Below are 57,671 nucleotides of genomic sequence, written 5' to 3'. Positions count from 1 at the left end.
GGTTTGCCTATGGTGGCGATATACCGATGGACTTGACCAGCATCCAAGACCAGTTGGATGAACATGCCAAAAAACGTTTAGCCGAAATTGCCGCACCGCATATTGCCGAGGCTGACCAGCATGTTGTCGTGGGTATGCCCGATACCGAAATCCACCGGTTTGCCGAAGAGCATGATGTGGACTTGATCGTAGTGGGCTCTCACGGTCGTCATGGTTTTGCGTTACTACTAGGCTCAACCTCTACCGGCGTGCTGCACGGCGCCCAGTGTGATGTTCTTGCGGTACGCGTGGGCAAAAAAGGCGAGAAAAGCGACGAGTAAACCCTTTCTTTATATCGCTACGAAAAAGGCGCCCATTCGGCGCCTTTTATCGTTGCTACGTCTATTCCCCAGCGGCCATCGCCTCTAGCTCCATCCAACGCTCCATGGCCACTTCTAGCGCTTTCTGCACTTTCTCAAGGGATTGTAGTTTAGCCGTAACGGCTTCTGCTTCTTGCTGATAAAACGCTGGGTCACCAATCTCGCTCTCTAGCGCCTCTACTTCACTCTCAAGGCGTTCTATTTCAGCGGGCAGCGCATCTAACTCACGCTGCAAGTTGTAGGAAAGCTTAACGCTTTTCTTAGCCGGGGCAGCCGGAGCTTCGACCACCTTTTTAGGCGTTTCTGAGGTGGGTTCAGTACGCTGACGCGCCGCCCCTTCCCAAGGCGCTGGAGGCAATTTTCCGCCCTGGCGAATCCAATCGGTATAGCCACCCACGTATTCACGCACCACGCCATCGCCTTCAAAGGCGAGCATGCTGGTGACCACGTTATCCATAAAGGTACGGTCGTGGGAAACCAGCAGCAGCGTGCCATCGAAATCGAGAAGCAGCTCTTCAAGCAACTCCAGGGTTTCCATGTCGAGGTCGTTGGTTGGCTCATCGAGTACCAGCACGTTAGCTGGCTGAGTGAACAACTTGGCAAGCAGCAGGCGGTTGGACTCACCACCAGAGAGAGCTTTCACCGGTTGGCGTACCCGCTCAGGTGTGAACAGAAAGTCCTGCAGGTAACTCATCACATGGCGATCTTTACCCCCCACGCTGACGCGATCACTGCCCTGAGCAACATTGTCATACACGGTTTTATCCAGCTCCAGCCCGGCACGCAGCTGATCGAAATAGGCCACTTTTAGATTGGTGCCCATCTGCACCTTGCCTTCAGTGGGTTCCAGCTCGCCCAGCAGGATTTTCAATAGGGTTGTCTTGCCCGCGCCGTTGCGCCCCAGGAAACCGATACGGTCGCCGCGCAGTACTTCAAGGTTAATATCACGCAGTATTACGTCATCGCCAAAGCGCTGGGTGACGCCTTGCAGCTCCACCACGCGCTTACCGGTGCGCTCGCCGCGATCTACCGTCAAGTTGGCATTACCCTGGCGCTCACGGCGCTGGCTACGCTCGTTACGCATCGCTTCCAGCGCACGAACCCGGCCTTCGTTGCGGGTACGCCGTGCTTTAACGCCCTGACGAATCCAGGCTTCCTCTTGAGCGAGTTTTTTATCGAACTCGGCGTGCTCCCGTGCTTCTACTTCAAGCTCATGCTGCTTGCGGGCCTGATACTCTTCGTACTTACCGGGGTAGCGCCCTAGCTGGCCACGGTCCAGCTCCAGAATATTGGTGGCCAGCTTGGAAAGAAACGCCCTATCGTGGGTAATCAGCAGCACCGCGCCGTTAAACGCCAGCAGTTGCTCTTCCAACCAGGCAATGGTGTCTAGGTCCAAGTGGTTGGTAGGCTCATCGAGCAGCAGCAGATCGGGCTCGGCAACCAGGGCGCGCGCCAGCGCTACTCGGCGGCGCCAGCCACCGGAGAGCGAGCTCATTTCAGCTTCAGGGGGCAAGCCTAAGCGCGTGAGCACCGTATCGATACGCTGGTGATACGACCAGCCATCAATGGCTTCCAGACGCGTTTGCAGGGTCGCCATGCGATCCATATCGGGGTCGGGATCATTGATAAGATGATCGTACTCGGAGAGCAGCTCTCCGGCTTCTGGCAGGCCTTGGGCGACCATGTCGAAAATGGTCAAGCCAGATGACTCGGGTAACTCCTGAGCCAACACGCCAATCTTGAGACCAGGTGCGCGCCAGATGGAGCCATCGTCGGGCAGGATATCCCCTGCTACCAGCTTCAGCAGAGTGGACTTGCCGGTGCCGTTGCGCCCGACCAGCGCCAGCCGCTCGCCTTTTTCAACCGTCAGGTCGGCGCGATTGAGTAGTACATGGGTGCCGTAGGCGAGTTGCAGCTGTTCGAGTCGTAACAGGGTCACGCGGTGTCCTCCTTAATCGTGAGGCGCATAGTGTAACGCATGAGCGCGCTGGTAGGGGGAACGTTGATGCATTAGTCGATGCTCGCGCATACCGTTACAATGATGTCTTTGCATATTGAATGGGAGACACCTTTGACCACTGCGTATGCCGATGATTTTTTGCCCGAAGCACTACAGTTTCGGCCTAGTACCCCATTGGTGGACATCGGCGCTAACTTAACCCACGAAAGCTTTGGGCGTGATCTTGAGGCGGTTATACAACGTGCCCAGGCGGCGCAGGTAACTACCATGATCGTTACCGGTACCGATCTTGCCCATGCTGAGCAAGCCGTCGAGTTGGCCAAACAGTATCCTGGCTTGTACGCCACGGCGGGTGTACACCCTCATGACGCCAGCCATTGGGACGCAGGTCTGGAGCGGGCCATGGCGGCCCTGCATGCCTTACCGGAAGTAGTGGCTGTGGGCGAGTGTGGGTTGGATTTTAATCGCAACTTCTCGACGCCTCAGGAGCAGGAGCGTGCATTTGAAGCGCAGCTGGCGCTCGCGGTCGAAAGCGGTTTGCCGCTGTTTTTACACGAGCGCGATGCAGGCCAGCGGATGCGAGAAATCCTGCATGCATGGCGAGACGACATCAGTCACGCAGTGGTGCACTGTTTTACCGCCGATCGCGATACGCTGTTTGGCTATCTCGACCTAGACTTGCATATAGGCCTAACCGGTTGGATTTGCGACGAGCGACGCGGACATCATCTACGCTCATTAGTAGATGATATTCCATTAGCGCGTTTGATGGTAGAAACCGACTGCCCGTACTTGCTGCCCCGCAACCTCCCGGCGAAGCTAAAGGGTCGTCGACACGAACCGGCGTTGCTGCCGTGGATTGTCCGCGAGATTGCCCAGTGGCACGGTATTAGCGAAGCTGAGTTAGGGGCGGCAACCACACTGACCGCCCAGTGTTTTTTCCGTCTACCCACGGAATCTTAACAGGAGTATTAGCGTGGCCGATTATCCAGGATTTATAGCCATTGAAACGGGCGAAGACGATGGCTTACCGCTCGCCATTGCCTGGTCGCTGCCCGATGGCCGAGTAAAGCAAACATTGATTCAGCCAGACGATAGCTGGATCAAAGAAGATACCAATGCCATGGGCGCCTACAGCATGGAAGAGCTGGAGAGCCTGGGGGTTAGCCCGCTAGAGGTAATCCGCGAGCTGGAGAACGATCACTTCTCCGCTACCCTTTATACCAGCGACAACGGCGACGACGAAGCGGCTCTGGCGCGGCTGTTTGACACCTATGGGTTAGACCCTTTCGTGGAGTTAGCCCCAGCCTCGGTGCTTTACCCTTCAATCACTCCTGGCGAATGGCATCGCCAACGGCGTGAAACGTTCAGCGAGCTGGGCTTGGAGCCGATGCGTCCAGAACATGAGCTTGAGGTTATGCTGTCGATGCACCAGCGCCTAACCGAAGAGGACTAGGCATTAGCTACCAATAGCCTAGGATACGTTTGCACGAAGGAAAATCCTCTGCTAACCCATAATGAGGCTTTGTTTAGAAAGGTAGCTGTAGGACACGCTTTTGAGGACTCCATCTTAACGACATAGCCATTTCTACACAGGAGGTGACAGATGAAGGATTATGTTGAAAAGGGAGATATCTATTTTTTCTATCGGCCCAAGGTCAATACACCGCGGGTCGAAAACATTGAAGACGTTCAGCGCCTTTACTTAGTGCTAGCGCCAGATGATAAAGACACCGCTCGATTATTTCTGGTGGGCAAAAAGCGCATGCCTGAAATTACCCATGGCAAGCCTTCGTCTACCGCGCGCGAGTGGATGATGAACGACATGACAGGCAAGCCAACAAACATTGGCGAGGCGCTAGCGCCGCTCGAATACGCTACCAAGACCCGTGGCGAGCAGGAACAGGGCGAGGCCATTCCTGTTGGAGAGGGGCGCTACGCTATCTTTGAGCGTCACAACAGTTCGCGTTTGGCTTATCGGCTCACCAACCCCACGAAACCCGGCAAAGCGCAGGCGGAACTGGGGATTCTTGCCGAGGCAAGTTATATCATCTCGGTGCGCAACCCCTCCCTTGATGTACCCGGTTTTCCAGACGCTAAACCGAACTACCCCAAGCGCTTAATAGAGAAATTCGCCGACAAACGCTGGCTGGATATTGACGATAGCAAGCTGCTTGACTACGAAGATGCTCAACTTCTGCTCATCGGAGCGCATGACAACCTCGCCGAAGAACAAATTTCCATCACCGGCAAGGCATCCCTATTCAAGACGTTAGGGCTGAAAAAGCGCGAGTGGCCCAATGAAGCGCTGGAAGGTGGCGAGCTCACCGAGCCGCACATGCAGCCAGAAGCCAAGGAACCCGAAGGCGATCGCAGCAAAGGCGGTGAGCGCGGTGGCAAGGCAGCCACTGATTCGACATCGGCGGCTGGCATTACCAAGGCACTCAAGGGCATCGATTTACCGAGCAGCAAGGCGGACCTGATTAAACAGGCCAAAACCAACCATGCCAAAGATGACGTTATTAATGTATTAAAGGAATTTCCCAGCCGAAAGTACAAAACGATGGCAGATATCCAAAAAGCGCTGGGGGAGATACGCTGATGGCACAGTTTACTTGCGAAATATGCGGGGCTGAGTTCGAGCAAAAATCCCTTTACGAGCGGCATATGCTCACTTCTCATCCAAAACAGGTGGTCTCTGCGGCTGATATTGAAAAAGCGCTGAAAGGGGTTGAAGCAGGTAAACTAAAGCGCCACTTAGTGGCGCATTGCCCCCTCACCTTTTCAGAAAAACTTTTTCAGGAAAACTATCTAGCAAAAGCCGTCTAAAAAACTGTCTGCGGTCACCAGCGCCTAAATTAAGCTTGTATAAATCCTTTACTTATTTACTTCGTTTTCCGCCCCGTGAGTTTGTCACTAAGCCTGTCAACCATGCCTACAGACGCACCCACACTCTTGTGGAAGAGTTCTGAATGAGGAGCGCTGGGATGCGGATGCGTCGAGGCCAGTGTTTTGGCCTGCTCTACTTTTTCACCTAGTTCAATAAGTTGGTCACCGGACATATGGGTGCGCATCTTAGGAAATTGCTGTGACTCCTCGTCGTCTGCATGGTGACTTAACAATCCTTTTAGCTTTTCGAGCTGCGCCATGAAAACCGGAGCGACAGCGTTACAATCTTCCAGCTGTTTCATTACTTGAACAATTTCATCGTGCTCTTGTTTGTCGTGCTCAACCTCTTCGGTTCCATTCGGTATGTATTTTTCTATTGCCGGATAAACGTACATTTCCTCGGCAACGGCATGGCGCATTACCTCAGCGATCAGGGTATCCGCCGTATCTCTACGCCATTGTGGGTCATTTGAGCCTTTAATTGGCCTGCCAGCGCCATCATTTCCTGATGATCTGTGGTTAGGATATCAACCACATCCTTGGCTGATCCGTTTGTATTGTGCTGAGTCATGAGATTCCCTCCTTATGATTCGTAACACCTACATAGTAGACAACTTCAACATAGTCGTGTGCATAGCAACCTATCAAGTCCTTGAGCAATGGCTGTTTCAAGCTTCACCCCTTGTTGATAGTAAGCGTTCAATGCATGGCAAAACGCTTTGGCACGTAGGGGTAAGCCTTCATCTTGGTAGCGCGCTGCCCGAACCATAACGCGCTGCTGGAAAGCGTCCCGATCCACGTTTGTATCGCCCCCCAGATTGTCCACGCTGACATGGAAATGACGGCCACACGCCTGGGTAAATAGGTACTCTAACGCTTGGGGAGCAACCTCTGCGCTCTCAAAAGCAGCTTGTTGCTCAGCATTACGCCCATCCGGCGAATACCAATAGCCGTAATCTTCTAATTGACGACGCTTTTCACCCGCAATACACCAGTGGCTAATTTCGTGTAACGCACTGGCATAATAACCCCGCGCAAAAATAATTTGATGATACGGTGTTTTGCTATCAGCAGGCCGATAGAGGGGTTCATCGTCCCCCCGAATTAGGCGTGTTTGATAATGCTCTGCAAAAATGCCATCGAAGAGCGCGGCAATATCGGCCAGCGTCCATCGATCCTGCAAGTGATTCAAATTGACCTCGTTTATCATTGCCGTTTGAGAAAGTATAACTGCCTCACAGAGGCAAACTAAATACAGGGCAGCAAGGCATAGGCTTCCCTGCTAACCTATCGCTTTTTTATAGCTTAATTCGTCGATCAGGAGCCTTCTCATTGGGCGATTTCACTCAACAAGTTAAATCGGTGTATTGGCCAGAAACTCGCGCGCTGGTCTACTTGGCATTACCCATTTGCGGAGCTCAGCTGGCTCAAGCAGGGATGAGTGTTGTTGATGTCATGATGACAGGCCGACATGATGCAACGTCACTCGCAGCCGTCTCGGTAGGCTCCAGCCTCTGGATGCCATTGATGCTATTTATGACGGGCACCCTGATGGGGCTCACACCAATTGTGGCACATTTGCTGGGTGGACAGCGCCAAACCGCTATTCGCCCAGCAGTGCACCAGGCGCTCTGGGTTGCCCTGCTGCTAGGTGTTGTCGCGGCCTTACTGCTCTGGTCGGCCGTCATACCGATTTTTGAATTAATGAATGTGCCCCCTGCCGTTGCCAGCCAGTCTGCCGCCTATCTGTCAGCTGTCGCCTTTGGTATGCCGGGGATCGCCCTTTTTCAGGCGCTTAGAGCGTTTTCCGATGGCATGAATCACACCCGCCCGGCGCTATGGATAAGCTTGGTCGGTTTAAGCGTGAATATTCCTGCCAACTACCTCTTGATCTACGGCGGCGATGGCTTGATTGATTTATTTGGCGCCTGGATTCCCACTAGCTTGCAACAGCTGCCTGCCTTGGGCGCTTTTGGCTGCGGCATTGCGACGGCGCTCTCCATGTGGACGATGGCGCTGGCGATGGCCTACTACACGCGCAGGGGAAATACTTATAAAAGCGTTGCGATTTGGCACAAACTGACACCGCCCCAATGGCTAGGTATACATGAATTAGTGGTGGTGGGCGTTCCCATTGGCGTGGCTATTTTTGTTGAAGTGACCCTGTTCACGCTTATTGCACTCTTTATTGCCAGCTTTGGTGAAGTCACGGTGGGTGCCCACCAAATAGCGCTAAGTTTCACCTCCATTCTGTTTATGCTGCCCCTGTCGCTGAGCATGGCGCTGACCGTACGAGTCGGTAATACGCTGGGTCAGCAGCGCTTAGCACTAGCCCGCAAAGTCGCTTGGAATGGCATTGTCATCAGCGTCATCATTGCCGCTATTAACAGCCTCGTACTGTGGGTTAGCGCCGAGCCAGTAATCGCACTTTATACTTCCAATAGTGAGATACAGGCGTTGGCACTCTCAATCATTGCTTTAGCCGTTATTTTTCAGCTCTCAGACTCGTTACAGGTTAATTTAGCGGGTGCTTTACGCGGCTATAAAGATACCCGCATTGTGATGGTGATTACGGTACTCTCCTACTGGATTGTAGGCTTGGGCGGCGGCCACTGGCTGGGCTCCTATGGAGTGGGTGATAAGGTCGCCCCGCTAGGGGTTCATGGCTACTGGATTGGCTTGATTGCGGGCTTAAGCACTGCGGCATTGCTACTTGGCTGGCGTTTACAGCGTATTAGCATTAAGGGATAAACATGGCTTGGCGGGGCAATCTTTTTATAACACTAACCCTAAGTACCTTACTAGCTGGCTGTGGCGATCACCCTGCTGAGCAGCAGTGGCAGTCCTACCATCAGCAACTTGCGAATGACCTCGACCAGACAGGCATTGAGCGGGCCACCCCCATGAATATTGGCGATTTCCCGGAGCGCTCTGCTCGGCTTATTAATATCCCCGAAACAAGGGATAGCATGCTGAATATTTATGCACTACGCGAATGCCAAATTACTTCTCTTATAGCGGCACGTAACAATCAACTCGGCCGAGTAGCACCTCCTAGCCAGCAGTGGTTATATGAGCGAACACTATGGCAACGGCTAAACACCTGCTGGAACAGCGATGTTCCCGAAAAGTTAAGCGATGAAGACCGAATGCGCCTGCAACAGCTGACGGCCACTAAAACAGCTCAGTTACCCGCCGTCAGTTGGAACGCTATTTTTGATTCCAGCGAATGGGTGAAAAGCTTTGCGCGCGCAAGCCAGCCTTTAGCTAACGTCGATGAAAACGCTATTGCAAACCAGCTTGAAGCCATTAATTATCTTCAGCAAATGACGGATCACCAGTTTGACCTCGATTGGCAGCAAGACTCCTCAGCCCTCGAAAATCATTTAAAAACCCTACAAGAGCAGCCATTGACCGCCGAAGTGTTGCGCGCCCTGCTACTAGCCACTCAACGCTTAACCGAAGCGAATGCATTATTAGCTCAGCAGAAAGATGCCACACACTGCTTGAGGCGCGGGGAACCACAGTCGCTTGAACGCTTGGCAAACACTGCCCAGCAGTGGCTAACAGCGATCAACCGCTTAATTGACGCGCAGCCGGTAGACAAGCCAATAGCGATTCAGCGCTATCAGGCACGCTGGCTTTCGCTGGAAAACGCCCAAGCGCCCTGGGGCCAGTTCCAGCAAGCGCTCACCGAGCATCATGCGCTACGAGCTCGCTTTCCAACTTGTTCAGATAATTAAAAAGCGTAGAACCCTTAACCTTATGAGCAACTTGTGCTATTGGTTGATAGGTAAGGTGGATAAGCAAGGATAACAATGAAGCAAGCCAAACTTGCTTCGCCAATGTCATGACCACGCAGCATAAGGAGGGACATAATGGGCGCATCCCTGTCACCCCGCTCTGCCCAGGTCATCGACCTGGAAACTGTGCGTCAGCGTCAGCAGGCGCAAAAGTGCCTAGTTCGTTTAGCTCCGGAGCTAGATGGACTAGAGATGGTGTACCAACTCGCTGCGAGTCCCGACACTTACTACGGCATGCCTATCTTAGCCTGGGGGCTAAGAGAAGATGGTAGCGTCTTTGGCATGGTGCCGTGGATGGAAACGTTGGCGGCCTGCCATGATCTGAACAGCCAGGAGAATGGCTACTTCGTGGGTTACCGCGACCCTGAAACGGAGGAAATTTTCGATTCACCACCGGACCATAAGTACCATGAGCTAGTCGCCGCAGCTGAATATTTTGATTATGAGGCTTCCGGAGAAATCACTCTCATTCAGCAAATACCCGACACTCTGGGCACCCACGCGCTGTGCATGAATCACCCCAACACTCCTTGGCATATGAAGCCTGTTTACGGCTGGCGTCTCTACAGCGACGGTAGCCTTGACGCGCTCCTTGCCGACGAGAACAAAGCGGCGATGACACCGATTTTGTTAGGGGACAAGTGCCTTTACGGCGCTCACGCTCGCCATCAAACCGTTTACTTTTTCCAGCGCCATATCGCCAATCGTATATTGGAAGAAGATCCGGCAACGCTTGAGGCGCTAGCCATGATGGTCGTGGCAAGCGATTAGCCGAGTGCCTTAGTGCTGCCTTGTGAGCGAGGCCAACATCAATGATGTTGATTTGAGCCTCGCTTGGGTTCCCGCGCTATTTCTAAGGGTTATGCTAAGCGAATAAAGTAGAGGTAGTTACTCTCAGAGGCGGTGTCCTGCTCAAGCAGTTCGTGCCCTAAAAACTGACAAAATTTGGGCACATCTCGCGTGGTAGCTGGGTCGGTGGCAATCACTTTGAGCACTTGGCCTGATGTCATGTCGCGCACTTTGTTATGCATTAGCATAATCGGCTCTGGGCAGTAGAGTCCTGAGGTGTCCAATACCACGTCAAAGCTGGGTAACGTACCCGTATTATCAGCCATTAATATTCTCGATGTAGGAAACAGAAAGTATGATTAAAGTTATCATCGAACGGCGAATTATGCCTGGTCTTGAAGAAGAATTTGAGCAAGCAGCGCGGGAGGCAATGCGCGTTTCCCTAGGCGTAAGGGGCTTCATCGGTGGTGAAACACTGGTAGAACTGGGTCATACCGATCGGCGACTGATGATTACTAAATGGCGTGACATCCGCGCTTGGAAGGAGTGGCACTCAAGCGAAGCGCGGGCAATGGCCATGCAGCGTATTTTACCGCTATTAACCGAAGATGAAACTATCCGGATTTACGAGCCTGGCTATTAAGCCTGAGGTTTCACTCGCGCTAATCCCTAAGCCTTACATGCACCGTTACCTCTTCCCTATCGTGATAGAGGTGACGGCATGATACATTGGCATGCACACCCGCTTTTTCCAGCGACTCTTCCAGCGCCGTTAGACAACGTGTCACCTCATCCCAGCGCTTTTTCATGGGCAACTTGAGGTTGAAGATCGCCTCCTTGCACCATTTACGAATAAGCCACCGCTCCACCATGGCTAGAACCCGCACTGGTTTATCAACAATATCGCAGACCAGCCAGTCTAGGCGCTGGGGTGGCTCCCAGGTAAAACCATCCTCTTTGAGATGATCAATCTGACCCGTTTTCATTAACTGCGATTCCATCGGGCCATTATCGATGGCATACACGTACATGCCCCGCTGAACCAGTTGCCATGTCCAGCCACCTGGGGCGGCACCTAAGTCAGCTGCCTGCATATGCGGTGCTAACCGCACATCCCACTCATCCCTAGGAATAAACTCGTGCCACGCCTCTTCCAACTTCAGTGTTGAGCGGCTAGGCGCACGGGAGGGAAAGCGCAGCCGACGAATACCATTAATCAAATCGCTACGATTGCCTGGGAAGCTCATCGCCAGCTGCACTTGATCTCCGTCAGTCCAGAAAATATGTAAACGTCGTGCGCCCGCGCTGCGCCTTAACGCACCACGTTTTTTCAACATACTTTCCAGCGGCTTGGTAAGCGCCTTAATCAGCCCAGCCAGCGCTTTACCATCGTTGGTATCCGGCGTTTCATGCCAAATCTCTTCAAAGCTCCAACGGCTGGCTTTAACCTGCTCCAGTATAGCGGTAAGACGGTCGTCACGGGAAAGAGTGAGCGCAGGCAAGGCCGCTAAGCTCTGGCGCGCGAAAATCAGCTTTTTAAACGCTGCCTGGCGGTGCAAATCATTCACTGCTTCGCCATCGACACGCGTTAAGCTTACCCACCCTTCCCCATGAGATGATTCACAGGCAATGCCCTGCAATGCGGCGTGATGCTGTAGCTCTGCCAGCACATCACTCTCAAACCCAGGACGGCAGTAAACTAACCATGACGTAGGTACCGTTTCACTCACCACTTCACCTCAGTTCCTCCAGCCATCACAAACGGTGACGGCTGCCTCATTAATTGGGCCGCATCATAGCACTTATCCAGGCACTTTTTATTTTCTTCCTCACAACAAAAAACCCCGAGCACAGACTGCAATTTGTCGAAGGCAGCGTTAGCTCGCGATACCGTGGTGTCATCGCGTGAAGCAACACGATCTCTTTTTTGTCATTGCGAACGCAATGACGCAATCTCAACGATAGGCTGCCGATGGCTTGAGATGGCCGCGTCGCTGCGCTCCTCGCCATGACATGGTTTTTTTCTTTCTTCCAGGCAACAAAAAACCCAGCCGGGTGGCTGGGTTTTCTGCGGTATAGGTGCCTGACGATGACCTACTCTCGCATGGGGAGACCCCACACTACCATCGGCGCTAAGCGGTTTCACTGCTGAGTTCGGCAAGGGATCAGGTGGTTCACGCGTGCTATGGTCGTCAGGCGTAACTGTTAATGCATATCATGCTGACTATTGCTAAATTGTGTGCGTCTCATTGCCAAACTTTCTGTCTTCAACAGTCAGCTCAGCGCGCGTATCCGGTTTTCATTGACGTCATCATTACGACCAGACCCCTTGGGTGTTATAGGGTCAAGCCTCACGGGCCATTAGTACACGTTAGCTCAACGCCTTGCAGCGCTTCCACACCGTGCCTATCAACCAGCTGGTCTCGCTGGGCCCTTCAGGAGGCTCTAGGCCTCAGGGATGTCTCATCTTGAAGGGGGCTTCCCGCTTAGATGCTTTCAGCGGTTATCCCGTCCGACCATAGCTACCCGGCAATGCCACTGGCGTGACAACCGGAACACCAGAGGGTCGTCCACTCCGGTCCTCTCGTACTAGGAGCAGCCCTTCTCAAACATCCAACGCCCACGGCAGATAGGGACCGAACTGTCTCACGACGTTCTAAACCCAGCTCGCGTACCACTTTAAATGGCGAACAGCCATACCCTTGGGACCGACTTCAGCCCCAGGATGTGATGAGCCGACATCGAGGTGCCAAACACCGCCGTCGATGTGAACTCTTGGGCGGTATCAGCCTGTTATCCCCGGAGTACCTTTTATCCGTTGAGCGATGGCCCTTCCATACAGAACCACCGGATCACTAGAACCTGCTTTCGCACCTGCTCGACGTGTCTGTCTCGCAGTCAAGCACCCTTATGCTCTTGCACTCAATGCACGATGTCCGACCGTGCTGAGGGTACCTTCGTGCTCCTCCGTTACTCTTTAGGAGGAGACCGCCCCAGTCAAACTACCCACCACACACTGTCCTCGATCCGGATAACGGACCTGAGTGAGAACGCCAATGATGCCAGGCTGGTATTTCAAGGGTGGCTCCCTCCGAACTGGCGTCCGGAGTTCAAAGCCTCCCAGCTATCCTACACAGGCAACATCAGCGTCCAGTGTGAAGCTATAGTAAAGGTTCACGGGGTCTTTCCGTCTAGCCGCGGGTACACCGCATCTTCACGGCGATTTCAATTTCACTGAGTCTCGGGTGGAGACAGCGTGGCCATCATTACGCCATTCGTGCAGGTCGGAACTTACCCGACAAGGAATTTCGCTACCTTAGGACCGTTATAGTTACGGCCGCCGTTTACCGGGGCTTCAATCAAGAGCTTCGCCTTGCGGCTAACACCATCATTTAACCTTCCGGCACCGGGCAGGCGTCACACCCTATACGTCCGCTTGCGCGTTAGCAGAGTGCTGTGTTTTTAATAAACAGTTGCAGCCACCTGGTATCTTCGACCGGTTCGGGCTTAGAGAGCAAGTCTCATCACCCTACGCCGGCGTGCCTTCTCCCGAAGTTACGGCACCATTTTGCCTAGTTCCTTCACCCGAGTTCTCTCAAGCGCCTTGGGATTCTCTCCCTGACCACCTGTGTCGGTTTGGGGTACGGTCGCACATGATCTGAAGCTTAGAGGCTTTTCCTGGAAGCGTGGCATCAGTGACTTCCTGACCGTGGTCAGTTCGTTTCGTGTCTCGGCCTTAAAGCATCCCGGATTTACCTAAGACGCCAGCCTACTCACTTTCACCAGGACAACCAACGCCTGGCTCACCTAGCCTTCTTCGTCCCCCATCGCAACCATGTCCGGTACGGGAATATTGACCCGTTTCCCATCGACTACGCCTTTCGGCCTCGCCTTAGGGGCCGACTCACTCTGCTCCGATTAGCGTCGAACAGAAACCCTTGGTCTTCCGGCGAGGGTGTTTTTCACACCCTTTATCGTTACTCATGTCAGCATTCGCACTCGTGATACCTCCAGCAGACTTCTCAATCCACCTTCATTGGCGTACACGACGCTCCTCTACCGCTCATCCAAAGGATGAACCCGTAGCTTCGGTACCTGGTTTAGCCCCGTTACATCTTCCGCGCAGGCCGACTCGACTAGTGAGCTATTACGCTTTCTTTAAAGGATGGCTGCTTCTAAGCCAACCTCCTAGCTGTCTGAGCCTTCCCACATCGTTTCCCACTTAACCAGGATTTCGGGACCTTAGCTGACGGTCTGGGTTGTTTCCCTTTTCACGACGGACGTTAGCACCCGCCGTGTGTCTCCCACGCGTTACTCACCGGTATTCGGAGTTTGCCTCGGGTTGGTAAGTCGGGATGACCCCCTAGCCGAAACAGTGCTCTACCCCCGGCGGTACTACATGAGGCGCTACCTAAATAGCTTTCGAGGAGAACCAGCTATCTCCGAGCTTGATTAGCCTTTCACTCCGATCCACAAGTCATCCAAATCTTTTTCAACAGATCCTGGTTCGGGCCTCCAGTTGATGTTACTCAACCTTCACCCTGCTCATGGATAGATCGCTCGGTTTCGGGTCTATATCCAGCGACTGTGTCGCCCAGTTAAGACTCGGTTTCCCTACGGCTCCCCTATACGGTTAACCTCGCCACTGAATATAAGTCGCTGACCCATTATACAAAAGGTACGCCGTCACCCAACAAGTGGGCTCCGACTGCTTGTACGCACACGGTTTCAGGATCTATTTCACTCCCCTCTCCGGGGTTCTTTTCGCCTTTCCCTCACGGTACTGGTTCACTATCGGTCAGCCAGGAGTATTTAGCCTTGGAGGATGGTCCCCCCGTCTTCAGTCAAGGTTTCTCGTGCCCCGACCTACTCGATTTCACATGATCAGATTTTCGACTACGGGGCTATCACCCGCTACGGCCAGACTTCCCAATCTGTTCGCCTAATCAGTCACATGCTTAAGGGCTGGTCCCCGTTCGCTCGCCGCTACTAGGGGAATCTCGGTTGATTTCTTTTCCTCAGGGTACTTAGATGTTTCAGTTCCCCTGGTTCGCCTCGTACACCTATGTATTCAGTGCACGATACTCATCTTATGATGAGTGGGTTTCCCCATTCAGAAATGCCCGGGTCACAGGTTGTTGCCACCTCACCGAGCCTTATCGCAGGCTACCACGTCTTTCATCGCCTCTGGCTGCCTAGGCATCCACCGTGTGCGCTTCATTGCTTGACCCTATAACCCGAAGGAGTCTGGATGTCGCAATGATCACGTTTCATTTTGCCGGATACGCTGACGCGTATCACAATTTAAGAAGCACTTCTTGCGAAGTGTTCTTGTCAGCATGATATACATTGTTAAAGAGCGACTGCTATAAGCAGTGATAAGCGTTCTTTCCTATTAAAAAAGAAAAAGACCTTTAAGCTTTAAAAGCTATTTTTTCTTTTTAACGTGAAAAAAGAGTCACTTATCACTGCGTATCAACAGCATTCTGATCAGGTAATTCATTGTGGACGCTTACCAACGGTGACGCATCGTTTAAGGAGGTGATCCAGCCGCAGGTTCCCCTACGGCTACCTTGTTACGACTTCACCCCAGTCATGAACCACACCGTGGTGATCGCCCTCTTGCGTTAGGCTAACCACTTCTGGTGCAGTCCACTCCCATGGTGTGACGGGCGGTGTGTACAAGGCCCGGGAACGTATTCACCGTGACATTCTGATTCACGATTACTAGCGATTCCGACTTCACGGAGTCGAGTTGCAGACTCCGATCCGGACTGAGACCGGCTTTAAGGGATTCGCTGACTCTCGCGAGCTCGCAGCCCTTTGTACCGGCCATTGTAGCACGTGTGTAGCCCTACCCGTAAGGGCCATGATGACTTGACGTCGTCCCCACCTTCCTCCGGTTTGTCACCGGCAGTCTCCTTAGAGTTCCCACCATTACGTGCTGGCAAATAAGGACAAGGGTTGCGCTCGTTACGGGACTTAACCCAACATTTCACAACACGAGCTGACGACAGCCATGCAGCACCTGTCTTACAGTTCCCGAAGGCACACCAGAATCTCTTCCGGCTTCTGTAGATGTCAAGGGTAGGTAAGGTTCTTCGCGTTGCATCGAATTAAACCACATGCTCCACCGCTTGTGCGGGCCCCCGTCAATTCATTTGAGTTTTAACCTTGCGGCCGTACTCCCCAGGCGGTCGACTTATCGCGTTAACTTCGCCACAAAGTGCTCTAGGCACCCAACGGCTGGTCGACATCGTTTACGGCGTGGACTACCAGGGTATCTAATCCTGTTTGCTACCCACGCTTTCGCACCTCAGTGTCAGTGTCAGTCCAGAAGGCCGCCTTCGCCACTGGTATTCCTCCCGATCTCTACGCATTTCACCGCTACACCGGGAATTCTACCTTCCTCTCCTGCACTCTAGCCTGACAGTTCCGGATGCCGTTCCCAGGTTGAGCCCGGGGCTTTCACAACCGGCTTATCAAGCCACCTACGCGCGCTTTACGCCCAGTAATTCCGATTAACGCTTGCACCCTCCGTATTACCGCGGCTGCTGGCACGGAGTTAGCCGGTGCTTCTTCTGCGAGTGATGTCTTTCCTAGTGGGTATTAACCACCAGGCGTTCTTCCTCGCTGAAAGTGCTTTACAACCCGAGGGCCTTCTTCACACACGCGGCATGGCTGGATCAGGGTTGCCCCCATTGTCCAATATTCCCCACTGCTGCCTCCCGTAGGAGTTCGGGCCGTGTCTCAGTCCCGATGTGGCTGATCATCCTCTCAGACCAGCTACGGATCGTTGCCTTGGTAAGCCATTACCTTACCAACTAGCTAATCCGACATAGGCTCATCCAATAGCGGGAGCCGAAGCCCCCTTTCTCCCGTAGGACGTATGCGGTATTAGCCTGGGTTTCCCCAGGTTATCCCCCACTATCGGGCAGATTCCTATGCATTACTCACCCGTCCGCCGCTCGTCAGCGGGTAGCAAGCTACCCCTGTTACCGCTCGACTTGCATGTGTTAGGCCTGCCGCCAGCGTTCAATCTGAGCCATGATCAAACTCTTCAGTTTAAGATCTATGCGGTTCTTGCCTGTCACCGAAGCAACAGAAGCGAACCAAACTTGGCTCAAGGTTCAAACGAATTCATTCAAAACAGATCCCAAAGGACGAATCCTTTAAAACCCTATTGCTTGAGTCGCTTGCCTTGATATTCGGTGATTTGTCACCAACATCAGCAAGCGCCCACATGAATTACCTGATCAAATTGTTAAAGAGCTGTTTCGCTGTGTTTGACTGGCGAACCGTTGAACTGGCTTGCCGCAGCGAGGAAGGCGTATTCTACGCAGTTCCTGGTGTTTGTCAATCGCTGTTTTTTAGCGAGTGAGGCGAACGCTACTATCTGCTCTAACCTCCTGACAAACCGAAGCTTTTACACTTCATTCACCGCTGGTAACGCTTGGCGTCCCCGGCAGCGGATGCGTACTTTAAGGCCTCACTATCAAGATAGCAAGTAAAAGAAGTTATTGCGTATAAAAAAGCGGCAGAAGGTTACCCTTCTGCCGCAAACCACCGATCAGAACGCCTGACCAGAGAGTGCTCTTTTAATATCTTAGCCGTTAATTAAATTTCAAAGCCCAAGCCAAAGTCTTCGCTGGAGATAGCCATTAAGCTGGAAGCGCCTGATTGAATCATCTGTGCATGGGCCTTGGTGCGCGGTAATAGCCGCTGGTAATAGAAGCGAGCCGTGTTCAATTTAGCGGCATAGAAGGCCTTATCGTCACCTTCTAAAGAGACAGACGCCTGTTTGGCCGCGCGAGCAAAAAGGTACGCCAGCGTGACGTACCCCGAATACATAAGGTAATCAACACTCGCCGCACCTACTTCCTCGCGGTCTTGCATTGCCTTCATACCTACACCCATTGTCAGCTCTCCCCACTCAGCATTCAGCTTGCCAAGCGGCCCGACAAACTCTTTCAGCGCAGGGTTATCGGCTTCAGCTTTACAGAACTTGTGGATCTCTTTGGTGAAGACCTTCAGCGATTCACCCTGACTCATGAGTACTTTACGGCCCAGCAGATCAAGCGCCTGGATACCGGTAGTACCTTCATAGAGTCGAGTAATGCGAGCATCGCGTACCAATTGCTCCATGCCCCACTCTTTAATGAAGCCATGACCACCGTAGATCTGTACGCCCTCATTAGTGCTTTCAAAACCAACTTCGGTCAGGAAAGCCTTAACGATAGGGGTTAGCAAACCAAGCAGGGTTTCAGCGTGATCTTGCTCTTCACCCGGCTCACCATGCTCCACCACGTCGAGCATTTGCGCGGTATAAAGCACCAGCATACGCCCGCCTTCGGCGAAGGCTTTCTGGGTCAGCAGCATGCGGCGCACATCAGGGTGGACGATAATCGGGTCAGCGGGCTTTTCAGGCGCCTGCTTGCCCGCTAAGCCGCGCATCTGTAACCGGTCACGGGCATAGCTCAATGAATTCTGGAAACTGGCTTCAATCAACCCCAGCCCTTGAATACCCACCCCAAGACGCGCAGCGTTCATCATGGTGAACATACACGCCAGCCCTTTATTAGGCGGGCCTACCAGATAGCCGGTTGCGCCATCGAAATTCATCACGCAGGTGGCATTACCATGAATGCCCATTTTATGCTCGAGCGAACCACAGGTGACGCCATTACGCTCACCCACATCACCTTGAGCATCAGGCAAGAACTTGGGCACTACAAATAGCGAGATACCTTTAGAGCCTTCCGGTGCGCCGGGCAGTTTTGCCAATACCAAATGGACGATATTTTCAGCCAGATTATGCTCACCGGCGGAGATAAAGATTTTGGTGCCGGTAATCGCATAGGCGTCGCCATCGGCGGGCACCGCTCGTGTTTTGATCAAGCCGAGGTCAGTACCGCAGTGTGGCTCGGTTAGGCACATGGTGCCTGTCCATACCCCTTCTACCAGCTTGGTAAGGTACGTTGCCTTCTGGTCATCCGTGCCATGGTGACGCAATGCATCCGCTGCGCCATGGGAGAGCCCTGGGTACATACCCCACGCCAAGTTAGTCGCACAGATCATTTCCGACAGCAACATCGCCAATGAAGGCGGCAGCCCCTGCCCCCCATGAGCAGGATCTGCAGCCAGACTCGGCCAACCACCTTCTACGTACTGTTGGTAGGCCTCTTTGAAACCGTTAGGCGCTTTGACCTCGCCCCCTTCCAGCAAACACCCCTCTTCATCGCCACTCTGATTGATCGGCAGCAGTACGTCGCGGGCGAAGCGTGCACCCTCTTCCAAAATAGCGCTGACAACATCTGGCGACGCATCGTCACCGTTTGGTAAGCGCGCGTAATGAGCGGGGTAGTCAAGCATCTCGTCCATAACGAAACGCATATCACGAATAGGGGCCTGATAGCTGGGCATCGCACTTCTCCTAAAAGGGGGGTTGAGAGCCGATCAGTCCATATAAGCTCACGACTTTCAAACACATGTTTGAAAATTAGCGCGAGCGCCACTCAGAGTCAAGCGGGCGTTTGAATTTAGCCTAAAAACACACTAGAACTTTGGTCGCCCAACCAATATCCCCCTGGTGCAAATAATAAAAAACTCGTCAACCAAAAGCCGACGAGCCGTTTTATTTCTCTTTTTCTTTTACCTACTTACCACCGTCTTACTGCATGCGAATGCCGCCATCTAAACGGATCAACTCACCGTTGAGCATGGGATTGGTAATAATCTGCTCGGCTAATTGCGCAAACTCATCTGGCTTACCTAGACGCTTAGGAAATGGCACCGCTGCCGCTAGCGCCTGGGCGGCCTCGTCGGGAATTTCGCTCATCATCGGCGTTTCAAATACGCCAGGGGCGATGGCCATCACCCGAATAGCATGACGCGACAATTCCCGCGCCGCTGGCAAGCTCATACCCACAACACCCGCTTTAGAGGCACTATAAGCGCACTGCCCTACCTGCCCATCAAAAGCAGCAATGGAAGCGGTATTAATGATCACCCCGCGCTCGCCACTCTCATTAGGCGCATTTTTAGCCATTGCGGCAGCCGCAAGGCGCATGACGTTAAAAGTGCCGACCAGATTGATATTGACCGTTTTCATATAGCTTTCTAAATCAGTTGGGTTGCCTTCGCGATCAACCAGCTTGGCTACGCTCACCACCCCCGCGCAGTGAACCACGCCGGAGAGTCCACGCTCGCCACCCAGCGCTACCGCCGCATCTACGGCCTGCTGCATCTGTTCGCCTGAAGTAATGTCCGCCAGAATGGCGCGAGCGTTTGCCCCTAACTGCTGGGCATGGGTATTTACGCTGCTATTTAGGTCGCACAACACGACGCGAGCACCTCCAGCGACTAAGCGCTCCGCGGTAGCCGCCCCCAACCCCGAAGCGGCCCCGGTAATTAAAAATGTCCTCTCCTTAACCTGCATCTCCGCATTCCCTATGTTTGTTATGAATGGCAGCCACATATTAGTCGATGGGTTTATTCGCTAGCTTTGGATTCTTCTACCGCCTGGGCACGTAATTTAAAGCGCTGAATTTTGCCGCTAGGGGTTTTGGGTAACTCATCGACAAACTCAATAATGCGTGGAAAAGCATGGGTCGAAAGTCGCTCGCGCACTCGCTGTTTGATTTCATCAGCAAGCTCGTCACTGGCCTCATAGCCTTCGCGGAGAACGATATACGACTTGATCACCTCGCCGCGGATCTCATCAGGCTGCCCCACAGCCGCTGACTCGGCGACCGCAGGATGCGTCATCACGCTATTCTCTACGTCCGTAGGCCCTACCCGGTAACCCGCCGTGGTAATAATGTCGTCATCACGCCCGGCAAATTGAAAGGTACCGTCTTCATTGCGGATAACCACATCGCCAGTCAGGTAATAGCCTTCCACAAAGGGGTTCTTCTCTTGCCAGGTGTAGCCCTGGAAAAAGTGCGCAGGGGAATTCTTGATATCGACGGCAAGGACACCAGGCTCCCCAGCAGGCAGCTCTTTATACTCCGCGTCCAAAATCGCCAGGCGATAACCTGGCATCGGCACGCCCATTGCGCCCACATGCTTAAGATGGTCAAGGGCATGGTGGTTATTGCACGTCATGCCGGTTTCGGTCTGGCCGTAGTGATCCATGACCGGACAGCCCAGCGACTTCTCCACCCATGTCACCACTTCAGTATTAAGAGGTTCGCCCGCCGAGCTCGCCGCACGTAGCTCTAGCGTTTCATGTGCATCATCAAACAGGCCTGACGCTTTCATTAGCCGATAAGCGGTCGGCGCGGCAGCAAAATTAGTAATGTGATGGCGCTTCATAAACGCCAGCGCCCCCTCGGCGCTAAACCCTGCTTCGCAGAAATGCGTCGTCACGCCAAGCAGTAAAGGCCCGGCAATCGCATAGTAGAGACCATAGGCCCAGCCGGGGTCGGCCATATTCCAGAAGCGGTCATCATCACGCAGGTCAATGGCCAGCTCCATATATATCGCAAAAGCGGTCATCCCTGCCAATGGAACGGCAACGCCTTTCGGTTTGCCCACGGTGCCAGAGGTAAACATTTGCAGAAATGGTGCTTCAGGCGCGAGCCTAGGTGGCTTGTCGCTCATTGACGTATGCGTCAACGCTGCTCGCCAGTCGTGATCATCAGCATGCTCACTGGTCGCCCCACCCACTGCCAGCACCGGTGGACATTGGCTAAGGCCATCGAATTTATAGCGGTTAGCGTGATCCGTAATCACCAATTTGGTGCCAGCACGGCCTAGCCGATAGTCCACCGCATCGGGGCCAAAGGCAGTAAACAGGGGCTGATAAACCGCGCCAATACGCCAAGTGGCGAGCACGGCAATCAATAGTTGTGGTGACCGCGGCAGCATACAAGCAATGCGGTCGCCTATACCCAACCCCTGAGATTGGAACCACCCCGCCAGCTTGGCGCTCTGCTCGTCTAGCTCGGCGTAGGTCAGGGTATGCATATCACCCTGAGAATCCTCTTGAACCAGCGCCAGCAAATCGCCGCGGCCAGCGCGAACATGACGTCCACAGCAGGCCTCAAAGGCGTTTAGCAGGCCGTCCCGGTGATCATCCAGGCGAGCGATAACGCTATCCACGGAAAAGTTATCGAGGTAGTGGTGGTAGTCGGGCAGTGAATGTGATGTCGCTGTCATGATGGCTCTCTTGTGTTATTGGAAATGAGCTCGTAGTGAGAATAGGCGCAAGCAGTGTTGTTATATTTATCCGTTGACGTTAACGTAAGCTTAAAGATAATAGCAACGCTAAAAGTAAACGGCGCAGAGAGCAAGCACTGTTCTAAGTTGTAGCGTTAGACGTTGGTCGAGACCGAGGTCAGGGGAGCATCAAGCTGAGGTAGGCATAATCATGGCAACCAGCTCGTCAGCGAGGTCATCAGGCGAGCGTGGCCCGCTGGGGTCGTACCAGCGCACTGTCCAGTTAAGCGCTCCCAACACAAAGCGCGAGACAAGAAAGCGGTCGCCATGGATCAAGCCAGCCTCCAAAGCATCGTCGATAACAGCGACCCACAGCGCTTCATAAGCATCCCGTAAATGGCTCAAATGAGCACTGGCCGCCGGGTCGAGTCGGCGCCATTCAAACAGTGCCACCACATGGGCATTGCGGTCAGTAAAGAGGGTTTCGAGATGGGCGCGCGCCATGGTGCGTAGGCGTATTTCAGGCTCGGCGGCGCACTCATTCAGCGCTTTTCGCGCAATCACCAAGGCATTTTGCGTGCCTTCTTCAATGACCGCAGCGAGGATTTCCTGCTTATCTTTAAAATGATGAAACAAGCTACCGGACTTAATACCCATTTCCTGCGCCAGCATACGCACCGTTGTGCGATCAAAGCCCTCTTGGACGAATAGCTGAGCAGCGAGGCGCGTCAATTCCTTGCGGCGAGGGGATGCATTAATTACATTCATGTCATTTACACTAGCGCTTGCTTGGTTACTCTGGAGAGAACCACAGCACCGTCTACGGGTCAACGTATCAACCACCACTTGGCATGATAATCACAATAATCCTGAAGGAGATTGGCCATGAGTAACCCCACCGATGTTGTTTTTCTCGCTGCCAAACGCACGCCGATGGGTGGCATGATGGGCAGCCTGGCGAGCATGACGGCGCCACAGCTTGGCGCTGTTGCCATCAAAGCAGCGATTGAAGCGTCAGGCATTGACCCTGCTGCGATCGGCGAGGGCATTATGGGATGTGTACTGCCTGCAGGCGTTAAACAGGGCCCAGCACGTCAGGCAATGCGACAAGCAGGTATTCCCGACGCCAATGGCGCCACGACGATCAATAAGCTGTGCGGCTCGGGCATGAAAGCCACCATGCTTGCCCACGACCTAATCAAGGCAGGCAGCGGCGATATTGTGCTGGCGGGCGGCATGGAGTCTATGTCTAACGCCCCACACGTGCTGACTAAGGCACGCGGTGGCTACCGATTGGGACACGGCGAGCTGAAAGACCATATGTTTTTGGATGGACTGGAAGACGCCGAAACGGGCAAATTAATGGGCGTATTTGCCCAGGATGTGGCTACTCAGCGCGGCTACACGCGCGAGCGCCTGGATGATTTTGCTATTGCCTCCCTTGAGCGTGCCATGGCCGCCACCAACTCTGGCCACCTAAGCGCAGAGATGGCACCGGTGATGGTCACCTCTCGTCAGGGCGAAACCCTTGTCGAACACGATGAGCAGCCCTTCCAAGCCAAGCTCGACAAAATCCGCCAGCTGCGACCCGCCTTTGCCAAAGACGGTACGATTACCGCCGCCAACGCCAGCTCAATTTCCGACGGCGCTTCGGCACTTATCTTGGCGAGCCAGGAAGCTGCCGATCAGCAAGGTATTAAGCCGCTAGCGCGTATGCTAGGCCACACAACTCACTCGCGACACCCTAGCGAGTTCACCATTGCCCCGGTGGGTGCGATTGAGAAGCTTATGAAAAAGCTCGATTGGGGCGTGAATGACGTCGATCTATTCGAGATTAACGAAGCCTTTGCGGTGGTCACACTCATGGCCATGGATGACTTGGGCCTCCCCCATGACAAGGTCAATGTGTTTGGCGGCGCCTGCGCCCAAGGCCACCCGATAGGTTCTACCGGCTCACGCATCATCGCCACGCTCATTCATGCGCTGCGCACTAAAGGTGGCAAGCGCGGCATCGCTAGCTTGTGCATTGGCGGTGGAGAGGCGACGGCGGTGGCTGTGGAGCTCATCGACTAACCACTCCTCGTGAGGATCTAATCCCGAGAGGGTAATGCCCTGGCGCTATAGCGACAGGGCATTTTTCCATAGCACAGCAAACAGCCAAGCAAGCCCTAACATAGGTAGAGACCAACGATGAAATTCTGTCCAAATGCCCGGCTGGTGAGCTAAACGCAGGGCAATTAAATTAGCCATTGAACCGATCGCCAAACCAAAGCCACCGACACTGACGCCCCAGGCAAGCGGCTGCCACTCACTCTGCTCCGCAAGTAACAGCGTTGCCGGTACGTTGGAAACAGTCTGTGAAAGCAGCACACCTACGCTGATATCGCCACCAGGCCACTGGCGCATCATGTTAATTGCCTGCTGAACGACACTTAGCTCACCGATAACACTTAAATTGATGAACATTAGTACGAACACTACCAGTAGCAGCCAATCAATACTGAACACCGCTCGCCGGGCCACCAATAACATCACTAGCATTATGCCTACCATCGCTGGCAACACCCAGCCCATGTCCACCGCAATCAAAAAAAGCGGATAGCCGATCAGCGCGGCCCATAGCGGCTTTTGTTGCCGCACCGCTGTTCCAAGAGAAGCTGACTTCAAATGAATTGGCGCTTTTGGAAACGCCACAGGAACAAGCAGCAAGAGCAATAGCATTAGGCCAATACTAAGCGGTAGCATTACCCATAGAAATTCGCCAAAGCGTAGGCCTGAAAGCTGCCATAGATAAAGGTTTTGTGGATTTCCAATCGGGCTCAGCGATGACCCTGCATTTACCGCCAGCGCTTCAAACACAATTAAACGCGCAATAGGCAGCGTCGTCATTCTGGCGAGGCCAAGGGTTAGTGGCACTACAATAAACAGAGCTACGTCATTGGTGACGACGGCAGAAAGCAGGCCTGAAAACAGCACCAAACTAACCGCTAGACGCCTTTCCTCACTAAGATGAGCCAATAACTGGCGCCCCCAGAGCGTTAAATAACCGCTGAGCTCCAACGACCGGCTGAGCAGCATAAGTCCGGTCAATACAGCAAGCGTGCTCCAATGCACCCGCTCAGCCATATCAGACAATGGCTGAGGTTGCAGCCACCACAAAACGACCCAAAGGCCGCTCATCGAGAGCAGCATAGGATCGTGAAGTAAACGCTGAGAGATAAAGACGACGGGCGAGATGAGCCGTTGGATCAATTGCAAAAGATAAGTCGCTCAGAGAAAAACGCATGATAGCGCTGACTACACAGGTGCAGATAGATCCCCTTTAGCAATACGCTGGGAATGACGAGTAATCGAGGTTAAGGAACGCAGCACATTGTTACGCACACCCCAAGCGACCACAGCTACCACTAGCAGCGCTGTCTCCAGCACGGCTATCACCCCCCACAACAGTAACGATGGCACTTGCTCAAAACGCACAAGCGGTGGTTACCTCGCTGGCTTGAGGCATCTAAAAGGTCTCGGCACACGATGCAAATCGTTGGCTGCTTTCATCCAACCGCGATTCCCCTGACAGAAATCCAGGAAACATCGCGCTCCTCAAGCATCATCATCTGTAAACTGAGATTATTAAAGAAAGACCGATAGGGGGCAGCTAATTGATCAACCAGAGCCAGTTGATCTGCATCAAAGTCACTCGCTGCAAATTGAGCAAAGTGCCATGTCACTCAAGGATTTGCGCCATGTCCCGCTCATGGAGCGATGTAAACGCCCCTCGGCCAAAATGGTTAGCGAACAGCACCAATGACGACGACCAGACCACTGAACGCTAATAGCACAAGCGCCCAGCTCACTTTGACGCTAAGTTATTGATCTATTTCATCTCGATCTGCCCCTTTTAGCAGAATTAAGCAGACTTATGCAGGGGTAGCCAAAGATGCAGACGTCGACGAATTTCTAGTAACGCTTGCTCATAAGCATCAGGCTTGCCAATCAGACGGGGGTCGCGAATATCCCAGAACAGCACTTCGCCCGCCTGCCCTTGCCAATCCCGGCAGGCTTGCTGGGCCTTATCACACAGAACAATGACGTAATCGAAAGTCTCGCTCTCGAACTCATCCAGAGACTTACTGCGTAAACCTTCTGTGGGTAGACCCTGCTTGCGGAGCGCCTCCAGCGTTAATGCATGGGGCTCATCCGGTTCAGAGCCAGCACTAAACGACTCAAAACGATCATCTGCCAAATGGCGAAGCAGCGCCTCTCCCATCAGCGAGCGTGCAGAATTAGCATTGCAGAGGAATAACACGCGGCGCTTCGTCATAAATAAACAGCCTCTTATGTAGTTAATGCCTGTCACTTTACGCCGGATTCATGACGGCAATATTGCAAACATACACCAATGCTAGAAATATACGAAAAAACATATATGATGGCACTATGAACTTAACATGCAGTGAAACAGGCAGAACGCAATGACCTCACTCAATGATTTGCCCAATATCGACTCTGGACTCTTTAAAGCGCCTAGCAACGAACAGCTGCGACTACCTCAAGGCGCTGAATACAAACCGAAAATATTGCTCCTGTACGGCTCCCTTCGCGAGCGCTCTTTCAGTCGGCTAGCGGTTGAGGAAGCTGCCCGCCTGCTAAACGCCATGGGCGCAGAAACAAGAATCTTTGCCCCTAGGGGGCTACCGCTACCGGATACTGAAGATACCAGCCACCCCAAAGTCGATGAGCTACGCCAATTGGCTCAATGGTCAGAGGGGATGGTGTGGTGCTCCCCTGAACGTCACGGCGCAATGACCGGCATTATGAAAGCGCAAATAGATTGGATTCCGCTTTCGCTAGGTGGCGTCCGCCCGACACAAGGCAAAACATTGGCAGTGATGCAGGTTTGCGGCGGCTCGCAGTCCTTCAATACGGTCAATCAACTGCGCATTTTAGGCCGCTGGATGCGCATGCTGACGATCCCCAATCAATCGTCCGTACCCAAGGCCTTTATGGAGTTTGATGATAACGACCGGATGAAAGCCTCTCCTTTCTACGACCGTATCGTCGACGTTATGGAAGAGCTGGTGAAATTCACGCTGCTGGTGCGCGAGCGTAGCGAACTGCTCACGGATCGTTATTCGGAGCGTAAAGAGAGCGCGGAAGAAGTCTCCAAACGGGTTAATCAACGCGCCATTTAATCAGGAGCTTCACATGTCAGCACTGCAAGATAACGCATCGCCCTCCACTGCCGAAGGCATGGGAGTCTTTGAACGCTACCTCTCACTATGGGTAGCACTTGCCATTGTGATGGGCATTTTAGTCGGGCAATTTATCCCAGCGGTACCGGAAACGCTCTCACGCTTTGAAGTGGCGCAAGTGTCCATTCCGGTCGCGATACTCATTTGGGCGATGATATTCCCCATGATGGCGCAAATTGATTTTACCTCACTGCTTGGAGTACGGCGCCAGCCTAAAGGTTTGATCATCACCACGTCGGTTAACTGGTTAATCAAGCCTTTCACCATGTTTGCCATCTCCTGGCTATTTTTGATGGTGATTTTTAAACCATTTATTCCCGCTGAGTTAGCCAGTCAGTATCTAGCGGGCGCGATTTTACTCGGCGCCGCGCCATGTACCGCGATGGTGTTTGTATGGAGCTACTTAACCCGCGGCGATGCTGCTTATACGTTGGTACAAGTAGCACTTAATGACCTAATTATGCTGTTCGCCTTTGCCCCCATAGTGGTCTTCCTACTCGGTGTCTCCAATATTCAGGTGCCCTGGGACACCGTGGCTCTATCCGTCGTGCTATATATCGTGATCCCCCTGACGGCAGGTTATATCACCCGGCAAAGCTTGATTAAAAAACGCGGCGCCGAGTGGTACGACAATGTGTTTATGAAGCGCGTTGGCCCCATCACACCGATTGGCTTGATCATTACCCTAGTGCTGCTGTTCGCCTTCCAGGGTGAGGTTATTCTCAATAACCCGCTGCATATCGTATTGATTGCGATACCGCTGATTATTCAAACGTTTTTAATCTTTTTTATTGCCTATGGTTGGGCTAAAGCCTGGCGATTGCCGCATAACATTGCCGCACCGGGGGCAATGATCGGCGCCAGCAACTTCTTTGAACTGGCCGTGGCAGCGGCTATCGCGCTGTTTGGCTTACAGTCGGGCGCTGCGCTGGCGACCGTTGTTGGCGTATTGGTCGAAGTACCGCTGATGCTCGCGCTGGTAAGAATCGCCAATAAAACCCGCCATCATTTTCCGGCAGACGCTCATTAATTGGGAGTAAGCGCTATGGCCCACTATTTGATATTTCTAGGCTCAACTCGTACCAGCACACCGCCCTCCCCAGCTCGCCTTGGCGAGCGGGTGGCAAAGGCCTGCGAGCGCTTGCTTTCATCGTTACCGCATACCACGGCTGAAATTATTGATCCGCTAGCGCTAAACTTAAGCGACCCGTTTAAGCCACATTTTGCTTACGCAAAAGCCGACGTACCGGAAGACTTAGCAGAGCTTGCTGATAAAATCGCCGCTGCCGATGGCTACGTGATGGTCAGCCCGGAATATAACCACTCCATGAGCCCAGCACTTAGCCATTTGCTAAACCACTTCGGCGCATCGCTGTTTGCGTTTAAACCCAGCGCCATCGTGACCTACTCAATGGGCCAGTGGGGTGGCGTGCGTGCTGCAGTCGCCATGCGTGCGTTTCTCTCGGAGCTTGGCTGCCTGCCGGTATCGGCCATGGTACACGTACCCAAAGCCCAGGAAGCACTAAACGAAGACGGGCACTTTGAGCAAGAACAGGCGCGCTGGAAAAGCTACTTTGGCCGTACATTAGGCCAATTAATGTGGTGGGCTGAAGCCGCGGCTAGCTATAAACAGCAGGTAGACCCAACGCGGGTATCGCCCGCCTTTAAAACCGCGCCCTCTCAACGTAATGCGCCCGGTAGTGAAAGCAACTAATCGATCGTGAGGTCACCATGCCCGTCACTATTTACCACAACCCCAACTGCGGTACATCGCGCAACACTCTGGCAATGATCGAAGCGTCTGGAGAAACGCCGGAGGTGATCTATTATTTGCAAACACCGCCCAGCCGAGAACAGCTGGTAGAGCTGTTGGCGATGATGCAGATATCGCCCAGGGAACTACTACGTCAAAAAGGCACGCCTTTTGATGAGCTAAAGCTGGATAACCCTTCCCTTAGCGATGACCAGCTTATCGACGCCATGATGGCCCACCCGATTCTGATTAATCGCCCTATTGTGGTGACCAATAAGGGCACACGTCTGTGCCGCCCTTCCGAGCAGGTATTAGCGCTTTTAGAACAACCGATCAAACACTTCACCAAAGAAGACGGTGACGTAGTGACCTATCCATGAGGAAAAAAGCTGCCTCATCCCAAACCTCATCCTGTATTGAGGAGGCTTGGAACAGCCACCACCAGGCACTGCGCTATTACCTCTTAGCGCTATGCAACAATCGGGACGCCGCCGACGAAATCTTGCAGCGTGTCTATGTAAAAGCACTGACGCATCGCGCCCAGTTTTGCCAACTGGCAGAGCCCAAAGCGTGGCTTTATACGGTTGCCAAACATGAGTGGATTGATGAGTTGCGCCGTTCAACGCCTGATTCACAATCGCTAGATACCGCGACAGCAGCGCCATTACCTTGTCATATTGATACCAACCTCCCCTTAGAGAGTTTGGCTGCCTGTATCACGAAGGCACTGGCTCATTGTACTGACGAAGACGCTGATATTGTTGGGGCCTGCGACCTTAACGGCGTTAAGCAAAGTGACTATGCCCAGCGTCATGGCTTAACGCTCCCTGCGACCAAAGCGCGGCTACTGCGCGCCCGAAAACGTCTTCGCGAAACGTTGGTTGCCCAGTGCGGGATTGTCTTTGATGAACAAGGCCATGTCTGCTGCCACTGGGCAATACCCTTTACCGAATAATTATTTGGCTTTTCCCTGCATCCTTTTCCACATTGCTTCGTCTTCTTTATAGAACCGTTCATATATAAGGAAGGCAGCGATGTTGGAGATCTTTACCTGGCTAGCCAGTTGGCTGGTATACGACCTGGGCGGTTTTGACCCTAACAGCAAGTTAGGCAGCTCACTGCATTTTTTCGTCGAGGACACGAGCAAGATTTTTGCGTTGCTGGTGGTGATGATTTACGCCATTGCCTTGTTACGCGCGTCGCTCAATCTGGAGCGTGTGCGTTATTACATTCAGCAAAAGAACCGTTTCGCAGGCTACGGTTTAGGTGCTGGTTTTGGGGCAATCACACCGTTTTGCTCATGTTCAAGCATTCCGCTGTTTCTCGGGTTCACCAGTGCAGGCATTCCCCTGGGCATTACGATGGCGTTTCTGTTTACCTCGCCGATTATTAATGAAGTTGCCGTGATTATGCTATGGAGCCTGCTAGGCTGGGAATTCACCCTGGTGTACATCGCCATCGGGATGACCGTGGGCATAGGCGGCGGCATACTGCTCGATAGCTTAGGCGCTGAACGCTGGTTAAAAGCGTTTGCAGCTAAAGCCTACCAAAACGCCGCCGAAAGCCCGCAAGCGGATCAGCTCGCTCCTGTACGTCCTTCACTGACGTTAAAAGAGCGCCACGAATTTGCACGCAATGAGCTTTACGAGATTGTCGCGCGGATCTGGAAGTGGATCATTATCGGCGTGGGGCTGGGCGCCGCGCTGCATGGCTTTGTCCCGGATGACTGGTTCAGTGACAACCTGGGCAGCGGCCAATGGTGGAATGTCCCGGTAGCCGTATTAGCGGGCCTACCGCTTTACTCCAACGCAACCGGCGTTATTCCCATCATGGAAAGCTTGATTACCAAAGGGCTACCTGTCGGCACAACGTTAGCTTTCTGCATGAGCACCGTCGCGGCGAGCTTTCCTGAATTTATCATGCTTAAACAGGTCATGCTGTGGCGCTTATTAGCCACGATATTCATCATTCTCCTCATCAACTTTATGTTGGTGGGCTGGCTAATTAACCTGTTATCGCCCTGGTTATTCAGCAGTTTGTAAACCCAAGAGGACACAACATGAAAAAGATCGAAGTATTAGGCACAGGCTGCAAAAAGTGCGCCGTCACCGCGGAGCAAATTACAACTACCGCCAAAGAGCTAGGCATCGAAGTTGAGGTGACTAAAGTCACTGACCCACAAATCATCATGCAGTATCAGGTTATGTCGACCCCGGCGGTCGCGGTCAATGGCAAGCTTGCCCACAGCGGGGGTATTCCAGATCGTAAAAAAATCGAAGCTATACTGAAAGCCTAAAGGCCTCAAGTTCACCTACTGCGCTCTGGCTCCCCGATTACTTCCTGGTAAGCTGGGAGCTCTCTTTTAACAGGCGTCTCAATGCTGGAAATTATCGATGTGTCTGACGCTGCAAAAGTGTTTATCAAGCAACAGGGAGGCGTGGTGACCGTGCGTTTATCACCCCGCCACGGCTGCTGTGGGGGGCTCGCCAACGTTGCCGTCGCCGAGGCGAGTGCCCCCAAAGACCCTTCGCTTTACCAGCGCCATAGTGATGAAGATATAACTCTCTTCATTGCGACAGAGCTTGCCTACCAAGGACTGCGTGTCGACGTTGAAGGGTTCTGGAAGTTGCGCCACCTGTACGTGGATGGCTCATACCCGCGCTCTGGGCACACGAATAAACACTAGCGCTAGACACGCCGCCAGCATCAACCCCGTAGTCAGCCATAGCGCTCCAGCACCATTTTGCTCTATTAATAGGCCAAACAGCAGCGGGGCAAAGGCTTGCGCAGCCCTGGCCGGGGCGATAATCAAACCTTGTCGCTGGCCAAACCCTTTTGTGCCAAACAGCGCCAGCGGCAGCGTGCCGGAGGCAATCGTCATCATGCCATTGCCCGCGCCATGGAGTAGCGCAAACCCCGCGGCGGGCATACCCACTGTAGCTAGCAGTGCCGCACCTAGGGGGGTGGAGCGTTGTGGCCACCCGCGCTGCCACCAATGGGTGCAAATGGCGAAGCAGTGCAAACTCGCCCAGCCGTGCGGCTACTTGCGCAGGCCCTACCAACGCCGCAGCGGCTACGGCCACCGAAAGCGACACGCCGGTTTCCTGCAAAAGCCTGGGCAGATGCGCTGCCATCGCCGTCGACACAAACCAGCCCGCGGCAAACACATAGGCTAATAGCACCATAGCCAAGCGAGGCCGCTCAGGAGATGGGGCAGATATTTCGTCATTTGAGTGGTTTACGCTATCACCGGCTTTAGGCAAACGAGCATTAAGCGGCAGGCCTATCACTATATGCAGAATGGCCCAGGCACCACAGGCGACCCGCCACCCAAATTCATTTTCCAACAAAGCTGTTAGCGGCCAACCAATGGTGCTGGCAAAACCCGCCAGTAGCGTCACACCAGTAATCGAGGAACGAGCGCTGCGACCTAATAGCCGCCCGAGGGTAGCAAAGGCGGCGTCGTATAGCCCCATCGCCATGCCCACACCGGTAATCAGCCAGGCAAGCATTAGGCTTAACACACCTTGGGACAGCGCCATGATCACTAGGCCAAACGCCAGAACAGCGTTGGATGCCATCAGCACGCCTCGCCCACCTTGCTGGTCAATCAAGCGCCCTACGCTGGGGCCAAGCATAGCGGTTAACAGCAAGGCGACAGAAAACGCCGCAAACACCCAGCTTGACGATATTTCCAGCTCGCGGGCCATGGGCACCGCCAGAATAGCGGGCAAGTAGTAACTGGATGCCCAGGCGAGCGTTTGCGCACTGCCTAAGGTGAGCGTTAACCCCAGCCTGGGCGAAGAGCGGATCATGCGACTTGTTTAGGCAACGCGAGCGCCATCAAAGCACTTAAAGCCACTAAGGCAGCCGACACCCACAGGCAGGCGCTCAACCCATAGGCCATATACAGCCAGCCCGACAGTAGCGTGCCTACTAAGCGCCCCATGGCATTGGCCATATAGTAAAAGCCAACATCCATTGAGACGCCGTCGGCGCGAGCGTAATGCACGATCAAATAGCTGTGCCAGCTGGAGTTAATCGCAAACAGCACCCCAAAGGCGAGCAGCCCGACGACCAGCCAGCCCACTTGCGCCAAGGGCAGCATCGCCAACACAATCGCCAGCACCGCCAGCGCCGCGGCCCAACCGGCAGTAAGCGCACGCGCATCGCCTTTGATCAGCCGGGTTAATTTAGGCGCCTGGGTTTGCACGCCGCCGTAGCCAATCACCCACACCGCCAGCAGCCCACCCACTGTCCAGTGTGTCCAGCCGTGCTGGTCGTATAAGAATACCGGCAGGGCCACCACAAACCACACGTCCCGTGCCGAAAAGAGGCAAAAGCGCGCCGCGGAAAGCACGTTAATCGCACGTGATTTTGAGAAGATTTCGGAAAACTTAGGCTTTATTTTTTGGCGTCCTAAATCCGCCTTTAGCCGGAATAGCGAAAGCAGCAACACACCGCCAAGCATCACTGCCATCACCAACACAGCGGCCTGAAAGCCAATCAATGTTAACAGCAGGCCACCGACAAAAAAGCCCAAACCTTTTAGCGCGTTTTTAGAGCCGGTCAGCATCGCCACCCAACGGTAGAGCGAGCTATTGGCGTTGGCACTCTCTTTGGGCACCAGCACCTTAACGGCGCTTTTAGCGCTCATTTTGTTGAGGTCTTTGGCAATCCCCGATAGCGCCTGAGCGGCCATGACCCAGGCCACTGTTAGCAGGCTCGCGGGCACCATTAACATGACCAGCGCCACAATCTGCAAACCCAAGCCCACGTTCATGGTGCGGTTGAGCCCCAGCCTTGCGCCCAGCCAACCACCCACCAAATTGGTCACCACGCCAAAAGCTTCGTAAAACAAAAACAGCATCGCGATGGCTAACGGCGAATAACCCAACTGGTGGAAGTGCATCACCACCAGCATACGAAGCGCGCCGTCGGTGATCGTAAACGCCCAGTAGTTGCCGGTAATCAGCATGTACTGACGCACCTCGAAAGGTAGCGCCCTTACCCGCGTAAGCATTGAATCAGCCACAAACCACCCGCTTACGCCCTACCATCAGGGATAGCTCAGCGGTTCTATTCGCGTAACCCCACTCGTTATCGTACCAAGCGTAGAGTTTTAGCTGCGTGCCATTGACCACCATGGTAGACAGCGCATCAATAATGGAGCTGCGGGGGTCAGTGCGGTAGTCGATCGACACCAACGGGCGCTCTTCATAGCCCAGAATGCCTGCCAGCGGGCCATCTGCTGCGGCTTTCAATGCAGCGTTCACCTCGTCGACGGTAACATCACGCTCAAGTTCAAACACCATATCGGTAAGCGATGCGTTAGCCAACGGGACACGAATCGCGTGGCCATTTAACTTGCCTTCTAGCTCAGGGAATATGGCAGTGATGGCTTTCGCCGATCCCGTTGTGGTGGGAATCAGACTCATGCCACAAGCGCGGGCGCGACGCAGATCTTTATGCGGGGCATCCAGAATCGTTTGAGTATTGGTGATGTCATGCACCGTGGTCATTGCCCCATGACGTATACCGAAGGCTTCCTGAATGACTTTGACCACCGGTGCCAAGCAGTTAGTGGTACAGCTGGCAGCGGTAACGATCGTATGCTGCGATGAGTCAAAGAGATGATCGTTTACTCCCATGACCACATTGAGCACGCTCGCCTCTTTCATAGGCGCACTCACCACTACACGACCAACGCCCTGGTCGAGGTACGCTTGAAGCTTTTCAGTGGTTTTCATTTTACCTGAGCATTCGATGACTACATCGCAGTCAGACCAGTCACTATCGGCAATTGCTTTATTGGCGCTAAAGGCAACGGATTTTCCATCAAAAATAATAGCGTCATCAGTGGCTGTCATGCCCTTCCCTGGAGCCCAATGACCATGTACCGAATCAAATTCCAATAAGTGAGCAAAGGTTGCCGCATCGCCGCCCGGGTCATTAATGCGCACAAGCTCAACGTCACCCGCCGACACGTTTTGCCACAAAATTCTCAGCGTTAAGCGACCAATACGTCCCAATCCATTGATACCAATTCGAAGTGCCATGGTGCCTCCTAGACTCTCTGTTCTATGGGGTCTATTTCCAGGTTTGTGTTTTTAAAGTTGTTCGTTTCTAAAAAGGATATCGCTTATATGCGCATAAACATATATTAATGCATAAAAAAACACACATTAAAAACAGGCCCATCGATTGACGATGGGCCTGCTTGAAAGGCGTTAATTAACCGTAACGACCCGAAATATAGTCTTCGGTTTTTTTCTTAGCGGGGGTTGAGAACATCACTTTGGTGTCGTTGTACTCAATAATTTCACCCAGGTGGAAAAACGCCGTGTAGTCCGCCACCCGCGCGGCCTGCTGCATGTTATGGGTTACGGTGATGATGGTGAACTCTTCCTTTAGCTTATCCATCAAATCTTCGATGGTCGCGGTCGAGATCGGGTCAAGCGCCGACGTTGGTTCGTCCATCAAGATTACATCAGGCTGCACGGCAATAGCGCGGGCGATACATAAGCGCTGCTGTTGACCACCCGATAGTGAGGTACCGGGTTCTTGTAACTTGTCTTTCACTTCTTTCCAAAGGCCAGCACTACGCAACGCTTTTTCAACCAGCTCATCCTGCTCGGCTTTGCGGCTAACCAAATCGTGCATGCGCGGGGCGTAAGCCACATTTTCATAAATCGATTTAGGAAATGGGTTGGGCTTTTGGAAGACCATTCCCACCCGGCGGCGTAGCGCGACTTCATCCATTTTGGCGGCATTGACGTCACGCCCATCCATTTCGACCAATCCTTCGGTGCGCACGCTAGGAATCAGATCGTTCATGCGATTCAGGCAGCGTAAGAAGGTCGACTTACCACACCCAGAAGGGCCAATTAGCGCCGTCACATTTTTCTGAAACAGATCAATATTAAGGTTATTCAACGCTTGGTTTTTGCCATACCACAGATTCAAATCACGAACTCGGATGCTCAAATCGTGGCAGGCCTGATTATTACGCGTGTAAGGCTGCCCAACCGCAGGTGCATGCTGGTCGTTCATTACAGGTGCTTGGCTATTCATAGCAATGTCCTCTATAACGCACTGGCCTACCAGCGGCGCTCAAATTTCTTACGTAGCACAACGGCAAAAGCGTTGAGTGAGATGAGTATGGTGAGTAGCACCAAAATACCACCGGCTGTTTTTTCTACAAACGCCTGTTCAGGCTCGCCTGACCAAGTAAATATTTGCGCGGGCATAACGGTGGCCGCGTTGGTAAACGAAGCGCCAACATCGGGGATAAACGCCACCATGCCGACAATAATCAGCGGTGCTGTTTCACCCATCGCCTGAGCAAGGCCGATAATGGAGCCTGTCATAATGCCCGGCATTGCCAACGGCAGAACGTGGTCGCGTACCACTTGCCAGCGCGAACAGCCCACCCCAAAGGCGGCATGGCGTATGGAGTCCGGCACGCTACGTAATGCGGTTCGCGTTGAGATAATGATCACCGGCAACGTCATCAGCGCTAGCGTCATACCACCGGCCAACGGCGATGAACGTGGCACACCGAAGAAGTTGATAAAGATCGCCAAACCTAACAAGCCGAACAAGATCGAAGGGATGGCGGCCAGGTTATTGATATTAATTTCAATCGCCTGGGTAAAACGGTTATCCGGCGCAAACTCTTCCAAATAAACCGCTGTCATTACCCCGATAGGAAATGAGATCGCCAGCGTTACGATCATGGTCATCACGGTGCCGACCACTGCCGATAAAATACCGGCATTCTCGGCGATTTTGGAATCCCCAGAGCCAAAAAAGGTGCTATTGAAGCGAAGATCCACCTGGCCTGCTTCAACACGCTCATCAAGAGCGGCTTGCTCTTCTTCACTCAGGCGATTTCGGTGCCCCTTCAGGTACTGGTCAACTTCACTGTTTGCCAACACCCACTGCGCTTCGCTGGTACCAATCATCCCAGGGTTATTGCGCAACTCCATGGGAATCACTCGCACCGCCGTGCGACTGATTAACGGTAGCAACTCTTGGTCAAACGCCTGCCGTCCATCGGTTTGCGCTTCTTCGGTGTAACTAATCTCGGTCTGGATATACGCCTGCTGAAAGGCTGGCAACCCCTTGCTCAGCATATCGGCAAAAAACAGCACCAGAAACAGGCCTGCCAAGCCCAACGATCCCATTGATATCCATTTAAGGCGGGCAGACTTACGGTGACGCCGCTTAAGCTGCTGGCTGATTTCGTCAAAAGTATGGCTCATCGAAACAGTTCCTCAGCGTTACAGGTTATTCACGCGGTATTTTTCGCGGAAACGACGGATCATCAGTACAGATACCAGGTTCAGTGTGAGCGTCACCGCAAACAGCACCAGCCCCAGGGCAAAAGCTGACAGCGTTTCAGCACTTGCAAACTCTTGGTCCCCGGTTAAAGCCGCCACAATACGCACGGTCACCGTGGTCATATCTTCCAGCGGATTAGCGGTAAGATTGGGCCGCATGCCTGCCGCCATCACCACAATCATGGTTTCACCTAGCGCGCGCGACATACCCAACAGAGTGGCTGAAATAATACCCGGCAGAGCAGCAGGAATGACCACATCTCGTATGGTTTCCCCTTTGGTCATGCCTAATGCCAGCGACCCTTGGCGCATACTATCGGGCACAGAGTTGATCACATCGTCCGACAGCGAAGAGATAAACGGGATGATCATGATGCCCATCACGACACCAGGGGCGACGGCGTTATTATAAGAAGCGTCGAGCCCAAAAAAACCGGCGATATTGACGATAATCGGCGCTACCGTAATCGCGGCAAAAAAGCCGTAAACCACGGTAGGAATACCTGCCAGAACCTCAAGGACGGGCTTGGCAATGGTGCGCACGTTACGTGGTGCATACTCGGACATATAAATCGCGGAGAGCAGGCCGATAGGAACAGCGACCAGCATAGCGATAGCGGTAATCATAAAGGTACCGGCAAACAGCGGTACCGAACCAAATTCAGCCCCACTACCGTCTCCACGACCCGCTGACGCTAAAAAGCTCGCGCCTGGATTCCACGTGGTGCCGGTAATGAACTCCCAGAAGCTGTGCATTTGGAAAAAGCGCAGCGCCTCGGAAATAATCGAGAACAAAATGCCGAACGTAGTGAAAATCGAGATTAACGCTGCCCCGGCCAAGACCATGCGGATAACCCGCTCAATGGCCTGACGGGCGTGAAAATCAGGTTTAACTTGGTTAAGACTTACCATCAGCCCTATTGCTGCAATCACTAAACTCGCGGACAGCAAATAGAGCGTGGGGATATCGGCGCCCATTAGAAGCAGCACAAAAGCCCCCAGCGCACTCACTACCACGGCTGGACCAGCGGTCGAAAGCACGGTGAACCAGGCGTATTGATCTGGCTGAGCAAACATAGCCGTGCCCGCACTGCGTAAACGGGTGGCTTTTGAACGGCCAGCAAAAAACGCCAGCAACCCCAGCAGTAGTAACGCACCGCAAAAAATCAGAAGAAGCTGGTTAGTCTGCATCGAATTTCTCTCGCATTACTTAATGAAATCGTATTGGCGACTACTTTGGGGCACAAACATTACAGCAATGTGACAAACGCCAATTTATCGCTGTCATAAAATGAAAGGCCGACAGCTTACGCTGCCGGCCACTTTCATTTCTAACTTAACGACTTACTTAAGAACGTCTACTGACATTGTAGTGCGATCTGCTACAGCCTGACGCCACTCTTCGCGCTCTTCTTCAGGCAGAACGATCAAGCCGATATCTTTCAAGTAACCATCTGCGCCAATCATCATTTCGCTCATGAACATGTCGACGTAGTCAGCCATCGGCGGTACTTCTTCAGCGTGCTGGTTCTTCACGTAGAACCACAGTGAACGCGCCACGGGGTAGTCACCTGAGCTGATTGCTTCGGGCTCTGGCGCAACACCGTTGATGGTGGCACCGTTCAGGGAATCGGTATTCTCTTCAAGGAATGAGTAACCAAAGATACCCATTGCCCCGGTATCTTCACTCAAGCGCTGAACGATCAGGTTGTCGTTTTCGCCAGCGTCGATGTAAACACCGTCAGAGCGAATATCGGTGTAGCCTTCTTCGCCGTAAACATCCATTTCAAGCGATGCAGTTTCCAGTACTAGCTCTTCAAAAGCGTCACGGGTACCAGAAGTCGTTGGCGGACCATAGATGGAGATTTCACGGTCTGGCAGCGAAGAATCAATTTCGCTCCAGTTAGTGTAGGGGTTATCAACTAACTCACCATCAACCGGCACCTGGGCGGCTACTGCCATGAAAATCTGCTCAAGCGTCAGGTCAACAACATCATTCGTGTTGGACTGACCAAGCACGATACCGTCAGAACCGATTTTAGCTTCGGTGATATCGGTAACGCCGTTCTCTTCACAACGCTCAAACTCAGCGACTTTCATGCGGCGTGAAGCGTTAGTAATGTCTGGCGTGCCTTCGCCAATACCGTTACAGAACAGACGCAAACCACCGCCCGAACCAGTTGATTCAATAACAGGCGTCGGGTTGCCGGTAGTGGCACCGAACTCTTCAGTTACGTAGCTGGCAAACGGGTAAACGGTACTGGAGCCTACGATACGGATTTGATCACGGGCTTGGGCAACACCGGCAACGCTCATTACAGCAGCCGCGATAACGGTGGTTTTTAGAATACGGTTCATGCGAAAAACTCCTGTTCATGTAGGGATCTAACCTTCGCAAGGCATACCTTGCACTGGTTCCATGACAACTTCATGACAGTGAGTAATACATGAAAGAATTTTTGCTACGTGAGGAATTCGCTTTCGTTTACAGCAGTAAACCCAGTGCCGCCAAGGTACACAATGCTAGCGAAGCGCCTTGCAGTAAACGTCTATCCAAGCGATGAGCAATGGCGTCCGCCACTGCATTACCTACGAGTACCGCAGGGAGAAAGGTAAGGGCAACCTGAAAATGCCAGAGCTGAATCTGATTAGCGAAGGCGAGAGTCATAATGGTCAGCATTGAGGTCAAAATGAAAAAGGCCGCCAGATTTCCCCGCACCCGATCAGCAGGCAAGCCGTGCATCAATATCACCATGGGCGGGCCCCCGATGGCAGCAACGGTGCCAAAGATACCTGACAACACACCGGCGCCGAATAGCGTTACTCGATTAACCGGCAGTTTAAAGCGGCACAACGTCACCAGCACAGCAAACAGTACGATGATGGCGATTAGCTTTTCTAACAAAAACATCGGCGCGGCGAGCAGCAGCCAAATACCCAGCGCATTGCCAGGCAGGCGCCCCACTAACGCCATGCCAATGGAATCCAGACGCACCTCATGCCAATAGTGACGCACCATCATTAACGAAACGGTAAAGCCAAACAGCACTAAAATGACCGGCACCAATCGTGGCTCAAGCATCAGCAGCAATGGTGCTCCGATCACGGCCAAACCGAAACCGGTTGCCCGCTGAACAAAGGCACCCAGTAGCAGCACGGCTGCGCAGGCTAACCAAGTACTCATCGGCATATTGACCCAAGCCAACATGCTATCCATCACTGCTGCTCATTCTTATTGCTCATGCCTACGACTCATCCCTGTGAATCACTTATGACGGGCGCCTTGGTTAATTTGCGTACGCCGATATTTCCCAACAAAGCGGCGCCCAACATGGTCAGCACCATTGGCCATAGATGCTCAACTTCAAACAATCCGACCATCACCCCCGCGAGAGCACCACAGGTAAACTGGATGCCGCCTAACAGCGCCGTTGCAGTAGCGCTAATATGACCAAAATGATCCAACAATGAAGAGATTGCGTTCGGGGTAATCAGCCCAATCATGCCGGTGAACAGCATAATCAGTGGCACAACAACCATGAGTGACGCGATATTTAACGCCGTCACTACTACTAACCCTAGCGCTGCCGCTAACTGTATAAGCAGCCCCAAGCGTAGATTTTGCTGTGGCGTGCGTTTACGCAGCAGGTGAATATTGACGCGGTTGGAGAGCGCAATGACCAGTACGTTGACACCAAACACGAGCGGATAGGTACCTGGCGATAGACCAAAATAGTCGAGATAGAGAAACGGCGAAGCGGTTACAAAGGCAAAAAGGCCGGCAAAGGAAGCGGCTACTGCGCAGATATAGCCCATCCCTTCACGATGTTTGAGCACGCTGGCGTAATTGCGAATAACCTGCCGCGGTGACGCCGCAGGAAGCGACATATCGCGAGTTTCAGGCAGTCGCGTTCCTAACAGCCAGAGCAAAAAGCCTGCGTAAACCGCTAAGAATACAAAAATTAGCCACCAACCGGCAATATGTAGCAGCAGGCTGCCCACGGCTGGTGCCACCAGCGGCGCCAGCATCATAATCATCGCCATGGTGGACATTACTTTAGCGGCCTCGCGCCCGCTAAAGCAGTCGCGTACAATTGCCGCCGAGTTGACCACGCAGGCCCCGCCCCCCAGCGCTTGAATAAACCGCCAGGCCAGCAGTGTAGGCAAGCTGTCGACCATCGTAATAGCCAGGCTTGCCAGCATAAACACCACCAGCCCGCCCAGGAGTACAGGCTTTCTGCCCATGCGATCCGAGAGCGGCCCAAAGCAGAGCTGGCCCAGCGCAAAACCAAACAAGAACACGCTAATGGAAAGTTCAGTGCGATGAATGCTTGCGCCGATACTTTCGGCGATGATTCCCATCGCAGGTAGGTAGGCGTCGATCGCAAAGGGGGCAAGCGCCGTGTTGGCGGCAACTAGCAACGCTACGCGGCGGGGATTAAGATGCATGGGTCTCCTTACGGCGATAACGAACGCGCGGGAATAGATAGGCCGCTAATCATAGCCGATTTTAAGACACTTGTCGGGGCTAAACGCTATAGACACAGCGCTATCGCAGTAGGTGAAAACGATGAATCACTCACTGCGATAGCGTGAGGAAAGTCAAATCAGATTAAAGGTGAATGCTTATTGATGTGTGGCGGCGTCTTGCGACTCAAGCATGTCAACCAACGGCTGAAACTGCTCGCGATTATGCTCGTTCATATGCATCAAAATACGATGCGCTTCGAGGATGCGGTCACGGAGCCCCACCTCATCGGCAGGCTCTTCAGGTAACTCTTCGAGAGCATCGTTAAGCGTTGTGGCTTGCTGAATAGGTGCTTCCATCAGAGTGAAAAAGCGCGCAAAACCCATCACGTCAAGCATTTTTCGAACGTCATCATTATCGACAATAATGGTCGGTGGCTGCTCTAAGCGCCCTTTTACTGCCATTGCCACCTTAGCCAAGAAACCCAGCGCAGTTGAATCCACGTTGGTGGCCTCGCGCAGGTCAATCAGTACGGCACGCAACCCCGGTGTCTCAGCGAGACGTTGGGCTTGGGTATCGAGTGTCGCGCAAAGCGTTAAACGCACATCGCCACACAGCTTTAAAACAAAAACACCAGAATCGAACGCCGCTTTAATGCGGCCTTCTTCAATCAGCATGACCAAATCCGCTCACCATCATGATTGTTAGATCATCGGGTAAAGCATCGCGTTCCTGGTTAGCATCGAACTCTGCATCCCCTTCTGCAAGGAGAGTATTGGTCTCTGCTAGCCGGTCGCGCAACTGCTCAAGCGTGACACTCTCGCTTACTAATTGCTCAAGCTCCTTGAGCCGCGTGTCGAGCGTTTTACCCGGCAAGCATTCCAATACACCGTCTGAGCAAAGCCATAAACAAAAGTCGTTCGGCAACGCACAGCTTAGCGAAGGATACTCCACATCGGGGAAAAGGCCTACCGGCATTCCTTCGCCTTCAAGACGTCTTAGCTCTCCTCCTGCTGCTAAAAGCGGCATGGGAAGCTGAGCGCCGAGCGAATAGTGCAGAGTATGCGCCTCATGGTCAATAACCCCGACAAATAAGGTGGCATGTTTCCCTATATCCGTACCCTGCAACTCCCGGTTCATCGCCTTTAGCCAATCTGGCGGCAGCTTTTCCGGCTGCTGACCATCCCACTCACTCAGCCAACGATTACATAAATATTTGAGCAGTACGGTGACAAAGGCTGACGACGCGCCATGACCCGACACATCGGCAAAATAGAAGGCGCTATAACGCTCGTTATAGCGTTGATAGTCTAAAAAATCACCGGACAGATAGAGCGAAGGCGCAAATACGTAGTCGTAATAGACCCCATTGATGATTTTGGGTCGCAGCGGTAGTAAACGCCGTTGGATATGGCCGCCACTTTGCTGATCCATACGCAGTAGCGCTAAATGCGTCTCAAGGCTCTCATTTAACTCAGCGAGACGCTCGTGATCACGCTCACGCTCTAGGGCCAAATCATTTAGCTCGACGGCTTTACGGATCATTCGCCGCAGCAGTTCGGCATGGCGTAGAGGGTGGACGATATAATCCACCAGCCCAACGTCAATGGCTTTGATAAGGTCAGCATCCTGGCGCGAGTCACTCACAACCAGCGTTGGTAAGCGTCGCGTAAGCTGCGACCACTGCTGGCGCGGCACGGCTCTGGCATGCGCCACAATCAGCGCCGTATCTGCAGGCAAGTGATCGATGTCTTCAGCAGCAAATACCGACATACCGTCGCAGGTAATCGCTTCGGCCAACGCATCGCGCTCTCGACCCGGCTCGTCGATCACGGCGATCAACTGCTTAGAATGCTCCATCATAAGCCTCAATCGGCGTTATTTTCGCCACCAACGCCGTCTTCACCAGCGTCGCTATCTTCAAAGTCACTGTCATCAAAATCGCTATCATCAAAGTCGAAGGTATCGCTGGCAAAGGGGTCATCGCCCAACTCTCCATCGCTCACCTCGAACTGGCGGCTCTGTAAGTAAGCGTCACGAATAAAGCGGTAGCGATCACCGCGAATCAACTCCTCCTGGTCGAGCAACCCCGCTCGGGTGTCAATCAAGCTGAGCGCTGTCAGGCTTATGCGAACAGTGTCGTCCTCTACGTAGGTAACCGGATACGCGGCTATGTCAGCAGGTAAGCCCGTGGTATCACGTAGCGTACTGGGGCCTAAGAAAGGCAGCACCAAGTAGCGTGAATCATCCCAGCCCCATACCGCCAACGTTTGGCCAAAATCCTCTTTATCCGCGGTAACTTCCATCAGCGTTGCGTAATCTAACAACCCGCCAATGCCCACGGTGGAATTAATCAAAAAGCGCGAGGTAGCAAGGCCCGCATTAGCAGGCTTACCCTGGAGCACGCTATTAAGCGCGGTACGTACTTCGCCTAAATTGGAGAAAAAATTACCTACCCCTGTTTCCACCGGATCAGGGGTAAGCGTGCGGTAGCCTCTTGCCACCGGCTTAAGCGCGTAACGATCCAGTACGTCGTTGAACGCAAACACTTTACGGTTAAAGCCTTCCCATGGGTCGTCAGGGTTGGTGTTTTCTGCCGTTTGGGTACTGGCACAACCGCCGTTTGCTAATAACGCCACCAGCAGTAGCGGCAACCCTTTTGAGCGCCACGAAAGCGTTGTCTTGTCGTTACTTAACCACTGCCACATGACAATTTCCTTTTTACAATTCTGCAGCACGTTGACAGAAACCTACACCCGACGGATGACGACACTGCCCGCGCTATAGCCAGCTCCAAATGAACAAATCACGCCAATATCGCCCTGATTGAACTGCTCGCGATGGAGGTGAAAGGCAATAATGGAGCCTGCTGAGCTGGTGTTTGCATAACGATCTAAAATGATCGGTGCCTGGATTTCACTTGGGTCATACCCCAACACTTTACGAGCTATTAAATCGTTCATATGCCGGTTAGCTTGGTGCAGCCACATGCGTTTAAGGTCGCTTCCGTTTAGCTCCAAAGACGCCAGATGATCAGTGATCAATTTGGCCACCATTGGGCAAACTTCTTTAAATACCCGCCGCCCTTCCTGCACAAATAGCTTATCCAAAGCCAGCGGATCACTATCCGTCACGCGATTTAAAAAACCCGCATTGTTACGAATCGCGTTGGAAAATTTAGTGACCAAACGCGTACCGAGGATTTCAAACTGCTCATCAGCAACGGCAACAGCGCTATTTTCTAGTACCACAGCGGTACAAGCATCGCCGAAAATGAAGTGGCTGTCACGGTCTCGAAAATTAAGATGCGCTGAGCAGATCTCAGGGTTGACCACCAGTGCGCGCTTAACGCTACCGGAGGCTATCGCATTTGCCGCGATTTCCAAAGCAAACGTGGCTGAACTGCAGGCCACGTTCATATCAAACCCATAGCCACTTGTTCCCAGTGTTTGCTGCACTTCAACGGCCACGGCAGGATAGGCACGCTCTAGATTTGAGCAGGCAACAATCACTAGCTCGATATCAGCGGCATCCACTTTAGCGGCGGCCAGTGCCTGACGTGCAGCCTCGGTCGCCATCTCACACTGAAGCGAGGGCTCGTCATTGCCCCGCCGCGGCAGTTTAGGCCGCATACGCTGTGGGTCAAGGATGCCAGATGCATCGAGCACGTAGCGGCTCTTAATACCGGAGGCTTTTTCGATGAATTCGCTACTCGAGTGTGCCAGCGGCTCGCGTTCTCCTCGCGCAATGGCCTCGGCGTGCTGCTCATTCTCACCATCTACCCAAGCATTAAATGCCGCCACCAGGGCCGCATTATCAATGGCGTGTTCCGGTGTATAGAGTCCTGTACCGGTAATCACCACATGTGTCATGCCAATCTCCTTTAAGCGGCTTGCCGACGTGGCTGGCCATTGTTGGCTAGCGCATAACCTGCGACGAACCCATCACGTTACTGTGTGCGTAAAATAGCGCTTTTTCCAGCACCTTTTTCAACCACTTGCTAAACGCTGATAATCTCTTGCCAACGCTTTTCTAGGCGTTTCACCGATACGGGCATACGGGTACCCAACTGCTGTGCAAAGAGCGACACCCTGAGTTCTTGCAACCACCAGCCAAAGCTCACTAACGTCGGGTCTTCGACACTCCCTCGCCGCTCACTTTTTCGACGGGCGTCAAAACGGGCCTCTAATGCCTGAACATCCTGCATCATCATTTGATCGCGACCACGTTCACGAGCGGCTTTTTCGAGCCGAAGCAGCGCCGCCTCGGTGTAGCGTGGATATTCATCCAGCCACTCGCCCGCATCGCGTATAAACCCTGGATAAACCAAACGCTGCATTTGCGCACTAACATCGCTGTACACCAGCGCCAAGGCAAAATTGAGCTTACCTTTTAGCACCTTACTGACTGCCAAGTGCCCTTGCAGTGCGGCTTCCACCTTAACCAGCAATGCTTTGGCTTCTTCAACGAGCTGACTCTGAGTAGCGGTCAGTCGCTCACTGAACTCGCCTTCTGAGCGCGGCAGCGGGTGCTGAGCGACGACCTGGGTAAACACCGCTAGCAGCAGATCGTCAATCAGAGCTTGCTTGCTGCCTACTTTGGCAAATAGCAGCGCGCACTTCTCAACACCGGGCAGTTGCTTAATCGCTTTCACTTGCTCGGGTAGCTTGGCAATGCCCAGCCGGGCGATACCTTCCTGGTGGGCGGCATCCGCCTTCGCCGGGTGATCAAACAGCGCCACCTTAAATTCGCTGGCTTCGCCCCCCCTGGTTTCAGCGACCAGCGCAGGATACGCCTCAACACGAATGCCTGCTTGGGTGGTCACGCGAGAGGCAGGCAATGGCGCTTTAGGCAAGCCAGCAACAGCAGGTTCAGAACTCACCTGTTCGGCCAGCGCCTGGGCACCAGCGCTGGCGGCTGCTTCAAAACGCTGCTCTAAAGCGCGCAGATCACGCCCCTGGCCTAAGGTTTCGCCCGCATGATCCACCACGCGAATATTCATGATCAAATGCGGTTCGAGCAAATCCAAGCGCCAGTCGTCCGGATGCACCCGCGTTGATGTGCGGCGGCGAATAAATTCTCCTAACGCCTCGGTTAACGGGCGTTGATCAGGCACCAGGGTTTCCAGCGCGGCATCCACCCAATCGGGGATCGGCACTACCTGGCGACGAATGCTTTTTGGCAGCGACTTCAGCAACGCAATACACTTTTCGCGTAACAGCCCAGGTACCAGCCACTCCATTGCATGCACCGGCACCTGGGGCAGCATGGCGGCGGGAACGGTCAGGGTAATACCGTCATCCTCGGCTTCAGGGTCAAAGTGGTAGCTTACCGGGTACGCAACGCCCGCCAGAACTAAATGATCAGGATACTGAGCCTGGGTAACGTCATCAGCATCCCGTGCCTTAAGCGAATCAATATCGAAATGCAGTAATTGCGGCTCTTGCTGTTCGGCCTGTTTGCGCCAGTGCTCAAAGCCCTTGCCGTTAACGATCTCCGCCGGGATACGCTGGTCGTAAAAATCAAAAAGCGTATCTTCATCGACCAGAATATCCCGCCGCCGAGCACGGTCTTCCAGCGCTTCGACTTCATCAATCAGCGCGCGGTTATGGGCAAAAAAGGCCCCTTTGGTGTGAAACTCCCCTTCCACCAGCGCCCGGCGTATAAACAGCTCCCGGGACTCTTGGGGTGCGATTGACCCGTAGTGCACCCGGCGCCGCGCCACGATCGGCAGTCCAAACAATGTGACCTGCTCAAAGGCCACCACCTGGGCGCGTTTCATCTCCCAATGCGGTTCGCTGTAGCTGCGCTTAACCAAATGCTGCGCCTGGGGTTCGATCCACTGGGGGTCGATTTTGGCCACGGTGCGGGCAAACAGCTTGGAGGTCTCCACCATCTCAAACGCCATGATCCATTTGGGCGACTTCTTGGCCAATCCAGAGCCGGGGTGGATCATAAACTTGCGGTTGCGAGCACCAAGGTACTCGCGGTTCTCCACCAGCGTACCCAAATTGGAGAGTAGCCCTGAAAGCAGCGCCTGGTGGACTTTACCGGAGGTTTTACGTCGTGCCTGCTTAGCCTGCTCTTCGCTCTCTTCTTCATCACGTACAGGCGGCGCGGGTACGTCGATATCCATATCTCGCAGCAGTTGACGCAGCTGGCGGAAGGTATCGTGCCACTCGCGCATGCGCAGGTAGTTGATGTAGTGATCGCGGCACCAGCGGCGCAGTTGATTGCCCGACAGCGCCTCCCGGGCGTTCTCGATGCCGTGCCAGAGGTTCAGCAAGGCGACAAAATCTGAATCCGGATCGTGCCAGCGTTGGTGGGCTTGATCGGCGGCTTGTCGTTTGTCCGCAGGCCGGTCACGCGGGTCTTGAATGGCCAGCGCCGAGACCACGATCAGTACATCGCGCAGGCTGCCGAATTCGGCGCCCGCCAACACCATGCGCGCCAGGCGTGGGTCAATCGGCAGCCGTGCCAGCTTGCGGCCAAGTGGCGAGAGATGCTGTCGCTCATCGACAGCACCCAGCTCGAACAGCAGCCGAAAACCATCTTTAACAAAGCGGCTATCGGGGGGATCTACAAACGGAAACGCCTCAATATCACCCAGTTTAAGCCCCAGCATCGAGAGAATCACCGACGCTAAGTTGGTGCGCTGAATCTCGGGATCGGTAAAACCAGGCCGAGATAGAAAATCTTCTTCACTGTAGAGGCGAATACACACGCCCTCGGCGATCCGGCCACAGCGTCCCTTGCGCTGATTGGCGCTGGCTTGGCTGACCGCTTCTACCGGTAGACGCTGTATTTTGGAGCGGTAGCTATAGCGGCTGATACGCACCAGCCCTGGGTCGATCACGTAGCGAATGCCCGGCACCGTTAGCGAAGTTTCCGCGACGTTGGTGGCCAGCACGATACGCCGCCCTCGGTGTGGCGCAAACACACGATTCTGCTCTTCATTGGAGAGCCGAGCGTAAAGCGGCAGAATCTCGGTACCCTTTAGATCGGCACGGCGCAGAATATCGGCGGTTTCACGAATTTCACGCTCGCCGGGTAAGAATACCAGCACATCCCGGGGGCCATGCAGCCAGCCTTTCTCACGCTCAATAGCTTCGATCTCACCCACTGCGTGCAGGATTCCCTCTTGGAGCGTGCGGTCTTCCTCATCCTCGTCGTCACGTGTTAGCGGACGATAGTGCACTTCAACAGGATAAGTACGTCCGGTGACTTCCACGACCGGGGCGGGCGTTGTCGCAGTGCCAAAGTGTTTAGCAAAGCGATCGACGTCGATTGTTGCTGAGGTAATGATGATCTTCAGGTCGGGGCGCTTAGGTAACAAACGCTTTAAATAGCCGAGCAGAAAATCGATATTGAGGCTACGTTCGTGGGCTTCATCGATAATGATGGTGTCGTAGCGCAGTAGCAGCGGATCGTGCTGGGTCTCGGCCAACAAGATTCCGTCGGTCATCAATTTAACCAACGTACTCGGGCTGCTCTGGTCGGTGAAGCGCACCTGATAGCCTACTTGGTCGCCGATAGAGACCTGCAGCTCTTCAGCCAAACGCCCTGCAACGCTGCGGGCAGCCAGACGACGCGGCTGGGTGTGACCAATCAAACCGCGGCGACCACGTCCAAGCTCCAGACACATTTTAGGTAGCTGTGTGGTTTTGCCTGAACCGGTCTCCCCTGCCACCACCACCACTTGTTGATCGCGTATTGCGTTAACGATGTCTTCTTTGCGTTCAACTACCGGTAGTTCGGGCGGATAATTAAGCGCGACTTGCTGGGCTTCACGCAGGCTAAGCTGTTGCTGAGAGCGATCGAGCTCACGCTGCACTTCATCCAAACCACGGCTGATGGGCTTGTTGTCGCGCTGACGGCGGTATAAACCCGCCAAGCGACGCTCCAGCCGCTCTGCATCGCGCAGCATCACACTCCCAGCCGCCTGTTGCAGCGACGCGAGACGTTGGCTATCGGTGGGGGCTGGGGATGTGTCGGTGGTCACGATTGAGTCGGCTTCCATTCACTTGGGCATTTAACAAGAGACATTTAATTTTGAGCTATAAAAAATCAACCCGCTCAATTGAGCGGGTCTTATACAAAGTTTCTTAGTACAGTTCTATAGTGTAACGCTTTCAGCAGCTCGACGCCTAACCACAGCGCCGAGCCGTCATTTAACGGTCAGGTTTTTGAGGGTTCCTCATCACGCAGCTGGCGGCGGAGCACTTTGCCCACGTTGGTTTTGGGCAGCTCATCTCGAAACTCGATGATTTTAGGCACTTTATAGCCGGTTAGCTCTTTTTTGCACCAGTCACGCAGCGTTTTCTCATCAAGCTGGCTATTTTTGCTCACCACAAACAGCTTAATCGCTTCGCCAGCATTTTCGTCCGGCACACCCACCGCTGCCGATTCAAGAACGTCCGGGTGGGCAGCTACCACATCCTCGACTTCGTTAGGATAAACATTGAAGCCGGAGACCAGGATCATGTCTTTTTTACGATCCACGATGCGAATATAGCCATCATCCTGCAGCACGGCGATATCACCGGTGTGGAACCAGCCATCTTCATCAATAGAAACCCGCGTTTCATCTTCACGCTGCCAGTAACCCTTCATCACCTGTGGCCCTTGAACGCACAGCTCCCCAGGCTCGCCCATTGGCACATTATTGTCATCCGCGTCGACTACTTTGACTGCGGTACCCGCAACCGGCTTACCAATGGTGCCCAACTGAATCGCATCGGTGGGATTGAAGCTTACAATAGGTGATGTTTCCGTTAGGCCGTAACCTTCGGCAATCGGGCAACCGGTGGTTTGTTCCCAGCGCTGCGCCGCTGCTTTGGTGAGCGCCATACCGCCTGATATAGTTAGCTTTAGTTTAGAGAAATCGAGCTGTTTGAAATCGTCCCGATTACATAGCGCATTAAACAGGGTATTGAGGCCGATGAAAGCGGTGAATGGCAACCCTTTGAGCTCTTTGACAAAACTATCCAAATCACGAGGATTGGTGATCAACAAAGAGTGGTTGCCCGTTTCCATCAAAAATAAGCAGTTAACGGTAAACGTGTAGATGTGATAGACCGGCAGCGGTGCAATGATCAGCTCTTCACCATCGTTTAGATGAGGCCCAATGGCTTCGCGTGCCTGCAGCATATTAGCGATCAAGTTGCGATGTGTAAGCATCGCCCCTTTCGGCATTCCCGTAGTGCCGCCGGTGTATTGAAGCGCAGCTAAATCGTCGGGACTTCTCTTAACCTCAGTGTGATTTAGCGAGGCACCTTTTTTCAATGCATCGCGAAAACCCACCGCACTGGGCAGTGAATAAGCAGGCACCATTTTCTTAACGTGCTTGACCACTGCATTGATTAACCAGCGCTTGGGAACATCGTGTAAGTCGGCTAGCTGGGTGACTAAAACGTGTTTGATATCTGTTTTATCGAGCACTTTCTCCAGCTTGTCGGCCATATTGGCCAAAATCAAAATGGCTTTAGCGTTGGAGTCCTTGAACTGGTTGGCCATTTCCCGCTCGGTATATAGCGGGTTGGTATTCACCACCACCAACCCCGCCCGAAGCGCGCCAAATACCGCCACCGGAAACTGCAGTACGTTAGGTAGCTGGATCGCAATCCTATCTCCGGGGACAAGGTCGGTTTCGTGTTGAAGCCATGCGGCGAAGTCTGCTGACAGGCGGTCAAGGTCGGCGAAGGTTAGCGTTTTCCCCATGCAGGAAAATGCAGGTTTGTCCTTAAAACGTTCTACTGCGGTATGAAAAACATCCGTGACTGAATCATATTGATCCAACCCTTCAAGCGCTGGGCCACGTAAAACGGCGGCGTTGGCGTGTTCGCTCATGGGCAATCTCCGCTATCAATGTCGGCGTGCTCACCGACCTTGTTGTTGTCGCTAGGCTAATGTCGCAAAGTACAGGTGTCACAAAGTACAGACGCCCAACAATATACGACCCACGACAGGCTGTAAAACGATCGATTGAAACTTACGTTTCAACTTTAGCCCTAGTACTGGGTAGGTAAAAATCATGGTTCCTACCATTAACGTAAGTCACTAAGTCTATTATGGACACCCTTTATGGACAGTATCGCGCCTGGATTTCTCCATCCCGCCAAACCAATAGCTCTCCTGGCACCATACGTTGCCACGCTTCATTATGGGTAAGCGGCTCAGTGGCAATGACCGAAACGATATCGTCTGGGGTGGTGTGTTCGGCAAAATTTACCGTCATTTCTGCATCGGAGAGTTCCGCATCGCCAAAAGGCGCGCAGCGGGTGATGTGAGCCAGCTTGGTGGCGCAAAACGTATATAAATAGCGGCCATCCGAGAGCAGCATATTGAATACGCCCAATGCCCTGAGTCGCTCACATAGCTGATGCAACCGTTCCCACAACGTTGTGGGGTCTGCTGGCGGGGCAGGAAACTCGCGGCGAAGCTCACCTATTAACCAGCAGTAGGCGTGTTCGCTATCGGTGCTGCCAACCGGGGTGTAGTTTCCTAATGCTAGGCTTTCCCAGCCACTTAATTGGCCATTATGCGCATAGCACCAAGGTCGCCCCCACATTTCACGGGTGAAAGGGTGGGTGTTGGCAAGCTTTACGCCGCCCACATTCGCTTGACGAATGTGGCTAATCACCACATTAGACTTAATGGGATAGTCGCAAATTAGCCGCGCGATGGGGGAATCGACGGAGGGGTGGGGATCGCGAAAATCGCGGTAACCACCCTCTTCGTAGAAGGCAATTCCCCAACCATCGCGGTGGGGGCCGGTGCCTCCACCGCGGTGCAAAAAACCCGAAAAGCTAAAACAGATATCGGTGGGCACATTGGCGCTCATACCCAGCAGTTCACACATACGCTTTACACATGTTTTAACGCCGAACAGTTGGTTAAGGGGCTCATTAACCAATCACCGGTTCACGACGACGAGAAGGCGGCTGGTCATCATTAGGTTCCTCTTCTTGTGTCACGTACTCAGCATTGCTCGAACGACGCCACCACCAAAGGGCGACACCAATAAGCGCGCCTAGCGCCATACCCAACACCAGCCACATCAGCCCGCCACGCAGCGCTGATCCGTTATTTTCTAAAAAGCCAACCGCCGCCACCATCGCCGAAGGTGCCCAACCGGTATAGAATTCACCCTCTTCTATTAGCGGCAATCGGAAACTAGCGGGTGCCCATATCGCCCCAGCGACTGCCCAGGTCAGCACTAAGCGTGGTAAACGAGGCAAAAAAGTGAGCGCAAAGTAGACCGCGACAATCACTAACAGCGACAGACCGTAATAACTCAACCACAGCAGTGACGTTGAATTTGCAAACAGCATAATACCCCTCATGTGGGTGAACTCACCCGACGTTGATTTCCCGTTATGGTACCTATCAATTTATGAAAGCACAGCTAGGCATACAATCAGGCTTACCCGCTGCGCGCTATTATCGCGCTAATGACCCGCAATGGCACTGGTTAGAAGAGCGCGAAAACACTGAAGTGAGCGACTTTTTAGAAGCCGCCAACCAGCAACAAGCCGATTGGTTTATCCCGCTAGCCCCGCTAGAAGAAGCGTTATACCAGAGCCATCTAGCGCGGCGCGAATTGGCCATTACCAGCCTTAAGACACCACTGGACCACTTTACGTTCTGGAGTAAGACCGGTGCCAAAGACGACTACCCAAGCTGGTGGCGTCACCCCAATAACCAACCTGAACAATATGAATGCTTCTTCGATGTTAGCGCCCGCGCTGCCGAGCACGATTTTTACGACATGGGTGACATGGCGCTTTCACCCGACGAGCAGTGGCTAGCATGGACAGAAGATACCCAAGGGGATGAACGGTTTACGCTCTGGCTGAAAGCCTTGCCTAACGGATCACCCGTTCAACTGCTCAGCGATATTGGCGCTGGCCTATGCTGGGCAGAAGATCAAACGGCCACCACGGCCACCCTACTCTTTACCCGCTTTGATGACACCCAGCGCCCCGATAGCGTATGGCGCATACTGCTAAACCTGGACACTCCCAGCGCCTCACTAGCGCCTGAGCTGGTGCTGCGTGAGGATGATCCGGAGTTCTGGATTGGCATTGGCAAAACGCGTTCAAGATCTTGGCTGCTGCTCGAAAGCGGCTCAAAGGACACCAGCGAAATTCATTTGCTGCCTGCACAAACCCCTGCCGAGACGCCGCGGTGCATTCAGCAGCGCCAAGCGGGGGTGGAGTACAGCATTGACCACCGCCCGGGCAACTTTTACCGACTGCATAATCAAGCAGGTGCTCACTTCCAGCTTGATTATCTACCGGAAAGCCAGCTTGGCCAGCGCCAATTAGGTTGGCTAACTTTAATCGCTCACCGTGAAGAGGCTACGCTTGAAGGCGTTGATGCGTTCTCCTGGGGGCTGATGCTGGGTGAGCGCGATCATGACCTAGCGCAGGTGCGTTTAAGGCGATTAGTGTTTGACGCGCAGCATGCCTGCACGCTGGATGAGTACCTGACCCTGCCCGAACAGCCATGTTCGCAACTACTGGAAGATGCACCACACTTTGATAGCCAGGTACTGCACTTGCGCGAAGAGTCGTTTACCCAGCCGCCCAGCTGGTTCGCACTTGATCTCACCAGCGGCGAACGCACGCTGCTCAAACGTGTGCCCGTTTACGGCAAACTTCAGCCTGAGCAATTAATCAGTAAGCGCCTATGGGCCACCAGCCATGACGGTGAGCAGGTGCCGGTGTCAGTCGTCATGCGTGCCGATCTAGCGGATCAGCCTTTACCCACGCTGCTGTATGGCTACGGCGCTTATGGCGAGGCGTTAGACCCTTGGTTCTCTATCGCCCGGTTAGAGTTACTAGAGCGCGGCGCAGCTTTTGCTGTTGCTCACGTGCGAGGTGGCGGTGAACGCGGTGAACCTTGGTATTTAAACGGCAAGATGGCCCATAAGGAAAACAGCTTTCATGATTTCCTGGCAGCTCGCGAGGCACTGGTTGAGCAAAGCGTTAGTGATCCGCGGCATGTCGTGGCCTATGGCGCCAGCGCCGGCGGGCTACTGGTTGGAACTTGCATCAACCGTGCGCCTGACGCGTTCTGCGCCGCGCTGCTAGATGTGCCCTTCTTAGACGTACTGCGCACGATGCAGAACCCGGAGCTGCCTCTAACCACTGCGGAGTACAGCGAGTGGGGCAACCCTGAAGAACCAGAGGTCGCCGAGCGAATAGCCGCTTACTCGCCTATCGATAACATTAAAGAGCAGGCATACCCTGCCCTATGGATTGAGGGCAGTTGGTTCGATACCCGGGTCAGCTACTGGGAGCCAGCCAAGTTTTATGCTCAGGTGGCGCAACTGCAGCAGGGTTCAGCGCCGATTTTGATGCGTACCGATATGAGCAGTGGCCACGGCGGCGCATCCGGTCGATTCAAAGCGTGGCGCGATACCGCCCGCCAAGACGCGTTTATTCTTTGGGCGCTGGGCCTTAACGCTCAACCCTCTCCAGCTACTGCATAAAGAGCATGGAGGCCTGCTGTGCCCCCGCCAACACAGCAGGCCAGGTAGCGGGTGTGGGGGGGGGGGGCAGCAGTGGCTCAAAGATGGACAACGCCGGGTGAGTGAAGAAACCATTGGCGTTGTTCTGGGTGATGTACGATTGAACCGAATGTTAGCAATGATTTCGGAGAATATTAATGAGCGCCCCCTCACACAGAATCTCAAGACTGGTCGAAGACAAAGGCCGCCTACCTCTTTTTCTCAAATGAAAACATCAGCGAGGAAACACGCTGGAGACCACTTTGCCGCCAGTTCCCGCCCAATTCACCGATAGCAATTTTACTGAAATTGAAAAAATCCCTTGGCCGATCAATGATCGTTTAACAGGCAGAGCACACATTACGACATTGCCTTTTACATGACTGCCATCGCTCGTCTTGGTGGCTATTCGCCATCACACAAGTGATAAGCCACTAAGAACAACGGGCTTCTGGCGAAGCTTCGTTCAGTTAGCTGGTCTCGTCAAAGAGTTCCAAGCTAAGACCCTGGCTCATCATTCTCTTGGGAGGAAATTGAAAGTCTGATGCCGGGTGAACATAATCCATCCTTTTATAGTAACGTGGATATTAGCGTGGGGCTGTCAACAGATATATGGTTTGCTATCTGACACACACAACAAGCTACATTCTATAGTCTCAGGTTACCATTCAGCTCATCTGGATGTGCCCTTCATCGTAAGAAACAATTCTTTACTATAGCAATGCTCACTCTCACCCCTGAATGCGGGATACGTTATACTGATCTTCTATAACAGTGTCCTCTGATAATGATCGTTAGAAAGGATTTAACATATGTTTCGGCGTCACTTTTTACGGATTTCAGGTGTTCTGCTTGCCAGCGCCTGGCTAGCCGGTTGTACTAGCCCGCAGTACCTGCAACTCAGCCCTGAACGCAGCGCCCAGGTGCCTCAGGTTGGCTCCGGCCAGCAGGTCACGGTAATTGCCCAAGATGGGCGCGAAAGCGATATTATTGGCAATCGTGCTGGCGGCGGAATGTCCACCGCGCATATCACCGTGAGCAGCCACGAATTGATTCCACGCTTACAGCAAGAAGCAGAGCGCGCCGTTAGCGATATGGGCTTTACGCCCACTACAGAGCAAGCCGAGGGGCGTCCGAGTTTGACGCTGGAGCTTGCCAGCCTGAATTACGCACGTGGCGAGAGCGGCCAGCCATTGGTAGACGAAGCGCGTCTTGAAGGTGTCTTCCGCGCTATCGCACAAAATAAGGGCACTACTTATACCGGCACTTACACATCGCGCCGTACTCAGGGATACGCCCTTAAGCCCGATGCCGACAGTAATGCACGCATGCTGAGCGATCTACTTAGCGATGGTATGAACCGTGCTTTTAGCGACCCTGAACTGGGCCAATTGCTCGCCCGCTAAGCTACCCCCTTGGCACAAGCCGCACCAATGCTGGCTGCCACTCTAAACGCTTAGAGGCGCGGCCCGCGTCGTTCTAGCGCCCACACGCTCTCCGTATAGCCGCGTTCATCGGGGCTGCCCTGCTCTAGAAACGTTAACGTGAAATTAGGGGCGAACAGGCTTTCAATTTCGCTGGCGGAGACACTATAGGGAGGCCCTGCATCACCCTCGCTGTGGGCCAAACTAATCAGCAGACCTTTGGCACCGGGCGGTACCAGTTGAGCAAGATGAAACGCATAGCGCTGGCGGGTTGCTGACGGCAGCGCTATCAGTGAAGCACGATCATAAAACGCCCCAATTTCTGCGGCCTGCTGAATATGTAGGTGAAAAAAGTCCCCACACCAGAGTTCGACATTGCCTTGACGGGAGACATTGAACCCTGCCTGGCGATATCGTGACACCGAGGTACTGCGCTGAGCCAAAAACTGCTCAATGGCTTCAGGGGCAAACTCAATACCCAACACCGGATATCCTTCATCAGCCAGCCAGCGCATATCCAGACTCTTGCCACACAGCGGTACAAGCACCTTGGTGCGCTTGGCAACACCAAGCGAGTCCCAATGACGCAGTAGCGCTGGGTGCGCCTGCTGCAGGTGAAAGCCAATGCGCCCTTCTTGCCAGCGCTTGCGCCATTGATCACTCATTCTTTTGCTACCTTGTCGTTGATCGCGCTATTAAAACCAACGGTCACGCTTTTTACGTCGACGTGGCAGATGCGGCACAATCAGGCCAACCAACAAGCCCGCGCCAGCCACACCACCGCCGTACATAAAGTAGCGCATCAATAGATCTTCTTCCTGGGTTTCTAAGCGTGCCTGAAGCCCTCTTACCTGTTGGCGCGACTGCTCAGCCTGACTGTCCAGCTCTTGATTACTCGCTTCAAGCTCGGCAATACGCCGTTCACGAACCTCAAGGGTTTCAGTCATTGAGGAA

At 53.5% G+C, this 57,671-nt stretch carries 52 protein-coding genes and 3 rRNA genes (2 of these 55 only partly in view); 20 read left to right on the top strand and 35 right to left on the bottom strand.

Features of this window, described 5'->3' with window-relative positions:
* Positions 1-320, top strand: the 3' portion of a protein-coding gene (locus tag KO116_RS08750; RefSeq protein WP_008959936.1) for a universal stress protein. It extends 133 nt beyond the left edge of the window; only the last 320 of its 453 coding nucleotides appear in the window; its start codon lies off the left edge, out of view; the stop codon is at positions 318-320.
* 61 nt (positions 321-381) lie between these two features.
* Here the strand turns inward: KO116_RS08750 and KO116_RS08745 are convergent, their stop codons facing one another.
* Positions 382-2,298 (bottom strand): ATP-binding cassette domain-containing protein, encoded by a 1,917-nt coding sequence (locus KO116_RS08745; protein ID WP_035556919.1) that lies wholly within the window; start codon positions 2,296-2,298, stop codon positions 382-384.
* A 102-nt stretch (positions 2,299-2,400) separates the two neighbouring features.
* Between KO116_RS08745 and KO116_RS08740 the strand changes: the two genes are divergently transcribed.
* The 4 genes from KO116_RS08740 to KO116_RS08725 all read left to right on the top strand — a co-directional run bounded on the left by KO116_RS08740 (position 2,401) and on the right by KO116_RS08725 (position 5,148).
* Positions 2,401-3,282 carry a TatD family hydrolase gene (locus KO116_RS08740; protein ID WP_423841380.1) on the top strand — a complete coding sequence of 294 codons (882 nt, stop codon included), beginning with the start codon at positions 2,401-2,403 and terminating at the stop codon, positions 3,280-3,282.
* Between the two features lie 13 nt (positions 3,283-3,295).
* A complete protein-coding gene (locus tag KO116_RS08735) occupies positions 3,296-3,775 on the top strand; it encodes a hypothetical protein (RefSeq protein WP_035556913.1) in 480 nt (159 codons plus the stop codon).
* A gap of 150 nt (positions 3,776-3,925) precedes the next feature.
* Positions 3,926-4,921 carry a DUF2795 domain-containing protein gene (locus KO116_RS24125; RefSeq protein ID WP_052703752.1) on the top strand — a complete coding sequence of 332 codons (996 nt, stop codon included), beginning with the start codon at positions 3,926-3,928 and terminating at the stop codon, positions 4,919-4,921.
* On the top strand, positions 4,921-5,148 hold the full coding sequence (locus tag KO116_RS08725; protein ID WP_035556910.1) for a C2H2-type zinc finger protein: 228 nt from the start codon (positions 4,921-4,923) through the stop codon (positions 5,146-5,148). The genes KO116_RS24125 and KO116_RS08725 overlap by 1 nt, the downstream gene beginning before the upstream one ends.
* Positions 5,149-5,204: 56 nt before the next feature.
* On the opposite strand, the gene KO116_RS08720 is transcribed toward KO116_RS08725, so the two are convergent.
* From KO116_RS08720 to KO116_RS08715, 3 genes are read right to left on the bottom strand one after another with little or no spacing between them, the layout of a single operon-like run.
* A complete protein-coding gene (locus KO116_RS08720) occupies positions 5,205-5,627 on the bottom strand; it encodes a hemerythrin domain-containing protein (RefSeq protein ID WP_235272534.1) in 423 nt (140 codons plus the stop codon).
* Between the two features lie 11 nt (positions 5,628-5,638).
* Entirely contained in the window at positions 5,639-5,779 is a 141-nt protein-coding gene (locus KO116_RS25745; protein ID WP_235272533.1) for a hypothetical protein, read from the bottom strand.
* 45 nt (positions 5,780-5,824) lie between these two features.
* Complete coding sequence (locus tag KO116_RS08715) at positions 5,825-6,418, bottom strand: elongation factor P hydroxylase (RefSeq protein ID WP_045812107.1); 594 nt, start codon at positions 6,416-6,418, stop codon at positions 5,825-5,827.
* A gap of 122 nt (positions 6,419-6,540) precedes the next feature.
* Here KO116_RS08715 and KO116_RS08710 point away from each other — a divergent pair, with 122 nt between their 5' ends.
* The 3 genes from KO116_RS08710 (at position 6,541) to KO116_RS08700 (ending at position 9,782) form a co-directional block, all read left to right on the top strand.
* Positions 6,541-7,959 (top strand): MATE family efflux transporter, encoded by a 1,419-nt coding sequence (locus KO116_RS08710; protein WP_035556904.1) that lies wholly within the window; start codon positions 6,541-6,543, stop codon positions 7,957-7,959.
* 2 nt (positions 7,960-7,961) lie between these two features.
* On the top strand, positions 7,962-8,951 hold the full coding sequence (locus KO116_RS08705) for a DUF3080 family protein (protein WP_035556901.1): 990 nt from the start codon (positions 7,962-7,964) through the stop codon (positions 8,949-8,951).
* 135 nt (positions 8,952-9,086) lie between these two features.
* Complete coding sequence (locus KO116_RS08700) at positions 9,087-9,782, top strand: hypothetical protein (protein ID WP_035556895.1); 696 nt, start codon at positions 9,087-9,089, stop codon at positions 9,780-9,782.
* An 89-nt stretch (positions 9,783-9,871) separates the two neighbouring features.
* Here the strand turns inward: KO116_RS08700 and tusA are convergent, their stop codons facing one another.
* Positions 9,872-10,126 (bottom strand): sulfurtransferase TusA, encoded by a 255-nt coding sequence (gene tusA / locus KO116_RS08695; protein ID WP_035556892.1) that lies wholly within the window; start codon positions 10,124-10,126, stop codon positions 9,872-9,874.
* 29 nt (positions 10,127-10,155) lie between these two features.
* Here tusA and KO116_RS08690 point away from each other — a divergent pair, with 29 nt between their 5' ends.
* Positions 10,156-10,443, top strand: a complete 288-nt coding sequence (locus KO116_RS08690; protein ID WP_007113141.1) for an antibiotic biosynthesis monooxygenase family protein — start codon at positions 10,156-10,158, stop codon at positions 10,441-10,443.
* Positions 10,444-10,462: 19 nt separating this feature from the next.
* Here KO116_RS08690 and rlmM read toward each other — a convergent pair whose 3' ends face one another.
* The 8 genes from rlmM to KO116_RS08650 form a co-directional block, all read right to left on the bottom strand.
* Positions 10,463-11,533 carry a 23S rRNA (cytidine(2498)-2'-O)-methyltransferase RlmM gene (rlmM, locus tag KO116_RS08685; protein WP_035556887.1) on the bottom strand — a complete coding sequence of 357 codons (1,071 nt, stop codon included), beginning with the start codon at positions 11,531-11,533 and terminating at the stop codon, positions 10,463-10,465.
* Positions 11,534-11,881: 348 nt separating this feature from the next.
* Positions 11,882-11,997: ribosomal RNA gene (rrf, locus tag KO116_RS08680) — 5S ribosomal RNA — on the bottom strand.
* A gap of 143 nt (positions 11,998-12,140) precedes the next feature.
* Positions 12,141-15,030 (bottom strand): 23S ribosomal RNA (locus KO116_RS08675).
* A 304-nt stretch (positions 15,031-15,334) separates the two neighbouring features.
* Positions 15,335-16,867, bottom strand: a 16S ribosomal RNA gene (locus KO116_RS08670).
* Together the 16S, 23S and 5S rRNA genes form the textbook arrangement of a ribosomal RNA operon.
* A gap of 550 nt (positions 16,868-17,417) precedes the next feature.
* On the bottom strand, positions 17,418-19,223 hold the full coding sequence (locus tag KO116_RS08665) for an acyl-CoA dehydrogenase C-terminal domain-containing protein (protein ID WP_035563374.1): 1,806 nt from the start codon (positions 19,221-19,223) through the stop codon (positions 17,418-17,420).
* A gap of 247 nt (positions 19,224-19,470) precedes the next feature.
* Entirely contained in the window at positions 19,471-20,238 is a 768-nt protein-coding gene (locus KO116_RS08660) for an SDR family NAD(P)-dependent oxidoreductase (protein WP_035563372.1), read from the bottom strand.
* Between the two features lie 53 nt (positions 20,239-20,291).
* Entirely contained in the window at positions 20,292-21,962 is a 1,671-nt protein-coding gene (locus tag KO116_RS08655) for an AMP-binding protein (RefSeq protein ID WP_035563369.1), read from the bottom strand.
* A 189-nt stretch (positions 21,963-22,151) separates the two neighbouring features.
* Complete coding sequence (locus tag KO116_RS08650) at positions 22,152-22,730, bottom strand: TetR/AcrR family transcriptional regulator (protein ID WP_035563366.1); 579 nt, start codon at positions 22,728-22,730, stop codon at positions 22,152-22,154.
* Positions 22,731-22,847: 117 nt separating this feature from the next.
* On the opposite strand from KO116_RS08650, the gene KO116_RS08645 reads away from it, so the two are divergent.
* On the top strand, positions 22,848-24,035 hold the full coding sequence (locus KO116_RS08645) for an acetyl-CoA C-acyltransferase (RefSeq protein WP_035563363.1): 1,188 nt from the start codon (positions 22,848-22,850) through the stop codon (positions 24,033-24,035).
* A 45-nt stretch (positions 24,036-24,080) separates the two neighbouring features.
* On the opposite strand, the gene KO116_RS08640 is transcribed toward KO116_RS08645, so the two are convergent.
* The 3 genes from KO116_RS08640 to KO116_RS08630 all read right to left on the bottom strand — a co-directional run bounded on the left by KO116_RS08640 (position 24,081) and on the right by KO116_RS08630 (position 26,280).
* Positions 24,081-25,220 (bottom strand): SLC13 family permease, encoded by a 1,140-nt coding sequence (locus KO116_RS08640; RefSeq protein WP_035563360.1) that lies wholly within the window; start codon positions 25,218-25,220, stop codon positions 24,081-24,083.
* A gap of 39 nt (positions 25,221-25,259) precedes the next feature.
* Positions 25,260-25,439, bottom strand: coding sequence for a HAMP domain-containing protein (locus KO116_RS25460; protein ID WP_035563357.1), 180 nt, complete (start codon positions 25,437-25,439; stop codon positions 25,260-25,262).
* Positions 25,440-25,866: 427 nt separating this feature from the next.
* Positions 25,867-26,280, bottom strand: coding sequence for an arsenate reductase ArsC (locus KO116_RS08630; RefSeq protein ID WP_035563354.1), 414 nt, complete (start codon positions 26,278-26,280; stop codon positions 25,867-25,869).
* 151 nt (positions 26,281-26,431) lie between these two features.
* Between KO116_RS08630 and arsH the strand changes: the two genes are divergently transcribed.
* The 8 genes from arsH (at position 26,432) to KO116_RS26070 (ending at position 31,650) form a co-directional block, all read left to right on the top strand.
* Entirely contained in the window at positions 26,432-27,151 is a 720-nt protein-coding gene (gene arsH / locus KO116_RS08625) for an arsenical resistance protein ArsH (protein ID WP_035563352.1), read from the top strand.
* A 13-nt stretch (positions 27,152-27,164) separates the two neighbouring features.
* Positions 27,165-28,241, top strand: coding sequence for an ACR3 family arsenite efflux transporter (arsB, locus tag KO116_RS08620; RefSeq protein ID WP_035563351.1), 1,077 nt, complete (start codon positions 27,165-27,167; stop codon positions 28,239-28,241).
* A gap of 15 nt (positions 28,242-28,256) precedes the next feature.
* Positions 28,257-28,925 (top strand): NADPH-dependent FMN reductase, encoded by a 669-nt coding sequence (locus KO116_RS08615; RefSeq protein WP_035563350.1) that lies wholly within the window; start codon positions 28,257-28,259, stop codon positions 28,923-28,925.
* Positions 28,926-28,942: 17 nt separating this feature from the next.
* Positions 28,943-29,344 (top strand): arsenate reductase (glutaredoxin), encoded by a 402-nt coding sequence (gene arsC, locus KO116_RS08610; RefSeq protein ID WP_035563345.1) that lies wholly within the window; start codon positions 28,943-28,945, stop codon positions 29,342-29,344.
* Entirely contained in the window at positions 29,341-29,919 is a 579-nt protein-coding gene (locus KO116_RS08605; protein WP_045812106.1) for an RNA polymerase sigma factor, read from the top strand. The genes arsC and KO116_RS08605 overlap by 4 nt, the downstream gene beginning before the upstream one ends.
* 79 nt (positions 29,920-29,998) lie before the next feature.
* The gene (locus KO116_RS08600) at positions 29,999-31,006 is read left to right on the top strand and encodes a permease (protein WP_035563342.1); all 1,008 of its coding nucleotides are present in this window, start codon (positions 29,999-30,001) and stop codon (positions 31,004-31,006) included.
* Between the two features lie 17 nt (positions 31,007-31,023).
* Complete coding sequence (locus KO116_RS08595; RefSeq protein ID WP_035563339.1) at positions 31,024-31,260, top strand: thioredoxin family protein; 237 nt, start codon at positions 31,024-31,026, stop codon at positions 31,258-31,260.
* An 81-nt stretch (positions 31,261-31,341) separates the two neighbouring features.
* Entirely contained in the window at positions 31,342-31,650 is a 309-nt protein-coding gene (locus tag KO116_RS26070; protein WP_035563336.1) for a CC/Se motif family (seleno)protein, read from the top strand.
* Here KO116_RS26070 and KO116_RS08585 read toward each other — a convergent pair.
* The 17 genes from KO116_RS08585 to KO116_RS08505 form a co-directional block, all read right to left on the bottom strand.
* Positions 31,532-32,779 (bottom strand): MFS transporter, encoded by a 1,248-nt coding sequence (locus KO116_RS08585; RefSeq protein WP_235272532.1) that lies wholly within the window; start codon positions 32,777-32,779, stop codon positions 31,532-31,534. The genes KO116_RS26070 and KO116_RS08585 overlap by 119 nt on opposite strands.
* A complete protein-coding gene (gene arsJ / locus KO116_RS08580) occupies positions 32,776-33,987 on the bottom strand; it encodes an organoarsenical effux MFS transporter ArsJ (protein ID WP_035563399.1) in 1,212 nt (403 codons plus the stop codon). Before arsJ ends, KO116_RS08585 begins: the two co-directional genes overlap by 4 nt.
* 4 nt (positions 33,988-33,991) lie before the next feature.
* Positions 33,992-35,023 carry an ArsJ-associated glyceraldehyde-3-phosphate dehydrogenase gene (locus tag KO116_RS08575; protein WP_035563335.1) on the bottom strand — a complete coding sequence of 344 codons (1,032 nt, stop codon included), beginning with the start codon at positions 35,021-35,023 and terminating at the stop codon, positions 33,992-33,994.
* A 175-nt stretch (positions 35,024-35,198) separates the two neighbouring features.
* Complete coding sequence (gene pstB, locus KO116_RS08570) at positions 35,199-36,038, bottom strand: phosphate ABC transporter ATP-binding protein PstB (RefSeq protein WP_035563333.1); 840 nt, start codon at positions 36,036-36,038, stop codon at positions 35,199-35,201.
* Between the two features lie 26 nt (positions 36,039-36,064).
* Positions 36,065-37,231 carry a phosphate ABC transporter permease PstA gene (gene pstA, locus KO116_RS08565; protein WP_035563331.1) on the bottom strand — a complete coding sequence of 389 codons (1,167 nt, stop codon included), beginning with the start codon at positions 37,229-37,231 and terminating at the stop codon, positions 36,065-36,067.
* A gap of 18 nt (positions 37,232-37,249) precedes the next feature.
* A complete protein-coding gene (gene pstC, locus KO116_RS08560; RefSeq protein WP_008959511.1) occupies positions 37,250-38,500 on the bottom strand; it encodes a phosphate ABC transporter permease subunit PstC in 1,251 nt (416 codons plus the stop codon).
* Between the two features lie 153 nt (positions 38,501-38,653).
* Entirely contained in the window at positions 38,654-39,667 is a 1,014-nt protein-coding gene (locus tag KO116_RS08555; RefSeq protein WP_035563328.1) for a PstS family phosphate ABC transporter substrate-binding protein, read from the bottom strand.
* Between the two features lie 127 nt (positions 39,668-39,794).
* Positions 39,795-40,526 (bottom strand): sulfite exporter TauE/SafE family protein, encoded by a 732-nt coding sequence (locus tag KO116_RS08550; RefSeq protein ID WP_008959513.1) that lies wholly within the window; start codon positions 40,524-40,526, stop codon positions 39,795-39,797.
* A 35-nt stretch (positions 40,527-40,561) separates the two neighbouring features.
* Positions 40,562-41,758 carry a multidrug effflux MFS transporter gene (locus KO116_RS08545; RefSeq protein WP_035563326.1) on the bottom strand — a complete coding sequence of 399 codons (1,197 nt, stop codon included), beginning with the start codon at positions 41,756-41,758 and terminating at the stop codon, positions 40,562-40,564.
* Between the two features lie 177 nt (positions 41,759-41,935).
* Positions 41,936-42,454: an STAS domain-containing protein gene (locus KO116_RS08540; RefSeq protein WP_035563324.1), complete on the bottom strand. Its 519-nt coding sequence runs from the start codon at positions 42,452-42,454 to the stop codon at positions 41,936-41,938.
* Positions 42,444-43,637, bottom strand: coding sequence for a PP2C family protein-serine/threonine phosphatase (locus KO116_RS08535; RefSeq protein WP_035563322.1), 1,194 nt, complete (start codon positions 43,635-43,637; stop codon positions 42,444-42,446). The genes KO116_RS08540 and KO116_RS08535 overlap by 11 nt, the downstream gene beginning before the upstream one ends.
* A gap of 8 nt (positions 43,638-43,645) precedes the next feature.
* Positions 43,646-44,485, bottom strand: a complete 840-nt coding sequence (locus KO116_RS08530; RefSeq protein ID WP_035563320.1) for an MlaA family lipoprotein — start codon at positions 44,483-44,485, stop codon at positions 43,646-43,648.
* A gap of 42 nt (positions 44,486-44,527) precedes the next feature.
* Positions 44,528-45,649 carry a beta-ketoacyl-ACP synthase III gene (locus KO116_RS08525; protein WP_035563317.1) on the bottom strand — a complete coding sequence of 374 codons (1,122 nt, stop codon included), beginning with the start codon at positions 45,647-45,649 and terminating at the stop codon, positions 44,528-44,530.
* A 128-nt stretch (positions 45,650-45,777) separates the two neighbouring features.
* Entirely contained in the window at positions 45,778-49,797 is a 4,020-nt protein-coding gene (gene hrpA, locus KO116_RS08520) for an ATP-dependent RNA helicase HrpA (protein ID WP_035563315.1), read from the bottom strand.
* A 158-nt stretch (positions 49,798-49,955) separates the two neighbouring features.
* Entirely contained in the window at positions 49,956-51,626 is a 1,671-nt protein-coding gene (locus KO116_RS08515) for an AMP-binding protein (protein WP_035563314.1), read from the bottom strand.
* Positions 51,627-51,858: 232 nt separating this feature from the next.
* Positions 51,859-52,638, bottom strand: coding sequence for a class II glutamine amidotransferase (locus tag KO116_RS08510; RefSeq protein WP_035563312.1), 780 nt, complete (start codon positions 52,636-52,638; stop codon positions 51,859-51,861).
* 46 nt (positions 52,639-52,684) lie between these two features.
* On the bottom strand, positions 52,685-53,110 hold the full coding sequence (locus KO116_RS08505) for a hypothetical protein (RefSeq protein WP_035563309.1): 426 nt from the start codon (positions 53,108-53,110) through the stop codon (positions 52,685-52,687).
* 62 nt (positions 53,111-53,172) lie between these two features.
* Between KO116_RS08505 and KO116_RS08500 the strand changes: the two genes are divergently transcribed.
* Positions 53,173-55,275, top strand: coding sequence for a S9 family peptidase (locus KO116_RS08500; RefSeq protein WP_035563308.1), 2,103 nt, complete (start codon positions 53,173-53,175; stop codon positions 55,273-55,275).
* An 830-nt stretch (positions 55,276-56,105) separates the two neighbouring features.
* Positions 56,106-56,699, top strand: a complete 594-nt coding sequence (locus tag KO116_RS08495) for a YajG family lipoprotein (RefSeq protein WP_035563307.1) — start codon at positions 56,106-56,108, stop codon at positions 56,697-56,699.
* A gap of 50 nt (positions 56,700-56,749) precedes the next feature.
* On the opposite strand, the gene KO116_RS08490 is transcribed toward KO116_RS08495, so the two are convergent.
* Positions 56,750-57,382, bottom strand: a complete 633-nt coding sequence (locus KO116_RS08490) for a hypothetical protein (protein WP_035563305.1) — start codon at positions 57,380-57,382, stop codon at positions 56,750-56,752.
* A 30-nt stretch (positions 57,383-57,412) separates the two neighbouring features.
* Positions 57,413-57,671, bottom strand: partial view of a TIGR04211 family SH3 domain-containing protein gene (locus KO116_RS08485; RefSeq protein ID WP_035563304.1) — the 3' portion only. It continues 377 nt past the right edge of the window; only the last 259 of its 636 coding nucleotides appear in the window; its start codon lies off the right edge, out of view; it ends in the stop codon at positions 57,413-57,415.

The sequence above is a fragment of the Halomonas sp. KO116 genome (assembly GCF_000734975.2).
Classification (GTDB): Bacteria; Pseudomonadota; Gammaproteobacteria; order Pseudomonadales; family Halomonadaceae; genus Vreelandella; species Vreelandella glaciei.
The sequence above is the reverse complement of the archived record's forward strand: the minus strand, read 5'-3'. Positions and strand labels throughout refer to the sequence as shown.

Coding starts and splice junctions, on each gene's coding strand:
- KO116_RS08705 (WP_035556901.1), top strand. CDS start 7,962: ATGGCTTGGCGGGGCAATCTTTTTATAACACTAACCCTAAGTACCTTA.
- KO116_RS08515 (WP_035563314.1), bottom strand. CDS start 51,626: ATGAGCGAACACGCCAACGCCGCCGTTTTACGTGGCCCAGCGCTTGAA.
- KO116_RS08605 (WP_045812106.1), top strand. CDS start 29,341: ATGAGGAAAAAAGCTGCCTCATCCCAAACCTCATCCTGTATTGAGGAG.
- arsB (WP_035563351.1), top strand. CDS start 27,165: ATGTCAGCACTGCAAGATAACGCATCGCCCTCCACTGCCGAAGGCATG.
- KO116_RS08665 (WP_035563374.1), bottom strand. CDS start 19,223: ATGCCCAGCTATCAGGCCCCTATTCGTGATATGCGTTTCGTTATGGAC.
- KO116_RS08545 (WP_035563326.1), bottom strand. CDS start 41,758: ATGCATCTTAATCCCCGCCGCGTAGCGTTGCTAGTTGCCGCCAACACG.
- KO116_RS08550 (WP_008959513.1), bottom strand. CDS start 40,526: ATGGATAGCATGTTGGCTTGGGTCAATATGCCGATGAGTACTTGGTTA.
- KO116_RS08505 (WP_035563309.1), bottom strand. CDS start 53,110: ATGCTGTTTGCAAATTCAACGTCACTGCTGTGGTTGAGTTATTACGGT.
- pstB (WP_035563333.1), bottom strand. CDS start 36,038: ATGAATAGCCAAGCACCTGTAATGAACGACCAGCATGCACCTGCGGTT.
- KO116_RS08725 (WP_035556910.1), top strand. CDS start 4,921: ATGGCACAGTTTACTTGCGAAATATGCGGGGCTGAGTTCGAGCAAAAA.
- KO116_RS08500 (WP_035563308.1), top strand. CDS start 53,173: ATGAAAGCACAGCTAGGCATACAATCAGGCTTACCCGCTGCGCGCTAT.
- KO116_RS08690 (WP_007113141.1), top strand. CDS start 10,156: ATGATTAAAGTTATCATCGAACGGCGAATTATGCCTGGTCTTGAAGAA.
- KO116_RS25745 (WP_235272533.1), bottom strand. CDS start 5,779: ATGACTCAGCACAATACAAACGGATCAGCCAAGGATGTGGTTGATATC.
- arsC (WP_035563345.1), top strand. CDS start 28,943: ATGCCCGTCACTATTTACCACAACCCCAACTGCGGTACATCGCGCAAC.
- KO116_RS08600 (WP_035563342.1), top strand. CDS start 29,999: ATGTTGGAGATCTTTACCTGGCTAGCCAGTTGGCTGGTATACGACCTG.
- tusA (WP_035556892.1), bottom strand. CDS start 10,126: ATGGCTGATAATACGGGTACGTTACCCAGCTTTGACGTGGTATTGGAC.
- KO116_RS08530 (WP_035563320.1), bottom strand. CDS start 44,485: ATGTGGCAGTGGTTAAGTAACGACAAGACAACGCTTTCGTGGCGCTCA.
- hrpA (WP_035563315.1), bottom strand. CDS start 49,797: ATGGAAGCCGACTCAATCGTGACCACCGACACATCCCCAGCCCCCACC.
- KO116_RS08495 (WP_035563307.1), top strand. CDS start 56,106: ATGTTTCGGCGTCACTTTTTACGGATTTCAGGTGTTCTGCTTGCCAGC.
- KO116_RS08740 (WP_423841380.1), top strand. CDS start 2,401: ATGTCTTTGCATATTGAATGGGAGACACCTTTGACCACTGCGTATGCC.
- KO116_RS08540 (WP_035563324.1), bottom strand. CDS start 42,454: ATGCTGATTGAAGAAGGCCGCATTAAAGCGGCGTTCGATTCTGGTGTT.
- KO116_RS08700 (WP_035556895.1), top strand. CDS start 9,087: ATGGGCGCATCCCTGTCACCCCGCTCTGCCCAGGTCATCGACCTGGAA.
- KO116_RS08535 (WP_035563322.1), bottom strand. CDS start 43,637: ATGGAGCATTCTAAGCAGTTGATCGCCGTGATCGACGAGCCGGGTCGA.
- KO116_RS08660 (WP_035563372.1), bottom strand. CDS start 20,238: ATGCAGGTTAAGGAGAGGACATTTTTAATTACCGGGGCCGCTTCGGGG.
- KO116_RS08720 (WP_235272534.1), bottom strand. CDS start 5,627: ATGCGCCATGCCGTTGCCGAGGAAATGTACGTTTATCCGGCAATAGAA.
- KO116_RS08655 (WP_035563369.1), bottom strand. CDS start 21,962: ATGACAGCGACATCACATTCACTGCCCGACTACCACCACTACCTCGAT.
- arsH (WP_035563352.1), top strand. CDS start 26,432: ATGACCTCACTCAATGATTTGCCCAATATCGACTCTGGACTCTTTAAA.
- KO116_RS08715 (WP_045812107.1), bottom strand. CDS start 6,418: ATGATAAACGAGGTCAATTTGAATCACTTGCAGGATCGATGGACGCTG.
- KO116_RS08585 (WP_235272532.1), bottom strand. CDS start 32,779: ATGATCCGCTCTTCGCCCAGGCTGGGGTTAACGCTCACCTTAGGCAGT.
- KO116_RS08555 (WP_035563328.1), bottom strand. CDS start 39,667: ATGAACCGTATTCTAAAAACCACCGTTATCGCGGCTGCTGTAATGAGC.
- KO116_RS26070 (WP_035563336.1), top strand. CDS start 31,342: ATGCTGGAAATTATCGATGTGTCTGACGCTGCAAAAGTGTTTATCAAG.
- KO116_RS08595 (WP_035563339.1), top strand. CDS start 31,024: ATGAAAAAGATCGAAGTATTAGGCACAGGCTGCAAAAAGTGCGCCGTC.
- KO116_RS08615 (WP_035563350.1), top strand. CDS start 28,257: ATGGCCCACTATTTGATATTTCTAGGCTCAACTCGTACCAGCACACCG.
- KO116_RS08490 (WP_035563305.1), bottom strand. CDS start 57,382: ATGAGTGATCAATGGCGCAAGCGCTGGCAAGAAGGGCGCATTGGCTTT.
- KO116_RS08645 (WP_035563363.1), top strand. CDS start 22,848: ATGAGTAACCCCACCGATGTTGTTTTTCTCGCTGCCAAACGCACGCCG.
- KO116_RS08525 (WP_035563317.1), bottom strand. CDS start 45,649: ATGACACATGTGGTGATTACCGGTACAGGACTCTATACACCGGAACAC.
- arsJ (WP_035563399.1), bottom strand. CDS start 33,987: ATGCTTACGCGGGTAAGGGCGCTACCTTTCGAGGTGCGTCAGTACATG.
- KO116_RS08650 (WP_035563366.1), bottom strand. CDS start 22,730: ATGAATGTAATTAATGCATCCCCTCGCCGCAAGGAATTGACGCGCCTC.
- KO116_RS08510 (WP_035563312.1), bottom strand. CDS start 52,638: ATGTGTGAACTGCTGGGTATGAGCGCCAATGTGCCCACCGATATCTGT.
- pstC (WP_008959511.1), bottom strand. CDS start 38,500: ATGCAGACTAACCAGCTTCTTCTGATTTTTTGCGGTGCGTTACTACTG.
- KO116_RS24125 (WP_052703752.1), top strand. CDS start 3,926: ATGAAGGATTATGTTGAAAAGGGAGATATCTATTTTTTCTATCGGCCC.
- KO116_RS08575 (WP_035563335.1), bottom strand. CDS start 35,023: ATGGCACTTCGAATTGGTATCAATGGATTGGGACGTATTGGTCGCTTA.
- pstA (WP_035563331.1), bottom strand. CDS start 37,231: ATGAGCCATACTTTTGACGAAATCAGCCAGCAGCTTAAGCGGCGTCAC.
- KO116_RS08630 (WP_035563354.1), bottom strand. CDS start 26,280: ATGACGAAGCGCCGCGTGTTATTCCTCTGCAATGCTAATTCTGCACGC.